The following is a 57,671-nucleotide window of genomic DNA, read 5'->3' as shown; positions in this document are numbered from 1 at the left end:
ACTCTTTGTGGAACAGGCCGAAAAGCCTGTTCCTAAACAAGTAATTGAGAATGGCGCAACATCTCAGTTTCAACCGACTTTTGCCCGACGCCAGGGGTTTCAACCCCTGGCGGATTGCAGGAGAATGAAACAGCCCTATTCTCCCCCTTGCCGTCCCCCCCTTCCCCTTCTGCAAAATGAACGCCAAAAAAATTTTCATAACGGGTGCAAGTGGCTGTATCGGTCACTACATGGCCGAAACTTTGATTCAAGAAACAAACCACGAACTTTACCTCTTAGTTCGCAACCCCGAAAAATTAAAATTTGACTGGAAAGCCCGCCCCGGCATCAATATCATACAAGGCGATATGCGAGATATCGAGCAACACGCCGAACTTTTGCAAACAATTAATGTAGCAATTTTAGCTGCCACTGCTTGGGGAGGAACTCAAGAAGTGTTTGACGTTAACGTAACGAAAACTCTCCAGCTAATTCAACTACTTTCGCCACAGACTTGCCAACAAGTAATTTATTTTTCAACGGCCAGCATTCTCGGTAGAGACAACAATTTGCTTAAAGAAGCCGGGGAACTGGGGACAGATTATATTAGCTCAAAATACAACTGCATGGTGCATTTGTCAGCCTTGACAAATGTGCCTCCGATTACGGCACTTTACCCGACATTAGTATTGGGAGGAGACGCCGAAAAACCAGTCTCTCACTTGTCATCTGGCCTGCCACTTGTCGCAAAATGGATTGGTTTGATTCGCTGGTTTAAGGCAGATGGCAGTTTTCACTTCATCCACGGCGCAGATATTGCTAAAGTAGTTAATTATTTAGTTGAACATCCGCCGGCTTCCGATGAACCGCGACATTTTGTGCTAGGAAATCCGGCGATTACAGCTAACGAAGTGGTAGAACAAGCTTGCGAGTATTTGAATAAAAAGATATTTTTTCGGATAACTCTGTCACCTTGGCTGGCCGATTTCTTTATTTGGCTGTTCCGAATTCAAGTGGCTGCTTGGGATAGATTTTGCATCAGCTACCGCCATTTTACCTATCAAAATCTTGTGAATCCCGAAACCATAGGAATGCCGAGTTACTGCGGCACAGTTGCTGATATGTTAAAAACTAGCGGGATTCCCGATAAAAATAAAAAGTAGTCCGTACACTCCGCACCAATAATCGGACGGGCTAGAAGCCCATCCCACAAGAAAGATTGTGGGATGGGCTTCTAGCCCGTCCCTAATTATTTTGGCGCTTCTCAAATCCCATCCCACAAAAAACAATTTGTGGGATGGGCTTCTAGCCCATCCCTAATTCTTTATGCTATTGAAGTCTACTGTTTCAATTTCTTTTTTGCCTTAGTCCCATGCTTTTTAAATGCGATTATCGTCAATTAAGGGTCAAATACGATAAGATATCAGCATTTGCACACTTTAACAGGGAACTGCAAGCTAAAAATTGCGCTCAATTTGTTTGTCTTAGGGGGTGTCACCCCTCGCCAGATATTCGATCGAGTGCAAGATCGTAATTTTAGCCTTAACATTAAGTCTTGAGAGTCGATCGAACTCTCAAACACGCCAGCCCGATCGCAAGTTGTTTACTGATGTCAGAAACCTCAGCCTAAAGGCGTGAGGCTTGAAAGAGAAATCTAACAGGCCATTCTGACCAGACTAAGCTTTAAATAGCTACGTTATTTAGGTCACGACACCCGCTTGATGCGAAGCTAGTCCCTTGCTCTGTCGCTAGTGGTTAAACAGTCTTAAGGTCACGCTCGACAGTGCTGCTAGCCGGCGCAAGCCTTTATAACTTTGTCGAAGCTAACTTTCAGAAATGGGAGTTTGGGGCAACCATTCCCCAAAAATCGGAGAGGTTGCATAAAATTCCCTCTCCGACCCCGAAAGGGGATTTAATTCAATGTAAAGCCGTCCTATAAGGACGGGGCTTCAGACCCAGTTTTTTGGTGAGGTTTAACATATAATGCGAGTCCTTCTAGTTTACCCGCTGTTTCCGAAAACATTTTGGTCTTACGAGAAAATCCTAGAATTAGTCGATCGTAAAGTTCTGCTGCCACCGCTGGGTTTGGTAACAGTAGCAGCTATTTTACCCCAAGAATGGGAATTTAAGTTAGTCGATCGCAATATCAGACAAATCACCGAAGCAGAATGGGAATGGGCAGAGCTCGTTATTCTCTCCGCAATGATTGTCCAAAAAGAAGATTTGCTAGACATCATTCGCGAAGCAAAACGGCGCGGTAAATCCGTAGCTTGCGGCGGCCCTTACCCCACCTCTGTACCCGAAGAACCTCAAGCAGCGGGCATAGATTACCTGATTCTCGACGAAGGCGAAATCACCTTGCCGATGTTCGTCGAAGCAATCGGGCGGGGCGAAAAAAGCGGAATTTATCGATCGGACGGCGTAAAACCCGATGTTACCACAACCCCAGTCCCCCGCTTCGACTTGCTGGAATTAGACGCCTACGATTCCATGTCGATTCAATTTTCCAGAGGCTGCCCTTTCCAGTGCGAATTCTGCGATATCATCGTCCTCTACGGCCGCAAACCTCGCACGAAAAACCCCCAACAATTGATAGCAGAATTAGACTATCTCTACAACTTGGGCTGGCGGCGCGGCGTGTTCATGGTAGACGACAACTTTATCGGCAACAAACGCAGCGTCAAACTGTTGCTAAAAGACTTAAAAGTCTGGCAAGAAGAACACAAATTTCCCTTTACTTTCAACACAGAAGCATCCATCGATTTAGCCCAAGATCAAGAATTGATGGACATGATGGTTGCTTGCAATTTCAATGCAGTGTTTTTAGGGATTGAAACTCCCGACGAAGAAAGCCTGCAAATGACGAAAAAATTCCAAAATACCCGCAATTCCCTGATCGAATCCGTAGAGTTAATTGCCAAATCCGGTTTGCGAGTAATGGCCGGATTTATCATCGGATTTGACGGCGAAAAACCCGGTGCCGGTCAGCGGATTGTCAAGTTTGCCGAAGCAGCAGCCATTCCTAGCACAACCTTTGGAATGCTGCAAGCTTTGCCGCACACTGCATTGTCCCACAGACTAGCAAAAGAAGGGCGGTTGCGCGACAAATCTGGCAACCTCAACCAGACTACCTTGATGAACTTCATTCCCACGCGGCCTCTCGAAGATATTGCCCGCGAATATGTCGAGGCATTCTGCGAAGTGTACGATGCTGAGAAATATTTAGACCGGACTTATCGCCATTTCTTAATGTTAGGTGCACCCACAGCAAAGATACCTGCAAGAGTTCCCAGTTGGATCGATTTGCGAGCACTGTTAACTGTGGTTTGGCGGCAGGGAGTCAAGCGCAAAACTCGGTGGAAGTTCTGGCATCATTTGTTCAGCATTCTCAAGCGCAATCCTGCTGTTTGGGATCACTATTTAACCGTATGTGCTCACAACGAGCATTTCCTCGAATACCGCCAGATTGTGCGGGATGAAATTGAAGCTCAATTGGCTGAGTTTTTGGCGTCGGAGTCTCAAACTGTATATCAAGAACCTGTTGCTGTTGAGGAAAAGCAAGTGCAAGCGGTTTAGGGTTCGAGAATTCTACCTAATAGCCAGATACCCGACTTCTTAAACAAGTCGGGTATCTGGCTATTCTCTTTTGTTATCTGGGCTTACTGATAAAATTTTTGCCTTCTTCATCACCACACCCGCTGAATTGGATAAGCATCAAAAGCCTCATCACGACTAATCAAAACCAGCGAATGATTCATCGTCTGTGCTACCAGAATGCGATCGAAGGGATCTCGATGATGCAGAGGAAGACCTGCGTAAATCTCAGTGTCTTCAAATGTAATTGGTAGAATTTGAGCGTTAATGTATTGCAATTCCTTCGGCAGGTCTTCAAATGGCCGATTCAGTTGAAGCTTACCGACATTGATTTTAATAGAGATTTCCCAAAGGCTGGCAATACTAAAATACAAACCTGTTTTAGTATCGATCGCTTCTTTTGCCTTACTACCTAGATTGGAATCGCCAAGCAAATACCACAGAAAGGCATGAGTATCTAAAAGGGAGTTCATGTTACATATATTCCTTTAAATCTTCCAGCGGTTCATCGAAATCATCAGACATAACGATCTGACCGGCCCAACTACCATAACCATGAGGTTGTTCAAGTTGTTCTTGAGATGATTCAGTTTTTGCGTGTTTTTCAAGTAAATATTTTGCATAATGCAATATCTCTTGTTTGAGAGATTCTGGCATCTTGACGAGAGTTTGAAAAATCTCTATATCGATAGTCATGATTTATGTGGAATTTTTACTATGTCATATTCACCAATTATACCGTAATTGCAGTCAAAGGGTATTTAGAATGGTTATCTCGTTTAATCTTGTTTCCAAGCAGAGCCTGGAAATGTCATATCCTGCGGCTGTGTCGCCTCTTGAGAGCAGCCAGAGAGAGCCTCCAGATCGACATTCCCAGTTTCTGACTCAAAAGGTGAAATACTACTATTGGCGACAGCAGTTATTTCGGCAGATAGAGGCGCGATCGCCCGCAAATATGAAAATCTAATTAGAAGCTCAAAAATATCAAAATAGCGATCGCCCTCAACCCGCCATGTTAGGAACAAATCAACTCAGGACAGCAGCTCTTTTAGGACTCCTAAGCGGTCTTCTAGTTTTAGGAAGTTATTATTTAATCGGCAACGAGCAAGGACTTTACATCGGTTTAGCCCTAGCCGCCTTCTCAAGTTTTAGCTCTTGGTACTATTCCGACACGGCCGCGTTAATGGCTTACCGCGCTCGCCCCATCGCCCGCAGCGAAGCACCAGAAATCTACGATATGGTAGCATCGCTGAGTAAAAAAGCCCAAATTCCAGTACCGAAAATCTTTGTAGTTCCCACTCAATCTCCCAACGCATTCGCCACAGGAAGAGACCCGGAACACGCCACAATAGCAGTTACTGAAGGCATCATGAATTTGCTTTCCCGCGACGAATTGGAAGGCGTTATAGCGCACGAATTGACGCACATCCGCAACCGCGACACCCTCACTCAAGCAGTTGCAGGAACAATTGCCGGTGCAATTACATTTGTCGGGCGAATTCTGACTTTTGGAGCGCTTTACGGCCCGGTAACGCGGGATAGCAGACAAGGCCCGAATCCGTTTGGTTTGCTGTTTTTAATCATTTTAGCACCGCTATCAGCAACCCTAATTCAAATGGCGATTTCTCGGACGAGGGAATTTGCAGCAGACAGCGGTGCGGTGGAAATTACCAATAACCCGATCGGCTTAGCAAACGCCCTGCAAAAATTGGAGAAAATGGGTCATGAAATTCCGATGCACGGCAATCCTGCGATGTCGCCGCTGCTGATTGTGAATCCTTTTTCGACTAAAGGTTTGCAGTCACTTTTCCGAACTCACCCGCCGACAGAGGAGCGGATTCAGCGTCTTTTGGAAATCGCGCAGCAGCAGCAAGGTTCTCCTGTTATGGCTTACGTGCCCGGAATTTAATCGATCGAAAATGCAGCAACAATATTTAGAAACCCGGTGTTTTGAAGCAACCGGGTTTTTGTATGTTTATAATGGTAAAGGAATTATAGCTATAGATTTAATAAGCTGGAAACCCTGAGTAAAGATGAACTAGAGTATGAAGTCAGTAAAGAATGGGTAGAAAAGTTTACAAAAACTATAGCAGCGATGGAGCGGGATGCAGAAGCAAAAAGAAAGGACTTTCTCAGATGGGATGCAGGTTGAGGTGCGATTTAATCCCTTAAATAAAAATAAAAACCTCAGCAACAAAAGCTGAGGCTTATCAATTCTTATAGGTATCTTGGAGAACAGTAGCCAAGCTTGACGTTGTATTCAAAATCGCCAAATATCGACTTGTATTTCTCCATTGTGGTAAGCCCTGTGGCACTCTGGGCAAAGTGTCATCATATTCTTCAAATCCGCGGGACCACCATCACTGTAAGCAATAACATGGTGTCCATTTGCGATCTCCGGGACTTTACCGCAAATTTCACATTCGTTACCATCCCTCTGCTTGACTGCCTTCTGTGCCTTCAAGTGTTCGTTGGATCGTTTCTGACTTGCCACGTTACTTACCCTCGATTTCCTTGTTGGATGAACCCTTAAATGTTTGTGGACTGGCCCCCAGAATTGAGATATCGCTATTTGGAGCAACTGACTTGACTGTTTTCACTATCCCATGAGCAACATCGGCGTAGTTTTCATCAGATAAACCATGAACTGTTATTTTAAGAGACTTCTTACCCATTACTCACCTCATTAAGCCGTTATAGAGAGAACTTCTTGACCACTAGCATCGGTTGCCCGTGCTTCAACTTCACCATCTCCATGAGTGATGGTAATCTCTGGTAATTTAGACAGTTTAGGCTGTCCATATGCATCACGGGATACGGAGTAAACAAAAACTTCCTCGTTCGGTTTCCGCACAACTATGTGAATCGCTTCACCAATGTATGAGACATTCAAAACTTGGTCGCCTTCCTTGAGAATTTTGACGATGAGCGTGTCTTTCATCTCACTGATATCTTATTAAATTTATAGGTTGAGCCATGTATTTGACATTTCCCAGAGTAAAGTTGCTCCCGCTCCATACTAGCACTTAACTTTGGTTTTTACGCTTGCAAAAACTTTGGTAGTTATCGGGACTTTTCGAGTTGATAACAGACAAAAAATTGGAAAATATGGGAAAATGTTGGGAAATGTGAGTAAATGTTGGGTACAATACAACCAACCTTGATATCTATCCGGATGTATGAACCTTACAGAAGTGCTAAAACTCGCAGAAGATTTGGTATTTGCTAGAACAGGTAAGCACCTCAATGACTTGCAAGAGAGGATTCTGCGCGGAACATGGGAAGATGAAGGCTACAAAGAAATTGCCAAGGCGGTTAATAGATCAGAGGATCGTGTTAGAGAGGTAGGAATGGAATTATGGCAGACACTTTCAGAAGAATTGGGAGAAGATGTTACTAAATCAAATTTTCGCTCGGCAATTAAGAGGTTCCAAGTCTCTAATTCTTCAAACTTTGCACAAGGTGACGTTGTAGCCATCGGTAATTTTAACATTTGTGGAGAAGCTAGATACCCGCCAGATATCCCAAACTCACACCCACAAAATCAGGAAACATCTAACACAAAACAACCTCAAACTCTACATCAAGATTTAAGCGAAATGCCAGAGTTGGCCGATTTCTACCATCGCACTCTCGAACTCGACACCCTCACCACATGGATTTTACAACAACGCAGTCGCCTCATAGCCCTCACCGGCATCAGCGGCATCGGCAAAACATCCTTAGCAGTGCAACTCGTACAACAAATTAAAGACGAGTTTGAGTACGCAGTTTGGTATACTTTCGACGAATTCCCCAGCATAGATAAATTTCAATCTAACTTAATACAGCTTTTTTCCCAGTCAGAAAAGCTAAATTCATCGGCAACAAACCCGAAACGCTTACCGCTGATTAAATATTTGCAAAACCATCACTGTTTAATAGTCTTGGATGACATTCACAACCTTTTCTGTAGCGGGGAATTGGCCGGAAAATATAAACCAGAATGCGAAGAATATCGCTCTTTATTCAAACAAATAGAAAAATTATCTCATCAAAGCTGCTTTCTGCTAATCGGTTGGGAACAACCCAGAGAAGTGACTCAAGTTAAAAGCCAAAATACTCTTATTCGTACCTTACAACTCAAGGGTTTAGACATCGCAGCCGGACGGGAAATACTCAGAGATTATGGGTTAGAAGAAAGCGACAACAGTGAAGCACTCATTCACCGCTACCAAGGCAACCCCCTATGGTTAAAAAGCGTGGGGAATCTGATTGAAGAGTTGGGAATCAGCGCGACAGAATTATTACTAGATGATACCATATTGTTGCCGGAAGATTTGAAAGATGTTTTACAGCAGCAGTACGATCGCACTTCCGAACTAGAAAAACAAGTTATGTCTTTGTTGGCTAGGGAAAACCAGCCAGTCAACCTAGCAAAATTGCTAGAAAAAGGACAAATATCCTCATCAGATTTACTCAACGCGCTCCAATCTTTATCACGGCGCTGCTTTATAGAAAAACAGGAAAGTCTTTACACTCTCCCACCTGTATTGAGGCAGTATATCAAAGGGTTGTAACCAAAATATAAAATCGCCCTGTGCTATCATAGAATACAAAACTTACAGATATTCGCATTGAAATGTTGTATAACCTGAAATTATGCCAACTATTTTACGAGTAGGCCCTTACCGACTTTACTTTTACAGCCATGAACCGAATGAACCACCTCATGTTCACATTGACAGAGACAAATCATCAGTTAAATTTTGGTTGGAGCCAGTCAGTTTGGCAAACAACCTTGGTTTTAGTGCTAAAGAACTTCGGAAAATACAGTCGGTAGTACAAGAAAATCAACAAACTTTATTGGAGGCTTGGTATGGGTATTTTGGCGATTCGAGCGGACGAGAGAGTTAAGGAGATTCATTTTACAGAAGAAACAATTAGTGTTGATTTGATGGATGGACGAACCATTACTGTGCCTTTAATTTGGTATCCCAGATTGTTTAATGCAACGCCCGATCAAAGGGCAAAATGGGAAGTATGCGGAGGAGGCTATGGCATTCACTGGGAAGAAATCGATGAAGACCTCAGTACAGAAGGAATGCTGCGGGGGGCACCGGCTCCCAAGCCTTCTGCTTGAAAATCTACGAGCTAAGAAATACCAAAAAACGCAGATGATATTGCAATCATCTGCGTTCATCGGCGGTTTAATTAAACCCTATTAAACTCAAGCCGCCACCTTATCTAAAGGCCGCACTTGACCGAGGAATTCGCGAAGTGCGTCACCTTCCACCACTTCTGTTTCCAACAGTTTCTGCGTAATTGTTTCCAACAATTCCCGATTTGCTTTCAGAATATCCAAAGCTTGCTGATGTGCAGTTTCGACAATTTCTTTGACTTCTTGGTCGATCGCCTCAGCAGTTTGAGCACTTACCGCACGGCGGGCATTTCCCATACCGTCATTGAGGAACATTGATTGTTGACCTCGATCGTAAGCTAGAGGCCCCAAAACCTTACTCATCCCGTAAGTTGTCACCATCCGTTCAGCTAAATCAGTCGCCCTTTGCAAGTCATTTGAAGCGCCAGTAGTAATGCTACCAAACACGACTTCCTCAGCCGATCGCCCGCCCAACAAAGTCGCAATTTGACCCCGCAATTCCGACTCATCTAACAAGAAACGGTCTTCTGTCGGTACCTGCAACGTGTAACCCAATGCTGCCATACCGCGCGGGACGATCGAGATTTTGGCCACTTCGCCGCCGCCGGTCAGTGCAGCACCAACCATCGCGTGCCCGACTTCGTGGTAAGCCACAATTTTTTTCTCTTTTTCATTGAGCACCCGGCTTTTCTTTTCCAAGCCGGCCACAACGCGCTCAAACGCCTCAAAAAAGTCTTCCTGCGCTACAGTTAGTCGTTTGTTGCGGGCCGCCAACAAAGCAGCTTCATTGACCAAATTTGCCAAATCTGCGCCCGAAAAACCGGGGGTGCGAGCGGCCACGGCCTTCAAGTCAATATCCGGGCCCAACTTCACTTTTTGAGAGTGAATGTTCAAAATTTCTTCGCGACCAGATAAATCGGGGCGATCGACTAAAACTTGGCGATCGAAACGGCCAGGGCGCAACAAAGCAGCATCCAAACTTTCCGGGCGGTTAGTTGCAGCCAGCACAATTACCGTAGTATTGCCCGCCGCAAAACCATCCATTTCAGTTAACAATTGATTGAGAGTTTGTTCGCGTTCATCATTCCCCCCAAAGCTAGCGTTACTGCTACGAGATTTGCCGATCGCGTCCAATTCATCAATGAAAATAATACAAGGAGCCTGTTTCTTAGCCTGCTCAAATAAATCTCTAACTCTGGCAGAACCAACACCTACAAACAGTTCCACAAACTCCGAACCGGAGATGCTAAAAAACGGTACGCCAGCTTCACCAGCCACTGCTTTTGCTAACAGCGTTTTGCCAGTTCCCGGAGGCCCGACTAACAGCACGCCTTTCGGAATTCTCGCACCGATTGCCGTAAATCTGTCGGGAGTTTTCAGGAATTCAACAACTTCGACTAATTCAGTTTTAGCCTCTTCTACTCCAGCCACATCAGCAAAAGTAATTTTCGCCGATTCGCCTTCTACATAGACCTTAGCTTTGCTTTTGCCCAGCGAGAGCGCGCCCTGTGGCCCGCCACCCTGCCTGTTCATGAAAAATTGAAAAATCGCCACAAAAATCAGCGGCGGAACTACCCAGCTTAAAACACTGCCGATCCAGCCATTTTTGGAAGGGGGAGTTGCCGCAAATTCAACGCCTTTTTCTTGTAAAAGTTTAGGCAATTCCAGGTCAAAAATCGGCGTAGTTGACAGCACTTGACCGGGTTTATCACCTTCGCCTTTGAGTTGGTAGCGAATTTCATTTTGACCTACCGAAGCTCTGACTACATCTTGTTCTTGAACTTGATGGACGAACAAGCTGTAAGGCACTTGTGGAATTTGGGGGCCGAACAAATTGGGTAAAAAGATGTTTGCCAGCAAAAACAAACTTGAGAGCAATAACAAAATATTGCTAATTTGGCGAAAACGAGGTGCTTGGGGCTGGTCTTTAATAGCCATTGATAACTGTCATCCTTTGATTTAAAGCAGTTTTATTCATCTATTTTCTCATCAAATACCCACACACTGTTAAGCGGATTTCCTCACTTTATCGGGTGGGTTAACCCGCTAGCACGGATTTGCTATTATTAACAATGCTTTTTTTAACGAACCGCGAAGACCCTAATGACACGAAGCAAGAGCCGAGGGTTATAGTATGTAGGGTGCGCCGAATAACACCGAAGATTTATGCAGCTTCTGGGTTTAAATTAATCATTTCCCAAGTGGTATAAGTGCCGATCGCACCCCAAATCACGTAAGGCAAAAGTAACAAAGCCGCGGTTTGAGAAATCGGCAAAACAGCCAACGTCAATACAGCCCCTAAAATCTCGCCAGCCCCTCCCAAAATTGTCCCTACTTTCAGACTTTTGGCTCTGAGAGTAGCAGGAATATAAGCAACTGTGACAATTTCTAAAAGCAAGTACAAAGCCATCAGCAGCAAAGTTTTAAGGCTCCCTGGCTCCTGTTCCCACACGAAAGTAGCGCTGCCGGCCCCGCAAGCAAAAATCACCGTCCAAATTAACGGAATAGCAGGCTCAAAAAACATCCAATCCGGTCTTTCAAGTTTGACGGCCCAATTAATATCGCGGAGTTTAAAAAACAGAGTTCCGAAGGCGACTGAGAAAGTCACGCCCCCGATAATCATCCAAGATTCAATCATGGTTTTCAACTTTCCAATTGCTCGATCGCTCATTAAGTCGATCGTGCCAACTTAAAGCCGAACTTAGATCCGCCTTTAGTAATAACTTTTTTGACATACTCCCCGGCCATCAGGCACGGGGATTCTAAGGTCAAACAGCAATTGCAGGCTCTCGCCCGTCTGACATCGCCTAACTTAGCGGTTGATGCCCCAACCGCACAAATATTTTTGGCGGCATTTTCATCCCGCCCATTTAGTAATTGGCAGGACGGACAACGCCATTCTCTCACTGATAAATCTAGTTTTTCCAGAACATGACTGCAATGAAAGCAAGTCTTGCTCGATGGATACCAACGGTCGATAAAAATGATTTGTTTACCTTTCTTCGTCGCCACCCATTCCAGAATTTGCAGGAATTCCCCAAATGCTAAATCTAAAATTTTCCGTCCCCAGAGGCGTTGCATTCCCTTCAGGTTCAACGTCTCAAAGCACAGCACGTCAAACTGATCTGTTAGTTTATGTGCCAGCTTCCAGAACCAGTCAGAGCGCCGATTCACCACATCCTCATGCTGGCGAACAAGATGCTTTCTAGCGCGTTCCCGATTGGCTGAACCTTTCTGTTTATGAGAGTGCTGGCGACTCGCTTTCTGGATGGCATTAAGCGACTGTCTGAGGAATTGAGGCGATTCGATTTTGGCAGCATCCGAGACGGTGAGGAACGTTTTTAAACCAAAGTCAAATCCAGCGATTCTACTCGTCTCGAATTTGCTTTCTGACTCCGAAACGCTATCAACAACCACAACCATAAACAACTCACCTAATGTCGTGCGTTTAATGGTTAAAGTTTTGACTGTTCCCTCAATTTCTCTCGATTTCCAATATTGATACACTTTCTGCCCAATCTTGAGCCGATTGCCACCTAAAAACTTGTATCCAGCCTGTTTTAAGGTGAAAGACTTATATTTCTTTACTTTCTTGAATCCCGGCGCCCTCACTCCTTTTTGATGATGTTTGAAAAACAACTGGTAGGCTTTCTCAATGCGCTGGCAGATATCCTGCACAGCTTGAGCTCCAACCAACTGCCAGAACGGATTGCGCTTCCGCAGTTTGGCAATATGAGCCTGAAGTTTGGCGCAGTTCAAATGCTTAGCCCACATCCGGTAGTACCGTTTATGGAGTGCTATACAATGGTTATAAATTACCCCGGCAGCATTGATGGTTCGCTTGAGGTATTTATTTCGCTTATGATTGTATAGTTTGAACTTCAGAGTCTTCATACTATTATTGTATAGTCAAAATGTTCTCATGGGGGACTCAGAGAAAATAAAATACAATAAAATAAAAAGCCGTCCTAGAAGGACGGGGCTTTAGACCCATTAATTTCGGTAAAGCCCGATGCAATTATTGCTAACCGCCCGACACATTTTTAGCAAACTCATCGCGTCCAGACTCCAAATTAGCTGGAACGCCGTTAGGGTAATTTTGCGCGATTAAAGCTTGCAATTTTTGCACTCGGTTTTCAGGGTTGGGGTGAGAACTCAAAAACTCCGGCGGCGCTTCGCCCTTCCTAGCGGCACCGAGGATTTGCATCACCTCAACAATACCTCTAGGATCGTAACCAGCTTCAGTCATAAACCGAAAACCGAGCCGATCGCTCTCAAGTTCATCCGATCTACCGTACCGCAAACCGACAACTTGATTGACAGCTTGAGCAATTAATGCTGCCTGCTGCCCGCCCCCGCGATCGTCGCTAGTAGCCACCCCAACCGCCGTTACCAAAGCCCTGCCCAACTGCTGTTTTGCCAAGTGTTCCGCACCGTGGCGGGCGACAACGTGACCGGCTTCGTGCCCGAGTATAGCGGCCAACTGAGCCTCCGAATTCAGCCGCCCCAGCAGCCCCGCAGTAATGAAAACTTGTCCCCCCGGTAAAGCAAAAGCATTCACAGTTTGGGCGTCTCGCAGCAGGTGGAATTCAAACGGATAACCCGCTTGTTTCGCCACAGAACCGTTGATAACTCGTGCTCCTACTCGATCGAGATACTGCTGAATACTTTGGCTGGGATAAAGCCCCCCGTGCTTGGCGGCCATTTGATCTCGCGCCTGCAATCCCAAAACTATCTCTTGGCGGGGAGAAAGCTGCACCCGCTGTCTCTCTCCTGTTACCGGATTTTCTACGTCGTTTGTAAAATAGGTGATTGCCCCAAAAAATGCCATTAACAGCCCGATCGCGGCTCGAAATAAAAATTTATTCACAAGCTTTTACCTAAAAAGTTTCGCGATTAGAATACTATGGTGACAGCTTTCTCGACATCTGTCTGAAGTATCAAGAATGGAAAGTTGTTAGAGTTTTTTGAGATAATTTGCGAACAAGGCTTTTTTTTAACGAACCGCGAAGGCGCGAAGGACACGAAGGAAGGGAAGAAGGTTATAGTTATTAAATTGGTTAAACTGAGATGTTGCACCATTGTCAGCAACAGGCTTTCCGGCCTGTTCCACAAAGAATAGATTTTCTTGTGGAACAGGCCGGAAAGCCTGTTCCGAAAAGGCTAATTGAGAATGGTGCAACATATGAGTTAAATCTCTTGAATCCACTACAAAATCAGTTGCCGAACTTCCTTCGCAATATGTTCCAAGCTACCCGCCGCCGCCTCGCTATTTGGTACACTGCCGTTACTGCCGTATTATTACTTGTATTCGCCACAGGTTTCTATTTCTACGTCCGCACTACTTTGATCGATCGCATTGATGACACCCTCAATCATGTTGTCGAAGTAATAGAGCGAACTCTCGTTATCGAACCGCTCAAAATCCCTAATACCACAGATAAAAATAAATTGCAAGTTAATATTCAAGCCAGTTTTCGAGATAGCACCGATGCAGTAGAAGACGACCACATAGATTTAGAATGGTTCAGTCCTACGGGCGAATTGCTGTGGTCTACATTATCGGAACCGCTGAATATTCCCATTCACGCTAACCGCACCGGCGAAACAGTTTGGATAATTAATAATGAGTTGCAGTCAGCTCAAAACTATTCTCTCAGACAAGTAACCCAGCGAGTACAAATCGGCAGGCAAGTTCTGGGATATTTGCGAGTCAGTCATCCTTGGTTTGAAGTGACAAAACCCATCCGCCAATTAATTCTTGATTTGATTTTGGGCGCGAGTTTAACTCTAATTTGCGTGGCGGCGATTGGCTGGCTGCTGTCGGGATTGGCAATGGCACCGGTGCGAGAGTCTTACGGGCGTCTCAAACAGTTTACCGCCGACGCTTCTCACGAACTCAGAAATCCGATCGCCACTATTCAAACTAACGTCCAAGTAGCTTTGGCGGAACCGGATATCGAACCGCAGCAACACCAACAGCTACAAGTTATCGAACGCCTCACCCGCCGTTTGGGGCGCTTGGTTGACGATTTGCTGTTTTTAGCCAGACAAGACAGCGGTATCGTGCAACAGCAGTGGATTGAAGTTCCCCTCGATGCTTTGCTGATGGAGGTAATTGAAGAACAACAGGCGATCGCCACTACCCAAAATCTCTCTCTTTCTTTGGAAATTGTCGATCAGCCCAACGCTGAGGACAACTTTACACTGTTGGGCGACTGGGATCAACTAGCCCGACTCTTTACCAATATAGTCAGCAACGCCGTGCAGTACACACCCTCTGGCGGAGAAATAGAAGTAGAATTGCAACTTGCAGCCAAAAACAAAAGAAATTCGCCGATCTTAAATCCAGCCCTGCAAATAAAAGTAACAGACACCGGCATCGGAATTTCCCCAGAAGCCCTGCCACATTTATTCGATCGATTCTACCGCGCAGATCCCGCCCGCACCCATCGCAGCGCCGCCGGTTCCGGCTTAGGATTAGCAATCGCCAAAGCAATTGTCGAAAATCACCGGGGCCAAATCCGCATAGACAGCCAAGTCGATCGAGGTACAGCCGTTACCGTCACCCTCCCCGCCCACAAATCAGAAGCATCCCACCTCTAAAACTTCCCCTCCTCCTCTGCGCCCTCTGCGCCCTCTGCGGTAAAAAAAAATCTCCCCCTCAAGCCTGATTCTTCTTACCTCTGGCCCAAACCAAGCTATTAAAATTCAATTCCCGCATAGATTAACATGAACTTTGTTAGACAACCTCGATCGAACTTGTGAGGAGTTATTTATGTTTCGCCACAATCTACCGTTTAAAAAAATCAGCTTGCTAGCAGCCACCGGCGTCGGTTTACTCGTTAGTCTCGCAACAATTTCCCACGCCGGCGGCCCCCCGCCCCAACAAGGAAAACCCGTTTCCCAACCCGCAGAGACTCCCGCAGCCACTGAAGAACCCGTCAGCGAACCAACTCCGGCTGCGAGTCCGGGCCCCAGCGGGATGCCCTCTACACCAACAGACGCGCCTGCCCGCTTCCCCATGCCCAGTGCGCGAGTTACGCCTGCCGAAGGCATGATAGTAATTAAACTGGTGAATACCACCAATGCCGTCATCAATTATCAAATCGTAGGCGTCACCCAGCCGCGCACTCTGGGCGAACAATCGGAAATTTTGCTTCAAGCCATCCAAGTGCCCATCACCATCACTTATCAGCGCCCAGACGGCGGATTGCTGCTGGTTCGCCCCCAAGCAACCGCGATGCCGGGAATGTTGCAAGTCAGTTTCGGCGCGACAACTGAGTTGGAGGCTGATACAAAATCGCTGCAAATTCAGGAAGATGGCAAGGTAATTTTGAATTAGTTTAACTGTTGACTGTTGACTGTTGACTGTTGACTGTTGACTGTTACCATTCGTGTCAACTTAAGACTCAAATCCATAATCAATATCGTTTATAGTTGAGTTTAGAGCCCCCTAACCTCCCTTAATAAGGGGGGAAAAGAGTATTCTTACCTCCCCTCTAACTCCCATTAATAAAGGGGAAAGAGCATTCAAAGTCAACCCCTACTCCCCACCGATCGGGGGGATTTAGGGGGATCGAAACTTCGATACAAACGAGATATACACAGGGTTTTAGTATTAGGTTGACACCGATGGGCTGTTACTAATTTACAATTCCCAATTCCCAGTCAACCGTCACTCGCCGAGTAACAACGGAGGTAACTTAGTAAAAGGTAAATCCTCGTTGATTGCATCAATTTCTTCCTGTTCTCTTTCGTTGATTTGACCGATATAAGACTTGAGAATTTGGGCAAGACGGTTGTTATAAAATCGGTGCAAACTATAATTGGGCGTAGCTGGAAAGCCACGCCGTTTTTTGTGCCGCCCGCCGGCACCGGGATCGAAGCTTTGGATGCCCCGATCGATCGCCCATTCGATCGGCGTATAGTAACAAGCATCGAAGTGCAAGCAGTCGATTTCCTGCAAACTTCCCCAATAACGCCCGTACAGTCGATCGCCCTTATACAAACAAAAAGACATACCCACCGGGTGTCTGTCATCTTCCTTGTCGTAGGCAGCTACAAATAAAACTCGATCGCGATAATTGTGGTGCAACTGTTCAAAAAATCGCTTAGTCAGATACTTGCTTCCCCACCAACCAAATTTGTCGCAAGTATTCTCATAAAAAGCATACATTTGAGCAAACATGGCTTGGGGAATTTCATCGCCCGTCAGCGTTTTTACCAACAAACCAGCTTGATCAACTGCTTTGCGTTCGCGTTTGATATTGCGGCGCTGGTTGGCATTAAATGCGCCTAAATAATTGTCAAAATTTTGATAGCCTTGATTTTGCCAAATATAACTGTGGTGCAACCAAGCGCTGAAACCGTGGCGTTCCATGCGCTGCCGCCATTCTGGATCGACATAAAGGAAATTGCAGCCGGAGATATTGTGCCGATCGCAAAAATGGTCGATCGCGCTTACCATTACTTCCGTTAACTCGTCTTCATCTTCTCCCTCGGCAATCAAAAACCGATAGCCTTCAGCCGGAGTAAACGGCGTCATTCCCATCAATTTGGGATAATATTGAACACCCAAACGTTGAGCTAAATCGGCCCACTGATTGTCGAACACAAATTCGCCGTAGCTGTGACTTTTGACATAAAGTGGCGCGCAAGCAATCAACTGTTTGTCTCGCCACACAGTCAAGTGATGCGGTAGCCAACCGGTTTTACCTGTCGCACTGCCCGATACTTCGAGATTGTTCAGCCAATCCCATTCCAGAAATGGAGTTTTTAGTGGCATCGCCAGGGCATCCCACGACGCTTGCGGGATTTCGCCTATTTTGCTAATCCAGGCTACAGAATATTGAGGTTTTGGCTGTTTCAGCATAGGGAGATTTGAGCGTAGAGCGATCGAACTTCATTTAAGTTAATATAATTTCCCCTCTTCGACACTTGTTACCAGGCTCTGCCTGGTAACGCAGATCCAGAGGCTCTGCCTCGATTTTCCTTGGGCTGGCGAGGCAGAGCCTCGCTTACATGGGTTCCCAGGCAGAGCCGGGGAACCAGTTAAACCAGTTAATGCGCGACTATCGATCGACCCGATAATGCAAAAATACCTCTTGTCCCACCTGTTTAACCGCCAAAAGCTCCAATTTCGGCGCTACATCCGCCAAAAAACCCTCTCCCTCCACAGGTGTCGGTGCATCCGCGCCGCCCAAAATTAACGGGCACACCGTCAGCCAAAGTTCGTCTACCAAGCCTGCAGCCAGCACAGAGGCTACCAGTTTCCCCCCGCCCAGAATCGCCAAGCGTTTGATACCGAAGCTGGCTAGCTGTTGAAACGCATCAATCCAATCAATCTCTTCACCTGCGGTTTTCGCATAGATAATTCGATCGAATTGAGATGTTGCACCATTCTCAATAAGCCTTTTATTAACAGGCAAGATGCCTGTTTCACTAGAAAATTCATCTCTTGTGGAACGGGCATCTTGCCCGTTCTTGAGAGGAGACGGCAATGGCGTTTCCCTACCGTCTTGCCCCGTCAGCAGCCAGCGAGGCACAGGTTGCTGGAAAAATCGCAAATTTGGGTCAAATTGGGACGATCGCGAACACACAATTTGCACCGGTTGTGGTGGCTTCCCTTGCAGTTCCCTCTGTTTGAGCAATTCCGGCGAAATCACTCTCATCGTCGTCCCATAAGCCTGTAAAGTGCCGTTGCCGAACAAAACGGCGTCGCTTGCTGCTACTTGCTGTTCGAGGTGGGCTTTGTCCTTGGCAGAACCGAATCTCGCGGGCGATCGCACTGCATCCGCAATTTTACCGTCAGCACTGATCGCGAGTATTACTGTTGCTAATGGTCGATCGATTTTATCTGTCATTAATTTATCAGTCCTGGACGCACCGGTGCTCAGAAACCGGGTTTTTTAGCAAAATCTTTCGTTGTCGCCCACAGATTAGGTAAAAAACCCGGTTTCTTTGGGAAAAATGCGTGAGTCCTGTTTATCAAATTTTCAATATCATAGCGGCAAAAGAGGACACTAGGTTTCTAAAGGAACTGCTAAATATACTATAAAATCTGGCATAATATCTCTCTATGCCGATCGACAGTTGAGAAATTGACCGAGAGCAGCATGAAATTGATAGAAGTCGGATCTGTCTTGAAAGCTGTTAACTTCCACAGCTATTTTGCGACCTTCTTTTTCTGCACCGATCAATTCTTCGGCGGTCATATCGATAAACATGGCTAGACCTTCTTCATCGACTTGCACCCGAAATTTTTCACGAATAACTATCGATCCATCTTTTTGTAAAGCAGCTTTGACAGTATCGTGAAAAATATCTTTAGCAGGCATTTAAAAACTCCATTGCTCTCATTCTCTATTTGAGAGCGCCCCTACAAACACAAAAATTCGATTATCGCCCGCCGCTAACTCCCTCCAATCGCAGGAAATGCACCCGACCTGACTTATCGCCCGCTACAACTATCACTCCATCAGGCGCAAAAGCACAGCAATTAAACTCAGTTTCTCCCCTGAAACTAGCAATTTCTTTACCTGTGAGCAAATCCCAGACTTTCAGGGTTTCATCCTTGGAAGCCGAAATCGCTGTTTTACCGTCGGGCGCGATCGCCACTGCACTTACCGCGTCACTATGACCCGTGAGAGTTTTCAGTTGTGAGCCTGTCTCGGTGTCCCAGATTTTCAGGGTTCGATCATCGGAAGCCGAAATCGCTGTTTTACCGTCGGGCGCGATCGCCACTGCTAGTACCGCGCTACTATGACCCGTGAGAGTTTTGAGTTCAGAGCCTGTCTCGGTGTCCCAGATTTGCAGGGTATCATCGGAAGCCGAAATCGCTGTTTTACCATCGGGTGCGATCGCCACTGCTGTTACCCCGGAACTATGACCCGTGAGAGTTTTCAGTTGTGAGCCTGTCTCGGTGTCCCAGATTTTCAGGGTTTGATCGTCGGAAGCCGAAATCGCTGTTTTACCGTCGGGTGCGATCGCCACTGCTGTTACCCAGGAACTATGATCCGTGAGAGTTTTCAGTTTCCGGCCTGTCTCGGTGTCCCAGATTTTCAGGGTATAATCCCCGGAATCGGAAATCGCTGTTTTACCGTCGGGCGCGATCGCCACTGCACTTACCGCGTCACTATGACTCGTGATAGTTTTCAGTTGTGAGCCTGTCTCGGTGTCCCAGATTTTCAGGGTTTGATCCCATGAAGCCGAAATCGCTGTTTTACCGTCGGGTGCGATCGCCACTGCTAGTACCGCGCTACTATGATCCGTGAGAGTTTTCAGTTGTGAGCCACTCTCGGTGTCCCAGATTTTCAGGGTTGTATCCCATGAAGCCGAAATCGCTGTTTTACCGTCTGGTGCGATCGCCACTGCTAGTACCGCGCTACTATGACCCGTGAGAGTTTTCAGTTGTGAGCCTGTCTCGGTGTCCCAGATTTTCAGGGTTTGATCGTCGGATGCCGAAATCGCTGTTTTACCGTCGGGTGCGATCGCCACTGCTGTTACCCCGGAACTATGACCCATGAGAGTTTTCTGTTCAGAGCCACTCTCGGTGTCCCAGATTTTCAGGGTTTGATCCCCGGAAGCGGAAATCGCTGTTTTACCGTCTGGTGCGATCGCCACTGCTGTTACCGCCAAACTATGACCCGTGAGAGTTTTCAGTTCGTAGCCTGTCTCGGTGTCCCAGATTTTCAGGGTTTGATCGTCGGATGCCGAAATCGCTGTTTTACCGTCTGGTGCGATCGCCACTGCTGTTACCGCCAAACTATGACCCGTGAGAGTTTTCAGTTGTGAGCCTGTCTCGGTGTCCCAGATTTTCAGGGTTGTATCCCATGAAGCCGAAATCGCTGTTTTACCGTCTGGTGCGATCGCCACTGCTGTTATCGCGAAACTAGAACCCGTGATAGTTTTCAGTTGTGAGCCTGTCTCGGTGTCCCAGATTTTCAGGGTTGTATCCCATGAAGCCGAAATCGCTGTTTTACCGTCTGGTGCGATCGCCACTGCTGTTACCCTGGAACTATGACCCGTGAGAGTTTTCAGTTGTGAGCCTGTCTCGGTGTCCCAGATTTTCAGGGTTTCATCCTTGGAAGCGGAAATCGCTGTTTTACCGTCTGGTGCGATCGCCACTGCTGTTACCCTGGAACTATGACCGGCAAGCGTCCGCAGCGCACCCTCATTTGCCCTTTCCAGATTAGGCTTCAAAGGCCACAGGCAGGAACTATTTCTCGACTGCTTAGCTTGTTTCACGACCCCCTGAATTTCAGGTGTTTCAAAATCCACCAACCGACTCCACAAATGCCCTGCAAGCTGCGTTTTATCCTTCTCCAAAACGTGCGCCGACTTGCGAATTGCCCCTTGAATCAATCTCAGAGTTTCACCTTGCCCATCCGACAGCAACACATCAGAAATTTTCGCCAAATCGTAATCATCAATTAGCGCTTGTACCCCCAACAATTCCAGTTTCATCTCAATAAAACCGAAATCCGTCAACCAAGCACAATAACGGTCAACCTTCCCCCGTTTCGCAAATCTCTTCGGTTGGTATTTCAACAGCAAATCTCGATCTTCCTGACACTGCTGCGCCAACCACACACCTAAATCGCTCATATCGGCGCTCCTCCTGCAAAGTTATCGCTAATATCATCGTTAATATCTTCCAGTGTTATACCCGCCGACTGCACAGTTTCATCTGCTTCGAGAAACTGCCGAAAACTGTTGTGATAGATAGTGTATCGAGTTTCCCTTCCTACTTTCTCCTGTCGCAAAAACGAATTCCATTTTCCGAGTACCTGCTGTACTTTCATAACATTATTTTCGCCGGCAGATTTAGCCAACCAGCGACCAGAAACTGGTTCCTCTGCTTGCGACAGAAAGTAGATAATTCTAACCTTCAATTCCAGCAGAAGATCGTCTTCCCTGCCCATCATCTGTCCCCAGTGTTTTTGATAATATTCCTGCAAGCCCGCTGGTAAATCATTTAAACTCACATCATTGTAAGTACCGCCTTCAATCTCATCGAGGATGTAGCGGAGGTAGATAAATTTCTTTTCGCTTTTCTGGGCTACCGCCGTCACAAACTCTTCCCGCTGCAAACTCTGACGCTCAATCCAATTCTGAATAGACTCGCTTTTCTCGGTACGTTTGGCCAGATAAGCCTTGACATCAGCAAAACTTTCGGCGCTGTACTCCATCAAATCAAAAACTTTGCGGTTTCCTGTCGGCATCGGCAGAAATTCCGGCCGCTTGGAGACAATAAAATAAACGTTATCCGGCAAATCATTGGGTAAATATAGAACATTGCTGCCGCTACTTTGCAAATTTAAATCGACTTCATCCAGCGCATCCACCACAAAAATTAACTTTTTTTCTCTGCTCGACTTAGCGCTAACTTCCCCCAACAACCTCCCTAAAAAATTGCCGTTTTCCAGCGCATTTTCCGGCAAATACGGGTACTTTTCTTTGAGGTTAAAGCCTTCTATTAACTGAGTGCAGGCATTTTCCAAAAAAGTTTTAGCGCTGATAATCCCATCCGATCGCGAATTGAAATGAGTAACGCAGCGTCGTTTCAGCATCTCCACGCATTTTGCCATAATTGCGCTTTTCCCGACACCAGGTTCCGCTTCTAAAACAAAATAGCCCTTCGGATTCTTCTCCAAAAACTCATTAATTTTTTCAAACACAAATTTGCGGCCGGTAAAGTCTTTAATTCTGTCCTGAATAATCGTCTCGGACTTAAAAGAAATCGGCAAACTCGGCGCAGCAGGATCGATATATCTTTGCAGCAAGGCCCGCACCTGCGCCAAATCGGATCGGATCTCACTTTGCATAGATTCCAATTTTACCATCACTTGACAAATCTGCTGCCGAGTTGCCACTGCCTCCAATTTATCGAGAATTTCCCGATTTTGCAGCCCCAAATCCTTGAGATCCGCCAAAGCAATTTGGTGCAAATTCAACAGCATCGCCGCAAACTTTTCTCCTCCCTTGGCTGCATCTTGTTTCAGCACTTCGCGGTAGGCTTTCGGGAAAGTTTCGTAGAGTCTTTGCGCCGCAAATTCCACGATTTCTGCATCAAAGGATTTCCCCTCACTGGCCGCGAATTCCCCGATGAATCTTGCCCAATCTTCCGGTGTCAATCCCGTAACTCGATCGAACTCCGCAGCATCCGCCGAAAAAATCAGAGTCAGTTGGTCTTCCGAAATATTTAAACCCCTTGACAAATCAACCCCTTCTGTGTTAATCTTCAGCCAATATTCAGGAGTTTTTTCGGCTAATCGATCTAAATCCCTGGCAGACGAATTTTTACTCAGGGCGATCGCAATTAATTCATCTGACGAAGCAACATCTTTCAAAATATAGGCGATCGCCTCACCCGCCGCCTCAATCAAATCGCGATTGTCAAGAATATTCGGATTTTTTCCCAACTTTTCGGCGATCAGATTTCCCAAGTCGTTAGCCGCCATATTCCCCGCTATACCGCCCGCGATCGTTGCTAATATCGAAATGCCCCCAACGGCTGGATTGGCCATCACACCTAATGCTGCTGTCACTCCCGGATTGGCGATCGCGCTGGCAATCATTGGCGCAACACCCATCACCGCACTCCATCCAAGAACCCTAACTTTAGTATTAGCTAAATCAACTAACGACATACTGTAAATATTCCCCGCGCTTTGCAATAGTTTAGCGCGACAATATAATTAAATACAAAGTTAATTAATCTCACATCTTTCACCATTCTTAGGAACAGGCAAGATGCCTGTTCCACAATCACTAAATTTTATTGTGGGGAGTAGGGGTTGGGCGTCTCGCCCGCCCCAAAATACAATCAGCCCGCCCCAAAATACAATCAGCCCGCCCCAAAATACAATCAGCCCACCCCAAAATACAATCAGCCCCAAAAATACACTTGTATATTCAGTCGTCTTTAGACGACTTTAGCTATGAGACAGGGGTTTAAAACCCCTGGCGGCCCCCGCAACAACCTAACTGCCCCGACAACCTCCTCACACCCCCGTAACAAACTCGCCACCCCACAACAATTTGTAAAGTTTTTTATAGATCCGATCGCACAGCTTGTATTTAACGGATAATGTCTGTTTATTTATTTTTGTCCCCCAGCGATCGCCCTAGCAAAGTATTTACTTTTCTTTACAAAAAGCAGATCAAAAAACGGCGCGACAGGTAAAAATTTCCTTGCAGACTTCAAATGCGTCGCGCGATCGACTAGAGTAAAAAAAATGGCTTTATCCGTTTATTCATCGCAAAGGAAACAAAGCTCATGGTTCAACGCGGTTCTACAGTTCGGATTCTCCGCAAAGAATCCTTCTGGTATCAAGAAGTGGGCACCGTTGCTACGGTAGACCAAAGCGGCATTAAATACCCAGTTATCGTTCGCTTTAACAGCGTAAATTATGCAGGCGTCAACACCAACAACTTCGCCCAAAGCGAATTAGTGGAAGTGTCAGCACCCAAAGCAAAAGCGAAAACAGGGACTCCAGTAGCTTCCGGCGGCAAACAAACCACGCTGGACGAGAAAACCCGGAAAACCGGCAGCGGAGGAGCCCCCCAGCAGCCGAAAACTTCGACCGACAGCAAACCCGGTGCCGAAGTGACCGGCAGCGTCGAAGGTTCGCCAAATCAAGGAACAGAACAACGCTAATTGTGCCAGAACTGCCAGAAGTTGAAACTATTTGCCGGGGATTGAATCAAGCAACCCTCGATCGAGAAATTTTGGACGGGGACGTGTTGTTAAACAGCACGATCGCCCGCTCAATCTCTGCGACCGATTTTTTGACAAAAGTCAAAGGAAAGTCGATCGCCCGCTGGTACAGACGCGGCAAATATCTACTGGCAGAACTATCTCAATGTAGGGGCGGTGCCCCCGTGCCCGCCCTCCCCGCGCCCGCCTTCTTCCCTCCTTCAAAAGCCGGCTGGCTGGGCGTTCACCTGCGGATGACAGGACAACTGCTGTGGGTGAACAGATCCGAGCCCCTGCAAAAACACGCGCGAGTCCGGCTGTTTTTTGAGGGAAACCAAGAATTGCGCTTTGTAGACCAGCGCACCTTCGGGCAAATGTGGTACGTGCCCGCAGAAACCGAGGTTTCGAGCACTGTCATCGGTCTGAAACTCTTAGGCCCCGAACCGTTTTCAGAGGAATTTACAACAGAATATTTGACCCGCAAGCTGCACCGGCGGGCGCGACCCATTAAAACAGCTTTGCTAGACCAGTCACTGATAGCTGGTTTGGGCAATATTTACGCAGACGAAACTTTGTTTTTGTCGGGAGTGATGCCCACAACTCTGTGCGCGGATTTGACAGCAGAGCAAATTGGGCGCATCCATACAGCTATTATTCAAGTTTTACAGAAGGCGATCGCATCCGGTGGCACCACTTTTAGCAATTTTCTCAACGTCCAAGGTGTCAACGGCAACTACGGCGGCGTCGCTTGGGTGTACAATCGCGCCGGCCAACCCTGCCGCACTTGCTCCACAACCATCCAACGTATAAAATTAGCAGGGCGATCGACTCATTTTTGCCCCCTTTGTCAGACATAGGAAGCAGTCAAGGGATTTTAGGCTTGAGATTTTAGATTTTAGATATACCCCACGAATCGCACTCCTTTATTCCTTAGTCAGCTTGGAGTGACTTCGTTTGTTTAGTAGCGATTTCAATCGCCGAGTGACTTTGCAGCCAAATCTAGATTAAAATTTGTATAGTTTTTTAAACTAAACCAAGCAAGTTATGGCAATCAAGAAAGGCAGCATAGTTCGCGCTGTACGCGAAAAATTGGAAAACAGTCTAGAAGCCAAAGCCAGCGACCAGCGCTTTTCCTCCTATATATTTGAAACAAAGGGCGAAGTGATGGATGTTCGCGGCGACTATGCCTTCGTCAAATTTGGCAAAGTTCCCACCCCGAATATTTGGCTGCGGGTAGACCAACTCGAAGATTTTCAGTAACTCACCAAAACTAAACACACTGTTCTTAATGTAGCGAAGGGTGCACACCGCGCACCTTTCCCCAATTAAGCTGATTGCTAAAATCTAAAATCTAAAATCTAAAATCTAAAACCTAAAACCCAATGAATTCTCCATCAAACCGCGTATCAATTATTGGTGCAGGCAAAGTCGGCAGTACCTTAGCCCAGCGAATTGCTGAGAAAAATCTGGCAGATGTAGTATTGTTAGATATTGTGGAGGGTTGGCCACAGGGCGTTGCTTTGGATTTGATGGAAGCTAGGGGAGTGGAACGTCACGATCGCCAAATTGTCGGTACAAATGATTATACAGATACGGCCAACTCAAATATCATAGTAATTGCAGCCGGAGTGCCGCGCAAACCCGGTATCAATCGCGAAGATTTAATTAAAATCAATGCTCGAATTGTCACCGAAGCCACAAAACAAGCGATCGAGCATTCTCCCGAAGCAATCTTAATCACAGTCACAAATCCCCTAGATATCATGACTTATTTAGCTTGGGAAGCGGCAGATTTGCCCAAACACCGAGTCATGGGGATGGGGGGAGTTCTCGACTCCGCCCGCTTTCAAACTTTTATTGCAATGGAATTGGGCGTTTCAAATGCTCAAGTCAATGCAACTGTCATCGGTTCTCATGGCGATTTGATGGTTCCTTTGCCCCGCTATTCCACTGTCAACGGTATTCCCATCAATCAACTTATGGATGCTGCGACTATTGATCGACTCGTACAGCGGACTCGCCACGGCGGCGCAGAAATTGTAGAATTGATGAAGACTGGTAGTGCTTATTTTGCACCCGCATCTTCTGTCTGTTTGATGGTAGAATCTATTTTATTTAATCAGTCGCGACTCTTGCCTTGCTGCGTTTATTTGCACGGCGAATACGGTGTGCAAGATATCTTTTTAGGAGTGCCCTGCCGCTTGGGGTATCAGGGAGTCGAACAAGTAGTGGAACTTGAACTCAGCGATACCGAAAGAGCAGCCTTTATCGAGTCGGGGAAATTGGTTGCCCAAAATATTGAGGAAGCCAGGGCTATACTGAAAACGGCTTCTTAAGCTTGTAGGAGTTCGTTGAGAAAAGCAGCCTGCTCGTCGCTTCAATATAATAACTTATACTGAGTATGATAGTGCGATCGCTCTGTCGGAAGTTGGGTTCTCGGATTTCAACAGTCCTTTGATAAATATTATCGATCATCTTTGTTAGGCTGTATTGCACCAGCTACAAAATGGCAGCAAGGAACCGATTGATAAATATAATACTAATTATCAAAAATCATGCAACAGTAGCGCTCCGGGTGCGTCGCCCTAGAAAAGTTATCAAAAAAAGCGACTCTCTCACAGATCCGCACCGGTGCATAAGCTGTTGCGCGTTTAAATTGCATATTCGGGACGGGCTCGCGTGCCCATCCCACAATAATTTGAGTTATTTTTGACACACAATTTAAATGGAGAACAGCTTACAGTGTTTCAGGAAACACACCAAAAACTCATAACTGTTGCAAGATTTTGGATAATTGGTATAAAATTTACTATCAAAAACTTGCTGACAACGCAAAAAACTGGCAAAAGCAGTTGAACTTGGTTTGCGCGACAATACCCTCACAGTTTCTGTAGAAATTCAAGCAAAAATCTGCCATTTTTTAACTGGTTCCCAAGCTCTGCCTGGGAACCGATGTAAGCGAGGCTCTGCCTCGGCCCAGACTATGGAGGCTCTTCCTCCGGATATGCGTTACCACGCTCTTCCTGGTAACGAGTATAATCATTTAGGATTGCTATAAATCGAGCATTACTTAAAACTCTAGAAAAGGCGATCGCCGAAATTCAAACAAATTTTAAAAGACGTGTTCCCAACAGGATATTCAATCGCCAAAACAAGGAAACCATTAATCGAGTTTGCGGTAATAATAAAAAGGTGACAATAGAAACCGAAGGCGAGCAAAAAAAATGTCAAAATTAGTCAGAGACGCTCCTCCCGATCGCGAAATGGAACCGGGTTTCTTGTTTCCACTTTCGGAGATTCCCTGACTTGATTACGTTAATAAACCGGGTTTATGTGTAAGTTTTGTTAGCATTATTCTCAATAATTGATACTTAATGAAGTAGCAAATTATGCCACTTTTTCAGTAAATATACGGGAGCTAAGATGGTCGATAGACCTCCAAATCTCGAAAAAATACGGAAATGCAGTGTGAGTAGCTGCTAAGTGCTAGCAGAAGGAGGAGAATAGGTTCTTTGCCTTTTTGACTTACCAGACTCAACTTGCAGAGCGCTATTGAGATGCCATCAACCTCGATACCAAACCGCAAAATAACTAAAGAAAAAGCATTATGTTTCATGAATACCTGTATTACGAAGTTTGCAACCTGCGCGAGAAACTAGCTCACCTAGAAAGAGAAACGCAGTCTCAAACCTGGTTCAAAAAGCTGCAAGCGCTGATGGGAGTGATTGGCAAAATTCGTGAATCCCTAGACTTAGAAACAATATTCAAAATCACAGCCACCGAAGTTCGGCAACTCCTAAATGCCGATCGAGTCGCCGTCTACCGATTCTTTCCCGAATCCGAATGGAATGAGGGCGAAGTAGTGTCCGAAGACGTACTGCCCCAATACAGCCCATCTTTGGGAGCAAGAGTCCGCGACTACTGTTTCGGCGAACAATTTGCCGCCAAGTATGCCAAAGGTTACGTTCAAGCTGTCACGGACATCTACAAAGCCCGGTTGAGCCCTTGTCACCTCAAAATCCTCAAGCGATTTCAAATTCGAGCCAACTTAGTCGTACCCCTGCTGCAAGGGAAACATTTGTGGGGATTGCTGTGCATTCACTCCTGCGGCAATCCCCGCGATTGGCAAGAAGACGAAATCGAATTTGCCAGACAAGTAGGCGATCATTTAGCAGTTGCCATCCACCAAGCCGAACTGCACTTACAAACTCAGAGGCAAATAGCACAAATCGAAGCAGCACAGCAGAAACTCCGCGACAGCGAGCAAAAATATCACCAAATTCTCGATTCGATCGCCGATATGGTATTAGTCAAAGGCCCTAAATCCAAAATTGTTTGGGCAAATCAAGCATTCCGCGACTATTACGGCATGACTCAAGAGGAACTTCAAGACATCCTAGACGCACCTTTCGCCGATCCAGACAATACCCTCCAGTACGTCAGAGATGACGCCTTCGTATTTGAAACCGGACAGACTCTGCAAATTTCCGAAGAACCAGTGACGCGCTACGACTCAGAAGTGCGGCTGTTCAGCACCGTCAAAACACCGATCCGCAACGCAGACGGCCAAATCGTCATGACTGTCGGCGTCTCCCGCGACATGACGGAACGCAAACAAGCAGAAGAAGCCGTCAAAGCCAGCGAAAGCAAATACCGCAGCCTGGTAGAAACCTCCCAAGACATGATTTGGTCGGTAGATGCTTCAGGACGCTACACCTTCGTCAACCCAGCAGTTAAGTACATCTACGGTTACGAACCAGAAGAAATGATCGGTAGGCCCTTTTCCGACTTTGTGACACCAGAACAATGCCAGAAAGATTTAGAAGTTTTCGCCCGCCTGTTTGCCGGAGAATCAATTTTCCAGTACGAAACCACCCAAATCGCCAAAGACGGTAGCATGAAACATTTGATGTTTAACGCGATCGCCCTCTACGACGAAACCGGAAACTTCCTCGGCACCACAGGTACAGCCGCCGACATTACCGATCGCAAGCGAGCAGAAGCAGCCTTACAACACGCCAACGCAGAACTAGAGCGCAGAGTAGAAGCGCGCACAGCCGAACTGCGACAGACTTTTGCCGCACTCAGTGCCAGCGAAACCAAGTTTCGGACGATCGCAGCCACCATGCCCGGAGCTCTGTTCCAGTTTTGCAACCGTGACGGAATTTGGCGCATTGACTACATGAGCGATCGCATCTTCGATATCAGTGGCGTTACCGCAGCAGAAATGATGCAAGACATCAATACATTCATTTCCCGCGTCCATCCCGAAGACTTGGAAGGCTACATCGCTTCGGTGAACCAGGCCATAGAAAACCTCTCCCTGTGGCACTACGAAGGGCAGTTAGTCAAGCCCGACGGCGAGATTCGCTGGTGGCAGGGCGACTCCATGCCCACCCGCAGCGAGAACGGCGAAATCGTATTTTGCGGCGTATTGTTCGACATTACCGATCGCAAAGTTGCCGAAACCGCCATCCGCAACAGCCAGCGACAGCTACAAGAAGCCCAGAGACTCGCCCACGTCGGAAATTGGGAACTCGACGCAGCCACCGGAACCATCACTTGGTCGGAAGAACTTTTCCGCATCTTCGGACTCGAACCAGCCCCCATCGCGCCCAACCTAGCCGAACAGGTCGCTCAGATTCATCCAGAAGATTTGGCATTGTGGCAAACTCAAGTGCAGCGGGGACTCGAAGCGGGCATCCCCTTTGATTTTGACTTTCGCCTTTACCGTCCCGACAGCATCTTGCGACACGTGAACGCCGTGGGTCAAGCCGAAACCGATGTCAACGGCAAGGTGGTAAAAATGTTCGGTACGGTGATCGACATTACCGATCGCAAAGCCGCCGAAGCAGCCCTGCGGCAAGCAGCAGTCGAGTTAGAAGACAGAGTGAGCGATCGCACGGCCGAACTTTCCCAAGCAGTCACCCAATTAGAACAAGAAATTGGCGATCGAAAACTTGCAGAAGCAGCGCTGCAAGTTTCCGAGCAAAACCTGCGAACCATATTTAACAATGTCTACGATGCTATCTTCATTCACGATTTAGAAGGAAACATTCTCGATGTCAATAATCGAATGTTAGAAATGTACGGAGTGAGCCCCGAACAAGCAAAAAAATTATCAATTAAAAATGACTATTCAAGCGCCGACAATCCCATTGAACAAATGGAAGAACTTTGGGAAAGAGTATTAGCAGGCGAAACTGGTCGCGTGGAATGGAAAGCGAGGCGTCCCAAGGACGGTTCAACTTTTGATGCAGAAATTGCCCTGTCCAAAATTAATCTCAACGGCAATCTCAGCATCATTGCCAACGTCCGAGATATTAGCGATCGCAAACAGGCAGAAGCAGAACTGCAACACGCTCAAAATTTTATGGAGTCAGTGCTCAAAACCATACCCGTAGGAGTGGTTGCCAAGGATGCCCAAGAACTGCGGTTTGTTCTGTGGAACCCAGTAGCTGAACAGTTACTCGGTTTCAGTGCAGCAGAAGTAATCGGCAAAAATGATTACGACTTTTTCCCAACAGAACAAGCTGATTTTTTCACCGCCAAAGACCGGGAAGTGATCGATAGCGGGCAAATTTTAGAAATCGCCGAAGAAGAAATTGAAACTAGCCAAGGAGAAACGCGGATATTTCATAGCAAGAAAACAGCAATACTCGATGCTGATGGCAAACCGCAATATCTATTAGCTGTCACCGAAGACATTACCGATCGCAAGCGGGGAGAAATTGCCTTAAGGCAATCGTCAGCCAGACTCAGACAGCAAGCCGAGCGAGAAAAACTGCTCAACAACCTCACTACTCAAATCCGCAATTCCCTCGATTTCGACAGCATTATTGCTGTCGCCGTCCAAGAAATTCGGGCTTTCATGCAGATCGATCGTTGCAACTTTAGCTGGTATCGTTGCGACGGAGACGAACCATACTGGGAAATTATTCAAGAATCTCGCACAAGAGAACTTCCAGATTTAATAGGTTGCTATAAAGCTTCTGATTTCGGAACTATAGGAGAACAGATGTTGCGTCTAGAAACGCTGCAAATCGATGATGTCGGAGCGATCGCAGACCCTATTTGGAGAAGCTCTCTTAACTCTCTGGGCTACCAATCTGTCTTGGCAATTCCCATGCAGGCACTTTCGGGAGTAGTGAGCGTTGTTACCTGCGCCCACTCCGCTGCTGTGCGACTCTGGAGTGACGACGAAGTAGAATTATTGCAAGCGGTTACAGTTCAATTGGCGATCGCCCTCAACCAAGCCGATCTTTACGCCCAAACTCGGAATAAAGCTCTCGAATTAGAAAAAACATTGAAGAAATTAACCAGCACTCAATCGCAGTTAATTCAAAATGAAAAAATGTCGAGTCTCGGTCAACTTGTGGCAGGAGTCGCCCACGAAATAAACAACCCAGTTAACTTTATTTACGGCAATCTCAGTCACGCCAACGACTATACCCAAGACTTGCTACACCTGATCGAACTTTACCAAAACCACTATCCCGATCCCGTCCCGGAAATTCAAGAAGAAGTAGACAATATTGAACTCGACTTTCTGATGAAAGACTTGCCAAAGTTGCTTTCTTCAATGAAAGTCGGTGCAGACAGAATTCAACAAATTGTTGCTTCTCTCCGCACATTTTCCCGCATGGACGAAGCGGAAATGAAAGCCGTCAACATCCACGAGGGCATAGATAGCACCCTGATGATTTTGCAGCACCGGCTCAAAGCTAAACACAACCATCCAGAAATTGAGGTAATTAAAGAATACGCTCAACTGCCCTTGGTAGAATGTTATGCCGGACAATTAAATCAAGTATTTATGAACATCTTGAGCAATGCTTTGGATGCTTTAGAAGAACGGGATATGCGCCGTTCTGCTGAGGAAAAGCGGCAAAAGCCCAGCAACATCCGCATCCGCACTGAACTATCGCCAGCCGGCAAAGTAATCATTCGGATTGCTGACAACGGGCCGGGAATACCGGAGACTGTCGGCACTCGGCTTTTTGACCCGTTTTTTACTACTAAACCTGTGGGTAAAGGCACCGGGATGGGCTTGTCAATTAGCTATCAAATTGTTACAGACAGACACAACGGGTCGCTGAAATGCACTTCTTCGCCGGGCCAGGGTACAGAATTGGCGATCGAGATTCCCCTCAAAGCTAATTGTTAATAGGGAATTGGTAAGTTGTAATTGGCAATTGCGAAAGCGTTACTGTGCGTCATTCGATTTTAGATTTTAGATTTTAGATTTTGGATTGACTTGCGCGAGATAAATGCTCTTTCTTGAGGATTTTCGATTTCCGATGTTGGATTGATTCCACGGATAAACCACGTGGCGGGTACCACATGAAGAAATTCGTGGTCAGTTTGGTAATTTTCAACCATATCAAATCCGGTAGCATCGTCCTGATATAGCAACCGCCAAGACAGTTAGGACGTTGTTAATGGCTGAAACGATTGATTATATTGCTTCTTCCTGCTTCCTTCTGCAATAAAATCCAGTCATATCAAATCCGGTAGCATCGGAATTATTCCTCTCTGTATTCTCTCCCTCTGCGTTCTCTGCGCCCTCTGCGGTTAAATCATTCCGATGCAACCGGAAACGATATCAATACTCAACAATCACGGACGGTACAACCGGAATTGAACTCATTTATCTGCGTGAATATCTGTTAATCTGCCCTCATCTGCGGTTAAAAAAAGAGAATGTATTAACCGCAGATGACAATGGATGGACGCGGATTCACGCAGATGAATAATTCCGATCCTAACAGATTTGATATCATCACCTAAAATCTAATTTTGATGCACCATTTATTCCCTGGTGCATCAGTTTTGAGATTAGGAGTTTGTAGCAAAAATGTCTTCACAGGGTGAGGCACTATTTACCAATCTGTAGCTCAATCAGTCCCTAATTTCTATATTACCGAGATTTATCAGGATTTCGGTCACGGCAGAACTGTCCAAAGGTTTAGAAAACCAATATCCCTGAGCTAATTCGCAGTCTAATTCTCGAAGCTGTGCTAACTGTTCGCCTGTCTCTACACCTTCGGCGATCGCATTCAATCCCAAATTGTGAGCCAAAGTTACGATCGCCCGCACAATCTGCAAAGGCTGACCCCCGTCGTCACCATTTTCGACAGCCCCCAAGCGGCTCACAAAAGATCGATCGATCTTCAGTGTATCCAGCGGAAAACGGTGCAAGTAACTTAAAGACGAATAGCCAGTACCGAAATCGTCTATCGACAATCGAATATTCCTACCTTTTAATTCGGCTAGCACAATATTGGCTTTTTTCACATTTTCCACGATCGCGCTTTCAGTAATCTCCAATTTTAAACAGCTCGGATCGCAGCCAGTTTCTGCTAAAATATCATCGATTTCCTCGATTAAATTCGGCATACCTAACTGTTTAGGAGAGAGATTGACGCTCATTGTTAATTGCGAAGGATCAATAATGGGTAATTTAAAATTCGCAATTGGTAGCTGGGAAGTTGTACTGAACGTAGCCGAAGAGTTGGTAATTGGGAATTGGGAATTGGTAATAGAGGAGTGGAAATCGGTAATCGGGAATTGGTAACTGGGAATTGGTAATTTTTTACCGATTCTTTCTTCCCTGTGACCAATACTGGGGCTACGCTCAGTAAAAGTTCCGTGTTCCTCATGCCCTGTATCTGTTACATCAGTTAAATCCCCTACATTGCCCGTTGCCCTCTCCTCTGTTGTTACCCTGAGCGAAGTCGAAGCGCCTTCTTCCTTCTGGTTACGCTGAGCGACTTGCTCTGAGTGCAGCCGAAGCGAGTCAAAGGGCCTTGTTCCGACTTCCATTGGACTTCTTCCCTGTTCCTCGGTTAACATTTCTTGCCAAATCCGCAATTGCTGACAAGCTTCCCGCAACACCCAGGCTCCCAGAGGCACGATCAAACCTGTTTCTTCAGCTACAGGGATAAAAGTAGACGGCGGAACTAGACCCCGAACTGGGTGGTGCCAGCGCACCAAGGCCTCAAAACCTTCGAGCGCACCGCTGGCGATCGAAACAATCGGTTGGTAGTGCACAATAAAGTGCGAACATTGATTCTTGCTCTCTCCTAATTCCTCCTTGCCCAAAATAGCCAACCGCAGGTCAGTTTCTAACTGCAACAGCGACATAGTTTGGTCGTGCATCGCCAAATTAAACACTTCGTGGCGGGCCTTACCCAAAGCTTTAGCGCGGTACATAGCGATGTCAGCATCGCGTAGGAATTCTTCCGGGTGAGTGTACGAATTTAATTCGCCACTGGGGGTGGCTTCGCCTCGACTGAAAACAATGCCAATGCTAGCGGTGGTAAATACTTCGTGCCCTTCGAGATGAAACGGCTTCGTCAGTTCTTTTTGTATCTTTTTAGCTGCGAGGGTGGCGTCGCTGAGGCTCTGAATGTGGTCTAGCAGGATCGTGAATTCGTCTCCCCCCAGTCTGGCGACGGTATCCGAAACCCGGACGCAGGTTTGCAGTCGCTGGGCGAGGGCGATTAGCAGTTTGTCTCCTAAAACGTGTCCTAAAGAATCATTAACGACTTTGAAGCGGTCTAAATCTAGGAAAAGTAAACCAAATTTGTAATCGGGGGACTGATTGGATCGGCGGATGGCTTGTCCTAGCCTGTCGATGAACAAAACCCGGTTGGGCAAACCCGTCAGCGCATCGTGAAAAGCGCCGTGCAGCAGTTCCCGTTCTACTCGCTTGCGCTCGGTGACATCTCGGATAATAATCTGGCCGGCCGTCGAGCCTTGATAAATAGCGGGGATACCGGCCATTTCAACGTCTATTATTTGTCCGTCGAGCCGCATTAGTTTTTGTTCGGCAAGGTCGAGTGGCTGATTTTCTGTCTCGACTAGCCGAATGCGCTCTGTGGCTATTTCCACATAGTTTGGATGGACGAAATGCAATATGGGAAAGCCAATCAGCGCTTCGGGAGAACTCGCACCGAGGAGTTTCGCGCCGGCAGCATTGATGTAGGCGATTTTCCCTTGACTGTGAACGGCGATCGCTTCGGGAGATAGTTCTACTAAACGGCGATAGCGTTCTTCACTTTCTTTGAGAGATACTATCAACTCGCATCGCTCTTTTTCAGCTTGCTGGCGTTCGATTTCCATTTGGTGAACCGCCAGAATTTTCCCAATACTTTGAGCCATCAATTCTATAATTTCTATTTCCTCGTACTTGAACTTTCTTTTTTTTATTTCTGGCGAACTAAAACTTAACGTGCCGTAAGTTTTATTGTTGACAAATATCGGCGTTCCGATGTAAGATTCCGACTTGCAGCTTAGATAAGCTGGATGTTCGCGCATCTCTCTGTCTGCTCCTATATGAGAATACGCAACTGTTTTGTTGAGCTTAATTACTGCGGCGCAGTAAGTATCGCTGAGGTTCAATTCTAAGCCTCGCACGAAGTATCCTAAATCAGTTTTCGCTGCCTGGACAATAAAAGTTTCGCTGTCAACTTCAGCCATGATGCCCATAGAAAGTCCAAACATCAAACAGCCGGCTGTTAGATAATCGTCAACCAGTTCTTCAAAGTTTTGATAATGATAAGTTGTAATCCGGTGCAAGTGTTTGAGATTAGCGCTAAAAGCTGCTAAAGCTTGAGATTTTAAAAATAACTCTTCTTCCGAACGCTGGCGGTCGGTAATGTCTGTTTGTACTCCAATAAAGTGGGTTAAGTGTCGCCGCGAGTTGTAAACCGGAGCGATCGACAATTCGTGCCAAAAAGGCGTGCCGTCTTTCCGAAAGTTGCGTAATATAACTTGAGCTTCTCTGCCTTCTTCAATCGCAATTCGCAATTCTTTGGCAGCGGGGCTGTCAGTGTCTGTGCCTTGCAAAAATCGGCAATTTTTGCCCATTAACTCGTCTCTGCTATAACCCGTAATCCGCTCAAAACTGGGATTGACATAAATAATCGGATTATCTGCAACGGTTGCGTCGGTGATTGCAATGCCGTTGCTGCAACTTTCGATCGCCCGTTCCATCATTTGTAAGCGCTCTTGCGATATAATCCGCTCGATCGCCGCAGCTAACACGTTGGCGATCGCTTCTACAAAATAAACGTCATCTTGACTGAAAACCCGCCCTTGGCTGGTATGAACCCCCAAAATGCCCCAGGCCTGCGAGGATGAACTGTCCGCTGGTTCTACTTGTCCCCAGTTCCTCCCCAGTCCCCGATTGCCGGGAATGATCACAGTAACGCCGCTGACAGCCCGGTGGTTGTGCAGTAGCGGCAACTCGCTAAAGCGCGTTTCCACCCGCAAATCTTCGACGATCGTCGGTTCGCCCACTAGCAATGTGTAACCTGCTTGGGATCGAGCAGAAGCGGCAACAGTAGCGCTGCCGACGAGGCCCGGCTGCCAGCCAACCCCCGCTCGCAGCATAAAAGCATGACCAGAGGGCAACAGTTCTAACACCTGGCAATAATCAACGTCCAGGGTTTGAGCAATTAAAACCGCAGCTTTGTCCATCAGTGCGGACAAATCAGTTTCGGCCAGGGCCTGCTGCCCCAAGTAAGCGACGGCCGCTTGCTGGCGGGCTCGCGAGTGGATTGACGTGAGCAATTCCTGCTCCTTGGCGGCCGCTCGCTTCCGATCCGTAATGTCGGTGAACACCGACAGAACAGCTTTCCCCGACACCAATGTCAGATACCGCATCGATACACTTGCCCAAAACAGCGTGCCGTCAGCTTTTTTAAACCGGATTTCTGTCTCGCGGACGTGTCCGTTGCGGGCGAGCCGCAACAGCAATTCCTGGCGCTCTGCTGGTTTGTGGTAGAGCGTTTCGGCTTTTTGGCGGTCGATCGACTTAAATCCTGTGAACCCGAAAGCCTGACGACATAAATCGTTACTATAAATAATTGTGCCGTCCCCCAGACTGCTCACGATCAGGGGTATTGGCATCGAGTTGGCGATCGTCAGCAGTAATTCTTTGGCTCCTTGCAGCTCTTTGTACAAGTCTGGCTTGGAGGCCCAGCCGTGACAGTCTTCAGACTTTTCAGGGATAAAACTTTCCATTGTTTAATCGATCCATTAGCAGGACAACTTTTTTAAACTTGTGGTCAATCAATACTGCGGACTGTTTTTAATTAGCATTCGTAGAATAAAAGTTTCAAGGCGATTCGCCAATGGAGCTACCAACGGAAAATCAAGGGTTTCACACTACGAACTACAAACAGTCCAGACTATTGGTAAATGACGATTTCAGATGCAGAGGAGGATCTACAGTAGCCCACAACACATTAATCTTAACCAGAACTATGCAACTGAAGGCCCTAAACTGCTCGACTGAAGTTTGATACGCTGCTCTCTCGTTAAAGACCACATCTGTCTTTGGTATGAAAATCTACTGTTTTTAAAGTTGCGTTAAGTTTTGATGTATGGCGAGGTACTTTACCCAATGTGCAGCGGAAGCTCCTAATCTAAAAAGTAAAGCCACCTACTTGCCAACCACCGAATACTATCCGAGGAGAGAGGAGAAATGCTTGAATCTTACCGCCGTACCGCGGCCGAACGTGCCCATGAGGGAATTCCACCGCTGCCGCTAGACGCCCAGCAAACGTCGGAACTGTGCGAACTGCTGAAAAATCCGCCGGCAGGAGAAGAAGAAACCTTAATAGAATTATTGCGCGATCGCGTCCCCCCAGGCGTAGACAGCGCCGCCTACGTCAAAGCTGGTTTTTTAACTGGCATTGCTAAAGGCGAAATCCACAGCCCCCTAATTGCTCCCAAATGGGCAGTTTACCTGCTGGGGACAATGATGGGCGGTTACAACGTCCAATCTTTAATCGATTTGCTCAACCCCACTGCCGAAATCGCCATTCCCGCCACCGCCGCCCGGGCACTGAGCAAAACGTTGTTAGTATTCGACGCTTTCCACGACGTTATAGCTTTGTCTGATACAAATCCCTACGCCAAGCAGGTAGTCGATTCTTGGGCGGATGCCGAATGGTTTACAGGCCGTCCTGTATTGCCAGAAGCGATTACCGTTACAGTCTTCAAAGTTCCTGGAGAAACCAATACTGACGACTTGTCGCCTGCACCTCATGCTACCACGCGGCCGGACATTCCCCTACACGCTTTGGCGATGCTCGAAAGTAAGATGCCTGGGGCTTTGCAAACCATTGCAGAATTGAAGCAAAAAGGTCATCCCGTAGCCTATGTTGGTGATGTTGTCGGTACTGGTTCGTCGCGGAAATCGGCGATTAATTCCGTGCTCTGGCACATTGGCAATGATATTCCGTTTGTGCCCAACAAGCGCAGTGGCGGTTATATTTTAGGAGGTGCGATCGCCCCGATCTTCTTCAATACCGCTGAAGATTCCGGCGCATTGCCGATCGAATGTGATGTCTCCCAAATGGAAACAGGAATGGTAATTACCATCCATCCATACAAAGGCGAAATCACCAACGAAGCCGGAGAAATTATCTCCACATTCACCCTCAAACCTGACACAATTCTAGACGAAGTTCGCGCCGGCGGCCGAATTCCCCTATTAATTGGACGAACTTTAACCGACAAAACTCGCGCAGCTTTAGGACTAGAACCGAGCACTATTTTTACCCGTCCTACAATCCCAGTGGATACGGGAAAAGGCTTTACTTTAGCACAAAAAATGGTAGGCAAAGCTTGCGGTTTGTCCGGCGTTCGCCCCGGTACATCTTGCGAACCAGTCATGACAACAGTCGGCTCGCAAGATACCACAGGGCCAATGACTCGCGACGAATTGAAAGAACTTGCTTGTTTGGGATTTAGCGCCGATTTGGTTATTCAAAGTTTCTGCCACACCGCCGCTTATCCAAAACCAGTTGATGTCAAAACTCACCATGAATTGCCCGATTTCATGGCAGAGCGCGCCGGCATAGCTTTGCGCCCCGGAGACGGCATTATTCACTCTTGGCTGAACCGGATGTTATTGCCAGATACAGTGGGAACCGGCGGCGATTCTCACACTCGTTTTCCTTTGGGAATTTCCTTTCCTGCGGGTTCGGGATTGGTGGCATTTGCTGCGGCATTGGGCGTCATGCCTTTGGATATGCCGGAATCAGTTTTAGTGCGGTTTAAAGGTGAATTGCAGCCGGGAGTAACGCTGCGGGATGTTGTGAATGCCATTCCCTATGTAGCAATTCAAAAAGGTTTGCTAACCGTCGCGAAACAGAACAAGAAAAACATCTTTTCTGGGCGGATTATGGAGATTGAAGGTTTGCCCGATTTGAAGGTTGAGCAGGCTTTTGAATTGACCGATGCGACTGCAGAGCGTTCTTGCGCTGGATGCACCATTAAATTGAGCGTGGAGACTGTTTCTGAGTACATTCGTTCCAATGTCGCGCTGCTGAAAAACATGGTGGCGCGGGGCTATCAAGATGCGCGGACGATGATGCGCCGGGTGGCTAAGATGGAGGCATGGCTGGCAAATCCGGTGCTGATGGAGGCGGATGCTGATGCGGAATACGTTGAAATCATCGAAATCGATCTGAACGAGATTAAAGAGCCAATTGTGGCTGCTCCCAATGACCCGGATAATGTTAAGTTGTTGAGTGAGGTTGCGGGCGATCGGGTTGACGAAGTATTTGTCGGTTCCTGCATGACAAATATCGGTCACTACCGCGCCACAGCGAAGGTGTTGGAAGGTGCAGGGGAAGTGAAAACTCGCCTGTGGATTTGCCCGCCAACTCGCATGGACGAACAGCAACTCAAAGAAGAAGGTTATTACAGCATTTTTGGAGCCGCTGGAGCGCGTACAGAAATGCCCGGATGCAGTCTTTGTATGGGCAATCAAGCGCGGGTTAAAGATGCGACAACGGTTTTTTCAACTTCTACTCGTAACTTTAACAACCGCATGGGCAAAGATGCACAAGTTTATCTCGGTTCGGCGGAATTGGCGGCCGTTTGTTCGCTGTTAGGTCGCATTCCTACAGTCCAAGAATACAATGACATTGTGTCAAAGAGAATCGATCCTTTTGCTGGTGATTTGTATCGCTATTTGAATTTCGATCAAATTGCTGGTTTTGAGGATGAAGGACGAGTGATTGCTTTGGAAGATATGCCTCGCATTGAGGATATTTTGGGGATTCCCGATGGTGTGCTGAGCAAGTAAAAAGTGGGGCGGGCAAATGCCCGCCCTTTGTTTATAATATGAGTAGGGGTTCACCCCTGCATCTCTAATTCACATCCAGGATATTGATCGACCCGCCCCGCTCCCCTTTTCGTAAGTCGATCGAACTTGATATAAATCTGAGAAAGGAGAAAAGTGATTATGCCTGAGCAAGTTTTAATCAGCGAAAGCCAACCGACAGCAACTTCAGCGCCAGAAACTCGCATAGGCGAAGAAATTGTAGATTTTTTGCGGGAGATTCAGCAAACTCCGAGAGAATATTGGCCAAACTTACTTCAGATGATTCGGCTATTTCGCTCCACAGTAACAATGAAGCCAGGAACCCCCGATACTTCGATAAAAGCTACAGACGAAATTAAGACCATCGATCCCGTACAGCAGCACGAAGCTCTGAGCAAATTGCTACAGTCTTGGGTTGACGATGGAGATGAACAGGAGCAAACAGAAACCGCTGAAGTTCTCCGCAAGGCACTAGAAGAAAACTCCGTGCATATATAAGAGCATTCCATGAGCAGAATAGTGTTGTTAGATTCGGGGCCGTTAGGAATTGTTACCAATCCCAAAGCCACCTCTCCTTTATATCAAGAGGGCAAACTTTGGCTGCAATCTTTGCCACAGAAAGGTTACATTGTAATGCTCCCTGAAATTGCTGACTACGAAGTGCGACGCGAATTAATTCGCGCAGGTAAATTAGCAGGTATTCAACGGCTTGATGAACTTAAATCGCAACTTCCCTACCGTCCTTTGACTACAGAAGTAATGCTTCTAGCAGCTCAGTTGTGGGCTGACGCGAGAATGAGAGGAAGACCAACTGCAGAAGCCAGTGCACTTGACGGGGATGTGATTTTGGCTGCTCAAGCAATATTGGAGGCAAGTGAAGGCAATGATGTGGTAATTGCTACAACAAATGTGGGGCATTTGTCGCAATTTGTTGATGCTCGCGAGTGGCGGCTAATTGAGTAATGTTTAAATCGATCGCACTTACCCTATCCCTGCTATACTTTCAACTACAGATATTTTTACAGACACCGTTAGCGAGATAAACAGCATGGTGGAAACAGTGGAGACAAGCGAAAAAATTGACGATCGCACACAAACCCGCTACTGGGGTCAAGTTACAGTCATAGACGCGGGCGATCGTTATAAGATCAATCGCATTGAAGTCAAGCCGGGGCATCACATCAGCACCCAAATGCACTATCACCGCAGCGAGCACTGGGTTGTCGTCTCCGGTACCGCTAAAGTTATCTGCGACGACAAAGAGACGATTCTCATGCAGAAACAGTCAACCTACGTTCCCATGAATACTGCTCACCGCGTAGAAAATCCAGGAGTTATTCCCTTGGTGATGATTGAAATCCAAAATGGTGAATACCTCGGCGATGATGACATTATCCGCTTCGCCCAAGATGCTCACGAGGCAGATTGATCCTAGATCCAAATATGAAGCAATCGCAGACGCCAAGAAAAAGCTTCGCACACCGAACAATCATCTACGCTACGCAGCGACGGGAAACAAGATAAATCCTACAATTAAAAATTTAGGGGCAATTTCAGAATTGCCCCTACCTTATTATATTAAGCTTGTTAAGCACCAGAATTTGATATAGCAAGTGGCGATCGTCCTAGGGCAAAGAAGCGTTTTTCAAATCTACATTTGCCATATTGGCATTCTTTAAATTGGCACCTGTCAAGTCCGAACCGTTCAAATTTGCACCGTTCAAATTTGCATTGGTCAAATTTGCATCCCGCAAGTTGACTCCCTGTACGTCGATTCCCGACAAACTGCCACCTCTGAGGCTGACATTCGCTAAATTGGCTACAGACTGGCGAGCATTTCTCAGATTTGCACCCGCCAAATTGGCGCTTTCTAAATTAGCACCGATTAAATTAGCGCTGGTGAGGTTGGTATTTTTCAAACTCGCAATCACTAAACCCGCCAAACTCAGATTAGCGCGGCTCAAATCAGCACCCTCCAAATTAGCCCCGTGCATTTTAGCAGCAATTAAACTCGCACCTTGCAATTTAGCTTGTTTCAGATTTGCTTCGTTCAGTTTGGCTTCGTTCAAATTTGCACCGTTCAAATTTGCACCGCTCAGATTCGCACCGCTCAAATCTGCCCCGCTCAGATTGATACCAGCAAGCTGCGCTCCTGTCAAGTCACATTGGCTACATTTTTTAGTTTCTAATAATTGCTTGACGTGGGATACGTTTTCTGCCTTTACTCCCGATGCCAAACCGATCGCAATTAGCACCCCTGTTGTTGTTAAAATCCCAAATTTCATATACCACCCTCAGCAATATCTCTCTGTTAATAATATCGCACATTATTAAAGAGGGTTGGGTGATCGGTCTCTTTGATAAACTGTGACAATCATCACCCTGTTGTGCACAAAATATGCAATAATTATTGACGTTTCAACTCCCCCAAAATTATTGTAAATAATTATTGCTTTTTCAGGAACCAAAAAGGAAAAGATTGCGTCGGTTCGAGACGGACTCCGGTGATGCTGTTCTGAGCAAAGGTATAGTCCTTATCCTGCCAAAGAGGGATGAAAGGTACATCTTGACCTAGTATGTCTTGAATTTCCGCAAACAGAGCTTTGCGGGTTTCAGGATTTGCTTCTTTTCGTTGCTTGTCGATCAGTTCATTGACCCGATCGTTATAATAGAACGAACCCTGACCTTGGCTAGCACCCTTTTCACAGCCCCCAGCCGCCGAACCCGTCGCACAATCTAAAAACGGCTGAATGTAATTATCGGCATCGAAAAAGTCGGCGTACCAATCCACTAAAACCGCAGGATAAATTCCCTTCTCTATGTTTTGAAACAAAGTCGGAGATTCAACGCTGTTAATTTCTACCTGCATTATCCCGTCCATTTTGAGTTTAGTTTGCGCCTCGATCAGACTCGCGACTAAAGCTCGTTTTGTGGAAGCTGAAGGATACCAAAGTTGCAGAACAAAAGGATTGGTGGCTGAGTATCCAGCTTTCGTTAAAAGTTCCTTAGCCTTTGTCGTGTTGGCATCTCCGTACAGTTCTTTAAAAACCGGTTTTTGAACGTCGAAGGTTGTAGGGATCAGACTGTAAAGCGGTTGTGCTTGTCCGCGCAGTACGCGCTCATTAATCAGGGGGCGATCCATCGCTGCTGCGATCGCCTGTCTCACTTCTAACTTATCCAACGGTTTAGACTTAGTATTCAGCGTCATGTAACTAACCGTACTGCTTTCCCCCGCAATTTCCTGCCATTTCCCTTGTTTTGCTCCCTCGCCCAAGCTTTGAACTTGGTCTGCATCCAGAGACAAATAAGCCACATCAACTGCACCAGTCCGAAAACTATTGAACAAATTTGACGAACTAGAAAGCAGCAAAAGGTCAATTCCTTGATTAACTGGTTTTTCGCCCCAATACTTGTCAAACACATCAAACTTGAGAGAATCGCTGCCGTAAGTTGCCAACTTGTAGCGTCCCGTTCCCACAAACGTATCGGGTTTAAATTTACCCTCCCCAATCTCGTAAGCTTTTGGAGAAACTGCACAACTACCAGCGAATGTCAAGAGAGAAGGAAAAGCAGCAAAAGGCTTTTTGAGTTGAAAAGTTAATTCGTATTCGCCCGTCGCTTTCACAGATTCTACGGCATCGCTCAACAAGAAAGCCGGACGACCGCCATTTTTGATAAACCGCTGCAAGGAGAACTCCATTGCTGCGGCATTAAACGGTGTGTCATCGTGAAAAATAACTCCTTGACGCAAGGGGATGGTATATGTCAATCCGTCTTGGCTAACTTTTGGCATTGCTGTGGCTAAATGGGGGATTAACTCAGTAGTCCCCGACTTGTAAGTATAGAGAGTGTCGCCCAAATTTTGCAGCAGTTGCCCTGAGATAATTTCGTAAGCGTCCGCAGGGTCGATCGTCCGCAATTTCAAGGTTGTGCCAATAGTAACGCGGTTATTAGCATTTTCGCCGGTCGCAGTGACCGATGGACGTGTTCTTTGTCCACAACTTGCAGTTAACAAGCAGCACAGAAAGAACAGAGCTATCGCTTTAATCACTGAAGGTTTTATATGTATTCTAGGCTGCTGCTTGTTAATTCCCATCGTCTTTTTTTGACACTCCAAATTATTGATTATATTATCAGGACTTACGCACTATTAGACTAGAAACCGGATTTATTGATAGATTCTCCTGTAATATCACGTCCGAGCGATTGACCATAATATCCCGGCCGGGCGGGTTTTTGAGATTGTCAATTATTGGCAGATATGGTTGTTGAACCCGCCCCTACCTCATTTCGGGCGAAGCGAAGCGGAGGGAATCGACCGGACAGAAGATAATACAAATATCGCTCCCTAACCACAGCAACTTAAAAGCTTGGTAATGTTCGATCGGTTGGAACTCCTTCGCATCAATCCTTAGAGCTTGCTGGGCCATCAGTGTTCTTGCTAAGAAGTGCGACGATCGTCTTAATTAATTCATCCGGTTCGATCGGCTTTGCCAGATGTCGGTGAAATCCAGCTTGCAAAGCTTGCTGTTGATTAAACTCACCCGCATAAGCAGTCAGGGCGATCGCGGGAATCAGCCCACCCCGTTCTGGCGGCAGAGCTCGCACTTGTCGCAACAGCATATAGCCATCCATTCCCGGCATACCAATGTCGCTCAACAGGACATCTGGCTGGAAATTAGTCAACGCTGTGAGGACTTCTTGAGGGACAGCAAGAGTCAGTACCTCTGCACCTGCATCTTCTAGCAAAAACGAAATCAACTCTCGCATATCCGGCTCATCATCAACCACAACTATCCGCATCCCCGATAACGGTTCATCCGCAGTCGATCGTTCCGAAAGTCTTGCAAGAGAGTTTTCTTGTCTTACCTTCGGTGATAGGGGCAGTCTTACGGTAAAGGTAGCTCCTAACCCTTCACCGGCGCTATCTGCCCCAACCGTGCCACCGTGCAGTTCGACTAAATGCCGCACGATCGCCAGCCCCAATCCCAAGCCACCAAACTTGCGGGTTGTAGCGCCATCTTTTTGGCGGAAGTAGTCAAACACGTAGGGTAAAAACTCCGGTGCAATGCCAACCCCTGTATCCGCCACCGTAATTTGAGCGCGATCGCCCACACGAGTTAAGCGCACCTCAACGCGCCCCCCGGCCGAGGTGAATTTGACCGCATTGGAAACAAGATTCCAGACTATTTGCTGCAAACGGCCCGAATCTCCCAAAATTTGTCCGATCTGAGGATCTAACACAGTCCGAATGTCAATGGATTTGGCAACAGCAGCCAAATTGACAGTTTCGATCGCCGATTCCACAGTTAAAGCTAAATCAACTGGACGAATATTCAGACTGAGCTTACCTTGGAGAATTTTCGAGACATCAAGCAAATCTTCAATCAATTCAGTTTGCAGCTTGGCATTCCGTTCGATCGTCGCTAACGCCTGGGCGGTTTTCGCCGCATCCAGCTTGCCAGTTTGCAGCAGCTTTGACCAGCCCAAAATAGGATTGAGGGGCGATCGCAATTCATGGGATAGTACCGCTAAAAACTCATCCTTGATCCGATTTGCCTGTCTTAGCTGTTCCGCTTGCTGCTGCAGTGAATCGTTCAGATTTGCCCGTTCCAGAGCGATCGCGATTTGGTCACAGATAGATCCCAGCAGCTCGATTTCAGCAGGCGTGAAGTGCGTCCGAGTCAGACTGGCAAAGGAGAGCGTTCCTAATAACCGTCCTTGAGCGATTAACGGTTGACCCACGTAAGCCGTGATGCCCAGTTCATAGAGGGCTTTACCATTCGGATGAGTGGAAAGTTCGGCTTGATTCAAGACAAGTTGCTGCTGGGTTTGGGCAACCAATCCACAGAGATATTGCCCTACTTCGATCCAGGCGATCGCCTGCGCCCTTTCTTCAGAGATGCCATCATAGTTTCTCAAATGCAGCATCGGGCGGTTGTCTTTTTCTTCCACCATGAAGTTGTAGTAACAATCCAGATCGAGTAGCACTGCCAGTTTGCGGAATAGCGTGTCCATCAAAGCCAGAGGCTGTTCTGTCTTCATCAGATCGCGGGTAGTTTCATACAGCAATTGCAGGCGCTCACTTGCTTGCCGTTGTGCAGTCTTGTCCTGCATGATTTTGACAAATCCCTGCGGACAATCCGCTTCATTAAGCAGGGGCATCATCAATCCACTGGCCCAAAAGTGATTCCCATCTTTGCGGACGTGCCAGCGTTCGTCTTCGACCCGTCCTTGCAGTAGAGCCATTTGCCTCTGGTACTCGGCTTGTCCTTGTTCGTTATCTGCTGGTGTGAAAATCATCCGACTGGAGCAACCAATTGCTTCTGTCTCGGTATAGCCCAACAACCTTTCTGCCCCTGAGTTCCAACTGGCAATGATGCCGTTAAGGTCGAGGGTGAAGATGGCATAATCTTTGGCGCTTTCAAAGATCAGACGGAGGCGGGATTCATTCTCGCGCAGGGCTTCCTCAGCTTGTTTGTGGTCTTCAATATCAACACAGGAGCCGATGTAGCCCAAGAACTCACCTTCCAATCCGTAGCGAGGAACAGCTTCATCCATAATCCAACGGTATATGCCATCACAGCGTTTCAAGCGATAGTCCATCTTGAACGGTTGACGGGCATCAAAGGCAGTCACATAGGTGTCTAAACACCGCTCAAAGTCGTCGGGGTGGACTCCTTCTGTCCAACCATTGCCCCTTTCTTGCTCGATCGTCCGTCCCGTAAAGTTTAGCCACGGGACGTTGAAGTAATAACAGAGTTTATCTGTGCCCGACATCCAAATCAGCACAGGGGCGGCATCTGCCATCAGTCGGAACCTTGCCTCACTCTCCCGTAGTGTGGCTTCGGCTTGTTTGCGATCGGTGATATCGTTGACGAATGCTACAAACCCTTCAATTTTTCCCTGGCTATTGAAGCGGGGAACATAGGTGGCATTGATATAACGGGTTCCACCATCTTTGTAGGGAATTTGGCTTTCAAAGGTCACTTCCTGTCCTGCCAAGACTTGCTCAACATAACGACGAATCCCTTCATAGCCAGTTTCGCCTAAAACCTCTTGAAGGTGCTTGCCATAGATTTGCGCTGCCGAATGTCCAAACCATTCTTCATATGCTCGATTGTTGAAGCGATAACGCTGGTCTGAGTCTACAAAGGAAATCAAGGCAGGCACGGCATTGGTGACTAAACGAAGTTCTGCTTCTCGTTGTTGCAATACCTCCTCGGCCAGTTTTCGATCGGTGACATTTCGGAAATAAATGGTAATCCCGTTGGCTGCAGGGTAGGTGCGAACGTCATACCACCGATCGTGATCGGGATAAAAAGCCGTGACTGACAAAGCCACGCGCTCGTTTGCCACGCGCCGATAAACCTGCTCAAACTCGCTGCCATTAAGTCCGGGGAATTCTTCCCACACATTTTTCCCAATCAGATCGCTGGCAGTCCGGTCTAGCAGAATTTCCGCTGACCGATTCACATAAGTGAAACACCAATTCTCATCAAGGGAAAAGAATCCATCATCAATACTCTCTAGAATGTTGCGACTCTGCTCTTCGCTTTGACGCAAAGCTTCTTCTGCTTGTTTACGATCGCTGATGTCGATTAATACGCCCCGCGTCGAAATTATCATGCCCTCAGCGTTATAGGCGCAATCGCCCTTTGCCAAAATCCAACGAACGGTGCCATCTGCCCACAGCGTCCGATACTCAATTTCAGTATGCGGTTGATTCGCTTTGAGCTCATTGAGTACGGTGTGAACGAATGGACGATCGTCGTGATGCACCGCTTCTAAAAACACCTTCATGGAAATTCCCCGATCCACGGGTAAACCAAACATCCCTTTGGCTATGTCCGTCAAACTCAGGGTGTCAGTTTCCCTATCCCAATACCACAAACCCAAATTGCCGCCTTCGGAAGCCAGTCTGAGCTGTTCTTCGCTCTCGCGCAACGCCTGGAACGATCGATCGCGCTCGAAGACGATGCTGGCAACTTGGGTGCCGAACTCCGCGAGTTTATGTTCCCAATCCGTCGGCATCCGCGCCTCGCTAAAGCAAAGCATCAGCGACCCCATAGGTAGATTGTCCTGCCTGAACACGGGCTGAGAATGACACGCTAGAATGCCATGAGCCACGCATAAATTTCGCCATGCTTGCGACCAGCGATCGTCCTTGGCAATGTCGGCGCAGGTCACGGGCTGACCGCTATACACTGCTTCGCCGCACGTTCCAATGCACAAATCGTTAATCGGAGCATCTTGGAGTCCTTCAGCAAAAGACGGTGGAAAGTCTGGAGTAATCGATCTGTTAAAAGTCAGCCCCTGAGCATCGGCTAGCAGGAAGCCCGCGCGGGTACCCGGATTCAGCCTGGATACTGAGTCACACACGGCTGCCAGACAGTCGTCTAGTGGCTGCCCGAAGGCGATCGACTCCAGCAGTCGTTTCTGCTCGATTAGGAGGAGTTCCGCCTGTTTGCGATCGGTAATGTCAGCAAGCAAAACGGTCAGTCCACTGGGCGAAGGGTAAATTCGATGGTCATGCCAACCTTTCAAAGGTGAGTACAGATAATCAAACTGGAGTGGCGTTTGTTCCCGCATTGCCCGATGAAACTGCACGTAAGCATCGGTGTCAACGGCTGCGGGAAATAGCTCCCAAACGTTCTCACCCAGAATCGCTGACTGCGGCATTCCAATCATTTCACAGTAGCGATCGTTGGCATAGGTGTAGCGCCAATCGCGATCGAGGATGTAAAACCCATCGTTGATGCTAGAAAGTACCGTTTCTAGCTGTTCTTTTGTCTCCCTCGCCGCAGCTTGTGCGACTTGGCCCCGAACCTGGGCTTTTTGTTCTAGGAACCTTGCCTCCTGTAAATTTTGCAAGGCTGCTTTCGCATTTTTTAGAGCATTGCGCCACGATAAACTGAGTGAAGCGCTCAATCCTGCGGCGATCGAAAACATACCCAGCCGAACAATTGTCTCTACATTAACTATCTTTAAGGAATAGAACGGCTCAATAAAAAAATAGTTGATTGCCAGCGTGGATAAAATTGTTGCCAGAAACCCAGCCCCGAAACTGCCATACCACGCACTCACCATCACCGCGATGAAAAACAGGGGCGTCGTGGTTGGGTAGAGCCACGGTAAAAGCGATCGGGTTAGCGCCAGTGCCAAAGCCACGGAGAGGGTGGCCACACCATAGGGAAGTAGTCGAATATCTCTGAAAATGCTGTTGATTTCCTCTACACTCACCCTTTGTACTCCTTATCCGAAAAATATCTTGCTCGCAGCGCCTTACTGCATTCGCCAAGCGTTGCATCTGAGGAATTACCTAACTCATCCAGCAATATCTAAATTTGCTTGAGTGCCAAGCGAGAAGGCTTAGCCTGTCCATTTTCCCAACGATTAATCGTGGGAAAGGTCATCCGTTCTGAAAAACTTACCCATAGCTACCCAAATCTTGACATAGCTGAACATGAGTGCTTGTGGTGTTAACTTCCTGTTTCACAGTAGCGACAACATGACTGCTGTCGGGTTTGTCTACTCCGCAGGCTGACGGGAGTGGAACTCACCGCCAATTCTGAACGTTCTGGAATAAATATTCCTTCAAACCAACGTTCTATATTTTTCGACGCATTCAAGTCACGGTCTTGAATATTTCCACAACTGGGACATTCAAAGGCTCGGACTCTTAATGGCATTTTATGCCGATGATTACAGCAATTTGAACAGATTTGACTGCTAGGAAAGAATCGATCTATGAGCGTCAATTTTGAGTTAAACTTTTCGGTTTTATATTCAAGTTGACGCTTGAATTCGTACATGGCGCAGTCGGCGATTGCACCAGCTAACTTGTGGTTCTTCAAAAATGCCTTAACATTCAAATCTTCAATCTTCACTTCACCGTGGTTTTTGGCGAGGTAAGTTGTTAGCTTATGAATAGCATCTTTTCGGATGTTTGACACTTTTAGGTGCAGCTTGGCTAGTTTAGCGATTGCCTTTTTGCGGTTGTTAGACCCTTTGACTCGCGCACAGACACGCCGTTGCAGACGTTTCATTTTACGGTTCATCCGACGATAGGCTTTAGGGTTGGCAAAGACTTCGCCGTTAGAACAAACAGCTAGCTGCTTGATGCCGATATCAACTCCGACAGTAGGACGGTCACGTAGAGTTGCGGGTTGCTCAATTTCGTATTTAAAAGCAATGAACCATCTGTCAGCTTTTCGACTGATTACGCAGTTGTGAACTGCCGTAATTGGTAATGGTTCGTGCAGCCTAACCCAGCCAATCTTAGGTAACTTGACACGCTTGCCGTCGTTATTAATTCCTGGCTTTGCTTTGGTTCCTTGTTCTAGGTAGAAGGAGTCCCCCGATACACCTTTCTTTTTGAATCTAGGTTGTTTAGATACCTTTTTGAAGCATCTATCCCAAGCTGTTCTCAATTCAGTTAGAGCCTGTTGTGGGCTGGCTTTGGAAGATTCGTAATACCAGGGATGCTCATGTTTGACTTCTGCCACTAAACGCTTGTGTAGATCAATTGCAGAAGGGATCTTAATAGTTTTATCCGTCTTCCTGAGTGTCAATGTTTCAAGGATGATTGAATTTGCCCAGTTGTAAGCGTGTCTTGCTACTCCGCAATGCTGCCGAAATCTAGTCACCTGTTTGTTATTAGGTTTTAATTCCGTCTTGAAACTAAGTAACATTTGCTTTTACCTCATTTCTGCCTTACTCTTATTGTATGCGGAATTAATACGGAACAAGAAAATGCCTAGAAAAAAGATTTACAGCGAGCCTAAGCGTAAGGTCAACCTCAGCCTAACCGAGACTGCTACTAAGTGGCTAGAGGAAAAATGAGTTCAGCGGGAGCATCTCACCTTTGCAGCCCAGCTATAAATTGGAGTTTTGAGGCAGGAGGCAGGAGGCAGGAGGCAGAAGGAAAGAGGAAGAAGGAAGGAGCCAGAAGAAGTATTTTTACAAATATGAGATGCTCCCAGTTCAGCTTACCGCAAGCAGTCTTAGTGACGTTATCGAGAGACTTGCTTTCTTAGTTACCCAACAATTCCATCAATGGGTAACTTTGTCCAAGAATCACGTTACAGCTTTAAACCCTAATTCATCCGCCAACTTTTTCTGAGACAGCTTCAGCCCTTGCCACCGTTCTGGCACCAAATTACCGATCGCTGGTTTTGCCGCCCTCAGCCGTTCTATTTTGAGAAGCCTCAGAAGTAACAGGTATAAAGCTATTTATATTTTACCAAAGAACTGGGTCTAAAGCCCCGTCCTTCGCTTGACGGCTTTTCCTCTTTAAGTGTATCAATCCAGTCCTCTACAAGCTGGGTCATTTTTTTTTCTTTCTGTTTGGCAATTCTCCGTAACTTTTTTAACCGACTCACGGCAATGCGAATACTTAATCTTTCTTTAATCATTTTGCTACCCAATCGCTACCCGTTATGAGATCATGGTTAGCATGAAAACATTGAAGTTTAAGCTATATCAAAGCAAGCGAAATAGACATCTCAAGCGAAGTATCAATGCTGCCGGGGTGATCTACAACCATTGCATTGCACTCCATAAACGGTACTACCGGATGTGGGGCAAGCATTTGAATTGCAGCAAGCTTCAAAGTCATATTGCTAAAATCAGAAAGCGTAAAGCGTTCTGGCAGCAGGTTGGATCTCAGGCTGTACAGGATATCTGCCAGCGAATCGAGAAAGCCTACCAACTGTTTTTTAAGCATCACCAGAAAGGAGTTAGACCTCCCGGTTTCAAGAAAGTTCGCAAATACAAATCGTTCACTCTCAAGCAAGCTGGCTATAAATTTTTAGGTGGTAATCTAATTAAAATTGGGAATCGCGTTTATCAGTATTGGAATTCCAGAGAGATAGCGGGGAAGGTCAAAACCTTAACCATTAAGCGCACTCCATTGGGAGAGTTATTCATGGTTGTGGTCGTTGACAGCGTTGAACAACCTGAAACCAAAGTCGAGACGAGTAGAATCGCTGGCGCAAGATTTCGGCTTGAAAACGTTTCTCACCTGCTCAGATGGAACGAAAATCGAATCACCACAATTCCTGAAACAATCCCTCGGCGCTATTAAGAAAGCGAATCGTCAACATTCCAAAAAACGGAAAGGCTCAGCTAACCGGGAAAGAGCAAGACTCAATCTAGTTCGCAAGCACTCCTGACGTAGTAAATCGTCGCTCTGATTGGTTCTGGAAATTGGCTCACGAATTAACTGATAAGTTTGACGTGCTGTGTTTTGAAACGTTGAATCTAAAAGGAATGCAACGGCTTTGGGGACGTAAAATCTCAGACCTTGCATTTGGCGATTTCCTCCAAATTCTCAAATGGGTTGCCAAAAAGAAAGGAAAACAATTAGTTTTTATCGACCGCTGGTATCCATCTAGTAAAACTTGTTCCCACTGTGGACACGTTCTGAAAGAATTGGATTTATCAGTTCGTGAATGGCGATGTCCGTCCTGCCAGAAGGTGAACAGCAGAGACGAGAACGCTGCAATAAATAACTTGCTTGTTTTCCTTGGTGGGGCGTCAACCGTTAAGTTAGGCGATGTTAGACAGGCTGTGCCTGCAATTGCTGTTTGAGCTTAGAATCCCCTCGCCTTGATAGCTGGGGAGTATGTCAAACCTTTGACAGATTCCAGAGGTCAGTCATCACTCTTAAGATATATATCAATCCTTACAGGAGTCGTAAATTTTTTATCCCACCCCAACCCTCCCCGAACCTGCGGGGAGAAAGTAAGAAATTCACAAGTGATGCGAGAATTGCTATATGGAGTCAATCTAAAATCTAAAATCGAGTAAGCTGCTTTAAATTCCTTTGAGGAGCGATCGCCAATCCCGACAGCGTTTCAGGTAAATGCGAGCTACATGATCGCTGGGATTTGTTCGCAAACACTCTTCAAATAATTTTCCTGCTTCTCGGAATTCTTTCCGCTCGCACAGTAACATAGCTTCATTATATACAGACAAATTTGCTAGCTTTGCCGACAAACTTTCGGGCGGATCTGCATCAAATACCTCATAGACTACGACATATTGAGATTTTCCTTTTACCTGTACTTTATCCACAATTCTAATTGCATAATCGGTGGGATTTCGCAACCGTTCCAAAGTCTGCTGAGAAATTAACAGAGGTACGCCGTAATCTTTGGTCAATCCTTCAATGCGAGATGCTAAATTAACAGCATCGCTAATCACAGTGCTGTCCATCCGGCTTTTACCCCCGACTGTCCCCAGCATCAAAGAACCCGAATTGATGCCAATGCCAATTTGAATCGGGACGTAGCCGACGCCTTGACGGTATTCGTTGTAAGTTTTGAGGATATTTAGCATTGCAATACCCGCTTTCACTGCATCATCTGCAAAGTCACTAAACAAAGCCATAATTGCATCGCCGATGTATTTGTCAATAAACCCGTTATTGCTAGTAATCGCAGGCTCCATCCGCGAAAGGTAAGCATTGATAAATTTAAAATTTTCTTGGGGAGTCATAGTTTCTGAAAGCGTCGTGAAGTCGCGAATATCCGCAAATAGCACCGACATTTCCTGCTGCACTTGGTCGCCTAAATGGACATCTATAATACTTTCATATCCCAACAAATTTAGAAATTGGTGTGGCACAAATCTACCGTAGGCATCAGTTAAGTCTGATTCGACATCCAGGGATTTTTCTAAATTTTGGTTAACGTCAAATAGTTCCTTAATAAATAAATGGCGCTGGGATTCAGCTTCTTTGCGTTCCGTGACATCTTGAAAAACTGCGATCGCAAAAGCAACTTTGCCACCATCGTCAAAAATTGGCCTTCCCCAAATTTCTAGGGGAACTTTCTTGTCGGTTCGATGAATTTCCAGATCGTCAGCAGTCGCGTTTTCGCCCCTTAAAGCTCGGACGAGCGGCAAATTCTCGAAAGGATAAATTGTCTCCGTTCCCGCGATATAAATTTGATAACTTTCTGACAAATCCTCAACAGAATTTAAGGGCAAAACTCCTTGACCGAGTAACTGCTGTCCGGCGTGATTTACGTAGTAAGGTTTGCCTTGAGAATCGAGCACTACCACGCCTACCGGAATCGCTTCGAGAAATTGAGCCAGCTTGATTTCGCCTTCGCGCACCGCCTCGAATGCGCGAGAGCGTAACTCAGTTTCAACCGTATCGGAATGTTCAGCAGTAGTTTCCAGCAAGATTTCCAGATCCGCTTTTTCCTCCTTCAAGTCTTCCACTTGCTGGCGCAATCTTTCTATCTCTAAAAGTAGCTGTTCTCTAGATGGTTGTTCTTCCAGCATAACTCGAGAATTTGCGCCTCGACTAACAAAAAATTACTTAACATTTCGCACCCTAAAAGTAATCGTGTTTTTATAGAAAATCCAACTGCAAACCAGGCATCAGGCGCTGGAAATTCCTCAAAGATTTACCATGCCAAGCTATGCTTTGAGAGCCTTGTACCGCCATTTGCACCCTGGCTGTTTTGCGGATCTCGATAATAAACTTCGATAGCATATTGATGCCAGAACTGTTCAAAAATTCTAACTGCTGCAAATTGAGGGTAATTTTCGTCGGTTCCAAGTCGGCAACCTGGGCCAGCAACTGCCCTATCGGCGCGTACTCAGCAGGCCCGCTCAGCCTTAGAGATCCAATAAAACTCACGGTTGCCGTTGCTGGATCGTAACAGATCTGGTAATCTTCTGTATTAATTTCCATAGCCACAAAAAAAAGTCCCTTAGATATTATCGATCGCCAGCGTTGCTTATACTGTTAATTGCACCATAGTTGTCACCGCAATTACTTCCGGGTCTTTGTGCACGGTCTGGAATTTCCAGCCAAGTTTGGCGGTATAATCGGTGAGCATGGTCAACAAACCCAATCCCGAATTGGTACTGTTGTCGTCAGCAGCATTTTTTTCCAACCGCTGAAGGTAAAGTTCGCTTGGCTCCGAGGCCAGCAACTCCTGAATATAAGCCTGAAACTTGTCCACCGCTTGCGGAGAGATGCTGTTAGCCACTGAGACAATCACTCCCTCGCTCTCTAATTGCAGTTTAATATCGATCGGGTAGTCGGAGGTTTCATCATTAAACTTCATGGCATTTTCCAATAACTCGTTGGCAATGTAGCTAACAGCGCTTTTTATTTCAGCTTGTCTTTCAATTGTCGAGGGTTCATCTTGGTTCCCCGGAAAAAAAGTCATCAGGTAATCAGCCAGAAAATCAGCAGACAAACCGTTGTTCCGCCACCGCTGCTTGAGAGGAACCGAACTCGGAGAAAATCCAATTATTAAGTATTCTTGGCTAGCGGGCTGCTCGATGAAATCTCCGAAAATCTGAGTCATATCGATGTGAGAGCTAAAGTTTGAGATGAGGGGATCACTGAATATATTTTAAACTTTAGGAGGGATATTCAAGTAGTTATTTTTGTTTGAGTACCAGCAATGTGATGTCATCAAAAACTTTTTGTTCGCCGATGTGCGATCGCACGTCCTTAATTACAGCGTGCCTAATTTCGGCAGCAGAACGCTGCCAATGAATTTTTATTACCTCAATTAACCTATCTAAACCATAAAGCAGTTTATCCATATTTTTAGCTTCCGTAATCCCGTCAGTGTAAAGCACAACCACATCTCCTGAATGCAAATGCACAATTTTCTCAGCAACAAATTCAGCAATATCTACATCCAGCCCGATCGGGAAACCCAAATCGATTGTATCAAACCGCTCTACACAACCGTTACACCGCACAACAATCATTTCTTCGTGCTGGCCGCTCAACTTCAGCATCCCCTCCTCATAGTCTAGCAAGGCAAGGCTAGCATTTTTGTCGCATTTCATCCGCTGCACGTTATCATAAATTACACTGTTAATAGCACTTAAAAATCTTACTGGGTCTGGTTCATTGTAGGCGAGCAAAGTTCTTACTGCCGTTTGCACCATAATCATTAAAACACCGCTCTCCAATCCGTGTCCCGTCACATCTCCAATGCCAATTTTTACTCTACCTTTGTGTTGGAGTACGTCGTAATAGTCGCCCCCTACTTCCTCAGCAGCTTCCATAAATCCCGCAATATCTAACCCCACAACTTCATTGAGTTCTAAGTCTTTGGGCAGCAGCATCTGCTGAATCTTGCGAGTAACGTCTAGTTCAGCGCTCATTCGCATATTTTCTGCTTTTAGGCGATCGTTGAGAACAGTAATTTCTTGATTTGCACCAACTAAGGCATCGGCAATTTTGTTAAAAGCACCCACAACTTGCCCCAGTTCATCTCTGTTATCCAAAATAATTTTGTGGTCAAGATTGCCGCTTGCCATCTTTTTTGCAGCTTCGTCAAGGACAAACACAGTTTGCATAACGCTTCTATAAAAACTTACAAATAAATAAATAACTATGGCTAAGGTTATTAACACAACAATAGAAATTATGCGTTTCTTGGCAACGAAACTATCAATGCGTTTTTGCAGGAGAAAGTCTAATTCCTTGATAGTTTTATCCCACAGTTCAAAACTATAATTCAGAACTCGATCGCTCCCATCAAGATAGGCAGAATATTCCACTAATGCTGTGGGCTTAATCAGTTTATCTAGTTGCTCAGTTAGCTGCTCTACTACCGAGTTAAAGTTTGTTAAATACTCCCTTAATTTCGGGATCAGATTCCCGTGAGGATTATTGCTAAATCCTACCTCCATATTGATAGCTAAATCCTGATTAATTTCTCTCAATTTGCCTGCCAAAGTAATCAGTTTCGCTCTTTCTTCAGGTGTGGCATCGGAACGCAAGTTTTTTATTTGAGAGATCAGCCTAATCTCTGACAATATTTTTTGGATTTCTGGAAGTTTCAGCAAAGTAGCATCCATCAAATAATAGGTATCTAGATCCGGGTCTAAAATTAGATTAGAAGTATCGCCGACGCGAGCGCTCAGTCTATCAATGTCTGTAGCTAAACGTTGATAGAAAAAATCGTAAGTTTCTAAACTCCAATGGCTGTGGCGAAGTTTGAAATTGTGCCAATCTTGATAAATATTATTAAAATTTTTACTGGAAATTAATGTGTTTCCAAGCTGGCTATCTGTATTAGCTATCGCTTGAAATTTATGATCTATCTTGGCTTTTAAATCTGTTCTGAATTCTG

Annotated in this window: 44 protein-coding genes (1 of these 44 only partly in view); 20 read left to right on the top strand and 24 right to left on the bottom strand. The window is 46.4% G+C overall.

All coding sequences use genetic code 11. From position 1 onward, the window contains the following. Nucleotides 1–176: 176 nt before the first annotated feature. Nucleotides 177–1,142 carry an NAD(P)-dependent oxidoreductase gene (locus tag QUB51_RS13540; protein WP_333058418.1) on the top strand — a complete coding sequence of 322 codons (966 nt, stop codon included), beginning with the start codon at nucleotides 177–179 and terminating at the stop codon, nucleotides 1,140–1,142. A gap of 820 nt (nucleotides 1,143–1,962) precedes the next feature. Further along, entirely contained in the window at nucleotides 1,963–3,555 is a 1,593-nt protein-coding gene (locus QUB51_RS13535) for a B12-binding domain-containing radical SAM protein (RefSeq protein ID WP_333053968.1), read from the top strand. Nucleotides 3,556–3,665: 110 nt separating this feature from the next. Here the strand turns inward: QUB51_RS13535 and QUB51_RS13530 are convergent, their stop codons facing one another. From QUB51_RS13530 to QUB51_RS13520, 3 genes are all read right to left on the bottom strand, one after another. Beyond that, a complete protein-coding gene (locus QUB51_RS13530) occupies nucleotides 3,666–4,046 on the bottom strand; it encodes a type II toxin-antitoxin system VapC family toxin (protein ID WP_333105045.1) in 381 nt (126 codons plus the stop codon). Between the two features lies 1 nt (nucleotide 4,047). Continuing rightward, nucleotides 4,048–4,269 (bottom strand): type II toxin-antitoxin system VapB family antitoxin, encoded by a 222-nt coding sequence (gene vapB, locus QUB51_RS13525; protein ID WP_333144142.1) that lies wholly within the window; start codon nucleotides 4,267–4,269, stop codon nucleotides 4,048–4,050. A gap of 83 nt (nucleotides 4,270–4,352) precedes the next feature. Continuing rightward, entirely contained in the window at nucleotides 4,353–4,598 is a 246-nt protein-coding gene (locus QUB51_RS13520) for a hypothetical protein (protein ID WP_333261904.1), read from the bottom strand. Between QUB51_RS13520 and QUB51_RS13515 the strand changes: the two genes are divergently transcribed. Then, nucleotides 4,586–5,482: a M48 family metalloprotease gene (locus QUB51_RS13515; protein ID WP_333231935.1), complete on the top strand. Its 897-nt coding sequence runs from the start codon at nucleotides 4,586–4,588 to the stop codon at nucleotides 5,480–5,482. The two genes, QUB51_RS13520 and QUB51_RS13515, sit on opposite strands and share 13 nt — an antisense overlap. Before the next feature lie 351 nt (nucleotides 5,483–5,833). Here QUB51_RS13515 and QUB51_RS13510 read toward each other — a convergent pair whose 3' ends face one another. The 3 genes from QUB51_RS13510 to QUB51_RS13500 are packed head-to-tail and all read right to left on the bottom strand — an operon-like array spanning nucleotide 5,834 to nucleotide 6,514. Next, nucleotides 5,834–6,067 carry an HNH endonuclease signature motif containing protein gene (locus QUB51_RS13510; RefSeq protein ID WP_333105038.1) on the bottom strand — a complete coding sequence of 78 codons (234 nt, stop codon included), beginning with the start codon at nucleotides 6,065–6,067 and terminating at the stop codon, nucleotides 5,834–5,836. Nucleotide 6,068: 1 nt separating this feature from the next. Next, nucleotides 6,069–6,248 carry a hypothetical protein gene (locus QUB51_RS13505; RefSeq protein ID WP_333181024.1) on the bottom strand — a complete coding sequence of 60 codons (180 nt, stop codon included), beginning with the start codon at nucleotides 6,246–6,248 and terminating at the stop codon, nucleotides 6,069–6,071. 11 nt (nucleotides 6,249–6,259) lie between these two features. Further along, a complete protein-coding gene (locus tag QUB51_RS13500) occupies nucleotides 6,260–6,514 on the bottom strand; it encodes a hypothetical protein (protein WP_333105036.1) in 255 nt (84 codons plus the stop codon). Between the two features lie 238 nt (nucleotides 6,515–6,752). Here QUB51_RS13500 and QUB51_RS13495 point away from each other — a divergent pair, with 238 nt between their 5' ends. The 3 genes from QUB51_RS13495 (at nucleotide 6,753) to QUB51_RS13485 (ending at nucleotide 8,695) form a co-directional block, all read left to right on the top strand. Further along, the gene (locus QUB51_RS13495; protein WP_333231937.1) at nucleotides 6,753–8,132 is read left to right on the top strand and encodes an NB-ARC domain-containing protein; all 1,380 of its coding nucleotides are present in this window, start codon (nucleotides 6,753–6,755) and stop codon (nucleotides 8,130–8,132) included. An 82-nt stretch (nucleotides 8,133–8,214) separates the two neighbouring features. Continuing rightward, nucleotides 8,215–8,469, top strand: a complete 255-nt coding sequence (locus QUB51_RS13490; protein WP_293145823.1) for a DUF4160 domain-containing protein — start codon at nucleotides 8,215–8,217, stop codon at nucleotides 8,467–8,469. After that, nucleotides 8,432–8,695, top strand: coding sequence for a DUF2442 domain-containing protein (locus tag QUB51_RS13485; RefSeq protein WP_333231939.1), 264 nt, complete (start codon nucleotides 8,432–8,434; stop codon nucleotides 8,693–8,695). The genes QUB51_RS13490 and QUB51_RS13485 overlap by 38 nt, the downstream gene beginning before the upstream one ends. 87 nt (nucleotides 8,696–8,782) lie before the next feature. On the opposite strand, the gene ftsH4 is transcribed toward QUB51_RS13485, so the two are convergent. From ftsH4 to QUB51_RS13465, 4 genes are all read right to left on the bottom strand, one after another. After that, nucleotides 8,783–10,651: an ATP-dependent zinc metalloprotease FtsH4 gene (gene ftsH4 / locus QUB51_RS13480; protein ID WP_333261908.1), complete on the bottom strand. Its 1,869-nt coding sequence runs from the start codon at nucleotides 10,649–10,651 to the stop codon at nucleotides 8,783–8,785. 226 nt (nucleotides 10,652–10,877) lie between these two features. Next, entirely contained in the window at nucleotides 10,878–11,384 is a 507-nt protein-coding gene (locus QUB51_RS13475; RefSeq protein ID WP_333053984.1) for a tryptophan-rich sensory protein, read from the bottom strand. After that, a complete protein-coding gene (locus tag QUB51_RS13470; protein WP_333261911.1) occupies nucleotides 11,384–12,607 on the bottom strand; it encodes a transposase in 1,224 nt (407 codons plus the stop codon). Before QUB51_RS13470 ends, QUB51_RS13475 begins: the two co-directional genes overlap by 1 nt. A gap of 130 nt (nucleotides 12,608–12,737) precedes the next feature. Further along, the gene (locus QUB51_RS13465; protein ID WP_333053986.1) at nucleotides 12,738–13,583 is read right to left on the bottom strand and encodes a M48 family metallopeptidase; all 846 of its coding nucleotides are present in this window, start codon (nucleotides 13,581–13,583) and stop codon (nucleotides 12,738–12,740) included. A gap of 371 nt (nucleotides 13,584–13,954) precedes the next feature. Here QUB51_RS13465 and QUB51_RS13460 point away from each other — a divergent pair, with 371 nt between their 5' ends. Both QUB51_RS13460 and QUB51_RS13455 read left to right on the top strand, forming a co-directional pair. Further along, entirely contained in the window at nucleotides 13,955–15,319 is a 1,365-nt protein-coding gene (locus QUB51_RS13460) for an ATP-binding protein (RefSeq protein WP_333054089.1), read from the top strand. Nucleotides 15,320–15,491: 172 nt separating this feature from the next. Further along, the gene (locus tag QUB51_RS13455) at nucleotides 15,492–16,058 is read left to right on the top strand and encodes a hypothetical protein (protein WP_333053987.1); all 567 of its coding nucleotides are present in this window, start codon (nucleotides 15,492–15,494) and stop codon (nucleotides 16,056–16,058) included. Between the two features lie 333 nt (nucleotides 16,059–16,391). Here the strand turns inward: QUB51_RS13455 and QUB51_RS13450 are convergent, their stop codons facing one another. The 5 genes from QUB51_RS13450 to QUB51_RS13430 form a co-directional block, all read right to left on the bottom strand. Next, nucleotides 16,392–17,588 (bottom strand): GNAT family N-acetyltransferase, encoded by a 1,197-nt coding sequence (locus QUB51_RS13450; RefSeq protein WP_333261914.1) that lies wholly within the window; start codon nucleotides 17,586–17,588, stop codon nucleotides 16,392–16,394. 199 nt (nucleotides 17,589–17,787) lie between these two features. After that, nucleotides 17,788–18,579 (bottom strand): dihydrofolate reductase family protein, encoded by a 792-nt coding sequence (locus QUB51_RS13445; protein ID WP_333261917.1) that lies wholly within the window; start codon nucleotides 18,577–18,579, stop codon nucleotides 17,788–17,790. A 213-nt stretch (nucleotides 18,580–18,792) separates the two neighbouring features. Then, the gene (locus QUB51_RS13440) at nucleotides 18,793–19,053 is read right to left on the bottom strand and encodes an element excision factor XisH family protein (RefSeq protein ID WP_333261920.1); all 261 of its coding nucleotides are present in this window, start codon (nucleotides 19,051–19,053) and stop codon (nucleotides 18,793–18,795) included. A gap of 61 nt (nucleotides 19,054–19,114) precedes the next feature. Then, entirely contained in the window at nucleotides 19,115–21,322 is a 2,208-nt protein-coding gene (locus QUB51_RS13435) for a WD40 repeat domain-containing protein (RefSeq protein ID WP_333298239.1), read from the bottom strand. Continuing rightward, nucleotides 21,319–23,367, bottom strand: coding sequence for an ATP-binding protein (locus tag QUB51_RS13430; RefSeq protein ID WP_333261929.1), 2,049 nt, complete (start codon nucleotides 23,365–23,367; stop codon nucleotides 21,319–21,321). Before QUB51_RS13430 ends, QUB51_RS13435 begins: the two co-directional genes overlap by 4 nt. 629 nt (nucleotides 23,368–23,996) lie before the next feature. Here QUB51_RS13430 and QUB51_RS13425 point away from each other — a divergent pair. The 5 genes from QUB51_RS13425 to QUB51_RS13405 all read left to right on the top strand — a co-directional run bounded on the left by QUB51_RS13425 (nucleotide 23,997) and on the right by QUB51_RS13405 (nucleotide 32,583). Next, nucleotides 23,997–24,377, top strand: a complete 381-nt coding sequence (locus QUB51_RS13425; RefSeq protein WP_333053993.1) for a photosystem I reaction center subunit IV — start codon at nucleotides 23,997–23,999, stop codon at nucleotides 24,375–24,377. Between the two features lie 2 nt (nucleotides 24,378–24,379). After that, complete coding sequence (locus QUB51_RS13420; protein ID WP_333209417.1) at nucleotides 24,380–25,273, top strand: DNA-formamidopyrimidine glycosylase; 894 nt, start codon at nucleotides 24,380–24,382, stop codon at nucleotides 25,271–25,273. Nucleotides 25,274–25,460: 187 nt separating this feature from the next. Then, on the top strand, nucleotides 25,461–25,676 hold the full coding sequence (locus QUB51_RS13415) for an NAD(P)H-quinone oxidoreductase subunit O (protein ID WP_333053996.1): 216 nt from the start codon (nucleotides 25,461–25,463) through the stop codon (nucleotides 25,674–25,676). A 122-nt stretch (nucleotides 25,677–25,798) separates the two neighbouring features. Then, on the top strand, nucleotides 25,799–26,752 hold the full coding sequence (gene mdh / locus QUB51_RS13410; protein WP_333261932.1) for a malate dehydrogenase: 954 nt from the start codon (nucleotides 25,799–25,801) through the stop codon (nucleotides 26,750–26,752). A 1,271-nt stretch (nucleotides 26,753–28,023) separates the two neighbouring features. Beyond that, on the top strand, nucleotides 28,024–32,583 hold the full coding sequence (locus tag QUB51_RS13405) for a PAS domain S-box protein (protein WP_333261935.1): 4,560 nt from the start codon (nucleotides 28,024–28,026) through the stop codon (nucleotides 32,581–32,583). Nucleotides 32,584–33,317: 734 nt separating this feature from the next. On the opposite strand, the gene QUB51_RS13400 is transcribed toward QUB51_RS13405, so the two are convergent. Next, nucleotides 33,318–37,448: an EAL domain-containing protein gene (locus tag QUB51_RS13400; RefSeq protein ID WP_333053999.1), complete on the bottom strand. Its 4,131-nt coding sequence runs from the start codon at nucleotides 37,446–37,448 to the stop codon at nucleotides 33,318–33,320. 463 nt (nucleotides 37,449–37,911) lie between these two features. Here QUB51_RS13400 and acnB point away from each other — a divergent pair, with 463 nt between their 5' ends. The 4 genes from acnB to QUB51_RS13380 all read left to right on the top strand — a co-directional run bounded on the left by acnB (nucleotide 37,912) and on the right by QUB51_RS13380 (nucleotide 41,974). Continuing rightward, nucleotides 37,912–40,527, top strand: a complete 2,616-nt coding sequence (acnB, locus tag QUB51_RS13395) for a bifunctional aconitate hydratase 2/2-methylisocitrate dehydratase (RefSeq protein WP_333054001.1) — start codon at nucleotides 37,912–37,914, stop codon at nucleotides 40,525–40,527. A 159-nt stretch (nucleotides 40,528–40,686) separates the two neighbouring features. Next, nucleotides 40,687–41,043: a hypothetical protein gene (locus tag QUB51_RS13390; protein WP_333261939.1), complete on the top strand. Its 357-nt coding sequence runs from the start codon at nucleotides 40,687–40,689 to the stop codon at nucleotides 41,041–41,043. 9 nt (nucleotides 41,044–41,052) lie between these two features. Next, nucleotides 41,053–41,508 carry a nucleic acid-binding protein gene (locus QUB51_RS13385; protein WP_333261942.1) on the top strand — a complete coding sequence of 152 codons (456 nt, stop codon included), beginning with the start codon at nucleotides 41,053–41,055 and terminating at the stop codon, nucleotides 41,506–41,508. A gap of 85 nt (nucleotides 41,509–41,593) precedes the next feature. Continuing rightward, nucleotides 41,594–41,974 carry a cupin domain-containing protein gene (locus QUB51_RS13380; RefSeq protein WP_445242800.1) on the top strand — a complete coding sequence of 127 codons (381 nt, stop codon included), beginning with the start codon at nucleotides 41,594–41,596 and terminating at the stop codon, nucleotides 41,972–41,974. A gap of 196 nt (nucleotides 41,975–42,170) precedes the next feature. Here the strand turns inward: QUB51_RS13380 and QUB51_RS13375 are convergent, their stop codons facing one another. The 4 genes from QUB51_RS13375 to QUB51_RS13360 form a co-directional block, all read right to left on the bottom strand. Then, nucleotides 42,171–42,830 carry a pentapeptide repeat-containing protein gene (locus QUB51_RS13375; RefSeq protein ID WP_333054004.1) on the bottom strand — a complete coding sequence of 220 codons (660 nt, stop codon included), beginning with the start codon at nucleotides 42,828–42,830 and terminating at the stop codon, nucleotides 42,171–42,173. A 161-nt stretch (nucleotides 42,831–42,991) separates the two neighbouring features. After that, nucleotides 42,992–44,641, bottom strand: coding sequence for an ABC transporter substrate-binding protein (locus QUB51_RS13370; protein WP_333054005.1), 1,650 nt, complete (start codon nucleotides 44,639–44,641; stop codon nucleotides 42,992–42,994). A gap of 308 nt (nucleotides 44,642–44,949) precedes the next feature. Next, a complete protein-coding gene (locus tag QUB51_RS13365; RefSeq protein WP_333261946.1) occupies nucleotides 44,950–49,788 on the bottom strand; it encodes a PAS domain S-box protein in 4,839 nt (1,612 codons plus the stop codon). 239 nt (nucleotides 49,789–50,027) lie between these two features. Continuing rightward, the gene (locus QUB51_RS13360) at nucleotides 50,028–51,239 is read right to left on the bottom strand and encodes an RNA-guided endonuclease TnpB family protein (RefSeq protein WP_333054007.1); all 1,212 of its coding nucleotides are present in this window, start codon (nucleotides 51,237–51,239) and stop codon (nucleotides 50,028–50,030) included. Between the two features lie 764 nt (nucleotides 51,240–52,003). Between QUB51_RS13360 and QUB51_RS13355 the strand changes: the two genes are divergently transcribed. Genes QUB51_RS13355 through QUB51_RS13345 form a run of 3 tightly spaced genes read left to right on the top strand, consistent with a single transcriptional unit; the run spans nucleotide 52,004 to nucleotide 53,139 of the window. Beyond that, complete coding sequence (locus tag QUB51_RS13355; RefSeq protein WP_333054094.1) at nucleotides 52,004–52,633, top strand: hypothetical protein; 630 nt, start codon at nucleotides 52,004–52,006, stop codon at nucleotides 52,631–52,633. Continuing rightward, nucleotides 52,554–52,721, top strand: coding sequence for a transposase (locus QUB51_RS13350; RefSeq protein ID WP_333054091.1), 168 nt, complete (start codon nucleotides 52,554–52,556; stop codon nucleotides 52,719–52,721). Before QUB51_RS13355 ends, QUB51_RS13350 begins: the two co-directional genes overlap by 80 nt. Before the next feature lie 34 nt (nucleotides 52,722–52,755). Continuing rightward, a complete protein-coding gene (locus QUB51_RS13345) occupies nucleotides 52,756–53,139 on the top strand; it encodes a transposase (RefSeq protein WP_333054008.1) in 384 nt (127 codons plus the stop codon). Between the two features lie 225 nt (nucleotides 53,140–53,364). Here QUB51_RS13345 and QUB51_RS13340 read toward each other — a convergent pair whose 3' ends face one another. The 4 genes from QUB51_RS13340 to QUB51_RS13325 all read right to left on the bottom strand — a co-directional run. Then, on the bottom strand, nucleotides 53,365–54,840 hold the full coding sequence (locus QUB51_RS13340) for an adenylate/guanylate cyclase domain-containing protein (RefSeq protein WP_333054009.1): 1,476 nt from the start codon (nucleotides 54,838–54,840) through the stop codon (nucleotides 53,365–53,367). Nucleotides 54,841–54,910: 70 nt separating this feature from the next. Next, complete coding sequence (locus QUB51_RS13335) at nucleotides 54,911–55,255, bottom strand: slr1659 superfamily regulator (protein ID WP_333054010.1); 345 nt, start codon at nucleotides 55,253–55,255, stop codon at nucleotides 54,911–54,913. A 46-nt stretch (nucleotides 55,256–55,301) separates the two neighbouring features. Further along, on the bottom strand, nucleotides 55,302–55,880 hold the full coding sequence (locus tag QUB51_RS13330; RefSeq protein WP_333261949.1) for a DUF6272 family protein: 579 nt from the start codon (nucleotides 55,878–55,880) through the stop codon (nucleotides 55,302–55,304). A gap of 76 nt (nucleotides 55,881–55,956) precedes the next feature. Then, on the bottom strand, nucleotides 55,957–57,671 hold the 3' portion of the coding sequence (locus tag QUB51_RS13325; protein WP_333209431.1) for a SpoIIE family protein phosphatase. It continues 265 nt past the right edge of the window; only the last 1,715 of its 1,980 coding nucleotides appear in the window; the start codon falls outside the window, past its right edge — the gene reads right to left on this strand; its stop codon occupies nucleotides 55,957–55,959.

Source organism: Microcoleus sp. AT8-A3, from assembly GCF_036705675.1.
In the GTDB taxonomy this organism is placed as follows: Bacteria; Cyanobacteriota; Cyanobacteriia; order Cyanobacteriales; family Microcoleaceae; genus Microcoleus.
The sequence above is the reverse complement of the archived record's forward strand: the minus strand, read 5'-3'. Positions and strand labels throughout refer to the sequence as shown.

What these genes read in the sequence shown, in the direction of transcription:
- QUB51_RS13540 (WP_333058418.1), top strand. Translation starts at nt 177, where the DNA reads ATGAACGCCAAAAAAATTTTCATAACGGGTGCAAGTGGCTGTATCGGT.
- QUB51_RS13535 (WP_333053968.1), top strand. Translation starts at nt 1,963, where the DNA reads ATGCGAGTCCTTCTAGTTTACCCGCTGTTTCCGAAAACATTTTGGTCT.
- QUB51_RS13530 (WP_333105045.1), bottom strand. Translation starts at nt 4,046, where the DNA reads ATGAACTCCCTTTTAGATACTCATGCCTTTCTGTGGTATTTGCTTGGC.
- vapB (WP_333144142.1), bottom strand. Translation starts at nt 4,269, where the DNA reads ATGACTATCGATATAGAGATTTTTCAAACTCTCGTCAAGATGCCAGAA.
- QUB51_RS13515 (WP_333231935.1), top strand. Translation starts at nt 4,586, where the DNA reads ATGTTAGGAACAAATCAACTCAGGACAGCAGCTCTTTTAGGACTCCTA.
- QUB51_RS13505 (WP_333181024.1), bottom strand. Translation starts at nt 6,248, where the DNA reads ATGGGTAAGAAGTCTCTTAAAATAACAGTTCATGGTTTATCTGATGAA.
- QUB51_RS13500 (WP_333105036.1), bottom strand. Translation starts at nt 6,514, where the DNA reads ATGAAAGACACGCTCATCGTCAAAATTCTCAAGGAAGGCGACCAAGTT.
- QUB51_RS13495 (WP_333231937.1), top strand. Translation starts at nt 6,753, where the DNA reads ATGAACCTTACAGAAGTGCTAAAACTCGCAGAAGATTTGGTATTTGCT.
- QUB51_RS13490 (WP_293145823.1), top strand. Translation starts at nt 8,215, where the DNA reads ATGCCAACTATTTTACGAGTAGGCCCTTACCGACTTTACTTTTACAGC.
- QUB51_RS13485 (WP_333231939.1), top strand. Translation starts at nt 8,432, where the DNA reads ATGGGTATTTTGGCGATTCGAGCGGACGAGAGAGTTAAGGAGATTCAT.
- ftsH4 (WP_333261908.1), bottom strand. Translation starts at nt 10,651, where the DNA reads ATGGCTATTAAAGACCAGCCCCAAGCACCTCGTTTTCGCCAAATTAGC.
- QUB51_RS13475 (WP_333053984.1), bottom strand. Translation starts at nt 11,384, where the DNA reads ATGAGCGATCGAGCAATTGGAAAGTTGAAAACCATGATTGAATCTTGG.
- QUB51_RS13470 (WP_333261911.1), bottom strand. Translation starts at nt 12,607, where the DNA reads ATGAAGACTCTGAAGTTCAAACTATACAATCATAAGCGAAATAAATAC.
- QUB51_RS13460 (WP_333054089.1), top strand. Translation starts at nt 13,955, where the DNA reads ATGTTCCAAGCTACCCGCCGCCGCCTCGCTATTTGGTACACTGCCGTT.
- QUB51_RS13455 (WP_333053987.1), top strand. Translation starts at nt 15,492, where the DNA reads ATGTTTCGCCACAATCTACCGTTTAAAAAAATCAGCTTGCTAGCAGCC.
- QUB51_RS13450 (WP_333261914.1), bottom strand. Translation starts at nt 17,588, where the DNA reads ATGCTGAAACAGCCAAAACCTCAATATTCTGTAGCCTGGATTAGCAAA.
- QUB51_RS13445 (WP_333261917.1), bottom strand. Translation starts at nt 18,579, where the DNA reads ATGACAGATAAAATCGATCGACCATTAGCAACAGTAATACTCGCGATC.
- QUB51_RS13440 (WP_333261920.1), bottom strand. Translation starts at nt 19,053, where the DNA reads ATGCCTGCTAAAGATATTTTTCACGATACTGTCAAAGCTGCTTTACAA.
- QUB51_RS13435 (WP_333298239.1), bottom strand. Translation starts at nt 21,322, where the DNA reads ATGAGCGATTTAGGTGTGTGGTTGGCGCAGCAGTGTCAGGAAGATCGA.
- QUB51_RS13430 (WP_333261929.1), bottom strand. Translation starts at nt 23,367, where the DNA reads ATGTCGTTAGTTGATTTAGCTAATACTAAAGTTAGGGTTCTTGGATGG.
- QUB51_RS13425 (WP_333053993.1), top strand. Translation starts at nt 23,997, where the DNA reads ATGGTTCAACGCGGTTCTACAGTTCGGATTCTCCGCAAAGAATCCTTC.
- QUB51_RS13415 (WP_333053996.1), top strand. Translation starts at nt 25,461, where the DNA reads ATGGCAATCAAGAAAGGCAGCATAGTTCGCGCTGTACGCGAAAAATTG.
- mdh (WP_333261932.1), top strand. Translation starts at nt 25,799, where the DNA reads ATGAATTCTCCATCAAACCGCGTATCAATTATTGGTGCAGGCAAAGTC.
- QUB51_RS13405 (WP_333261935.1), top strand. Translation starts at nt 28,024, where the DNA reads ATGTTTCATGAATACCTGTATTACGAAGTTTGCAACCTGCGCGAGAAA.
- QUB51_RS13400 (WP_333053999.1), bottom strand. Translation starts at nt 37,448, where the DNA reads ATGGAAAGTTTTATCCCTGAAAAGTCTGAAGACTGTCACGGCTGGGCC.
- acnB (WP_333054001.1), top strand. Translation starts at nt 37,912, where the DNA reads ATGCTTGAATCTTACCGCCGTACCGCGGCCGAACGTGCCCATGAGGGA.
- QUB51_RS13390 (WP_333261939.1), top strand. Translation starts at nt 40,687, where the DNA reads ATGCCTGAGCAAGTTTTAATCAGCGAAAGCCAACCGACAGCAACTTCA.
- QUB51_RS13385 (WP_333261942.1), top strand. Translation starts at nt 41,053, where the DNA reads ATGAGCAGAATAGTGTTGTTAGATTCGGGGCCGTTAGGAATTGTTACC.
- QUB51_RS13380 (WP_445242800.1), top strand. Translation starts at nt 41,594, where the DNA reads ATGGTGGAAACAGTGGAGACAAGCGAAAAAATTGACGATCGCACACAA.
- QUB51_RS13375 (WP_333054004.1), bottom strand. Translation starts at nt 42,830, where the DNA reads ATGAAATTTGGGATTTTAACAACAACAGGGGTGCTAATTGCGATCGGT.
- QUB51_RS13370 (WP_333054005.1), bottom strand. Translation starts at nt 44,641, where the DNA reads ATGGGAATTAACAAGCAGCAGCCTAGAATACATATAAAACCTTCAGTG.
- QUB51_RS13360 (WP_333054007.1), bottom strand. Translation starts at nt 51,239, where the DNA reads ATGTTACTTAGTTTCAAGACGGAATTAAAACCTAATAACAAACAGGTG.
- QUB51_RS13355 (WP_333054094.1), top strand. Translation starts at nt 52,004, where the DNA reads ATGAAAACATTGAAGTTTAAGCTATATCAAAGCAAGCGAAATAGACAT.
- QUB51_RS13340 (WP_333054009.1), bottom strand. Translation starts at nt 54,840, where the DNA reads ATGCTGGAAGAACAACCATCTAGAGAACAGCTACTTTTAGAGATAGAA.
- QUB51_RS13335 (WP_333054010.1), bottom strand. Translation starts at nt 55,255, where the DNA reads ATGGAAATTAATACAGAAGATTACCAGATCTGTTACGATCCAGCAACG.
- QUB51_RS13330 (WP_333261949.1), bottom strand. Translation starts at nt 55,880, where the DNA reads ATGACTCAGATTTTCGGAGATTTCATCGAGCAGCCCGCTAGCCAAGAA.